This window comes from Pediococcus acidilactici DSM 20284 (genome assembly GCF_000146325.1).
Classification (GTDB): Bacteria; Bacillota; Bacilli; order Lactobacillales; family Lactobacillaceae; genus Pediococcus; species Pediococcus acidilactici.
Genome location: NZ_GL397067.1, coordinates 664919 through 722589 on the forward strand (window position 1 = coordinate 664919; position 57671 = coordinate 722589).

A 57671-nucleotide genomic window follows, 5' to 3' on the forward strand; every position below is an offset into this window, starting at 1 on the left:
CGTCGTCGTATCAACGTTTATAACGTTTTTGACAACTATTTAAATATATCATCATGAGAATCAATTGTCAACAACTTTTTTTAAATTGTTTTAATTTGAAATCTCATGAACGACGTCTTCCTTAACGCCGCTCAAATATAGTACCAAGTTTTATACGGGTACGTCAACCCATTTTTCTAAATTATTTTAATTTTTCCGCTTTCCACCCCTCCAAGTGCTCTGCTAACGGCTTAAAACCTGCATCATAGTGGCTTTTTGTCCAAAAATGCTTATGATTAACATAAAAATTAATTGGCCTAGGGTACTTACTTAAGTTACCCTTGGTTTCCTTTAAAGCACGAATTGACAGCGCAAAGCGTCGATTGCCATCATCTTCCATTACCACCGCTTGAACTTTTTCTCCAATATCAAAAGTGTGGTGCATATTTCTAATATACTGATTGTCACACTCTGAAACGTGTATCAATCCCTTACGTCCCTTTTTATCCTGAATAAAAAGACCGTAATCCCGGATGCCAACAATTTTTACTTCAAGTATTTCTCCTAGTTTATACATATTGCTCTGCTCCCCCTCTAAAAGTTTAATTTTAAGGTAATCTTTTAAAAAAGCAAAGTTCCTTCCCTAACTGTATGATAATATAGACTGCGGATTCAAGAAAAGCGGGATTAAAACAAGGCTTTCTAGACGTTGAAAGTTAAATCCTCAATATATGATACCTAAATTTTTAGATAAGGAATGATTCTTTGCAAACTCTAATTGACTTTGTTCTTCACATTGACGAACACTTGGTAACTATTGTAAATAACTTCGGTAACTATTCTTACTTAATTCTATTTGCCATTATCTTTATTGAAACTGGTGCCGTAATTCTCCCGTTTCTACCAGGTGATTCCCTTTTATTTGCAGCTACTGCTCTTTCTGCTAAACCTGTATACGGGCTAAACGTTTGGGCGTTCATCATTTTATTTTCTCTTGCAGCCCTATTGGGAGACTCCCTAAACTTCTTTTTAGGAAAGCACGTCGGAATGGCACTGCGCAGGCATCCCTTCTTTGGTAAGTTTATCAGTGACGAAAAAATGGACGAAGCTCAGCAGTTTTTCGAGAAGCATGGTAACATTTCCATCACCCTAGCACGGTTCATGCCCATCATTAGAACTTTCGCTCCTTTTGTTGCTGCTGGAGCTAACATGCCTTACCGATCATTCATCCGCTATAACATCGTGGGGAATTTTGCTTGGGTAGCCGTTTGCTGTGGTGCTGGTTACTTCTTTGGCAACATCCCATTTGTAAAAGAGCATTTTTCATTAGTGGTAATTGGCATTATCGTCGTTTCCCTAATTCCTGCAATAATTTCGTTCATCAAGTCAAAATCAAAAAAACAGGTCAACTAACGTAACCCCGCTCATCAAACGGAGGTCTACGTTAGGACCTGTTTTTTTATTATTCGATAAAAAAAGATCATGTACATTTCAAAAAGTATTCCTATTAAGGCAAAACTAAGCGCGAAAAACCGATCCGTTAATACATTGATAATCGGATCCGTTTTTGGATCAAAAATCCAATAATTATCCCTAAAAAAGACTTGATGAAAAATAATAAAATAACGGTTAAAATCCACTGCCAAGAAAAAAATGATTAACGGAGTTACCACAATGGCAATCTGAAAGAAACGCAACATTTGCCACTCCTGTTTTTCTCTAAAAATTCGGTGCCAAATTAATAGTAGTCCGCCGATTGCCAATACCAACGTAATGGAATTTAATAAAAACAGATTTTTTACCGCCGCCATATGAATTAACCCTCCCTTAGAAAAAGGGAAATCCGCCAAGTTAAGACGTTTCACCCAGGGAAATTCTAAGTACGCTAATAGTTGGTGATAATTTTTGATGACCTGCGCAGTAGTTAAACCCGTTGTGTGAACAGTTCGCGCCGTTAATGACCAATGAAACAACCAGGGCGAATTGATTGTAAGAAAAATCGCACCACTAATCCCAACCCAAATTGTCAATAAAGCTGCCATTAGTTTGCGCATTTTTATTGCCATTCATCAAAACTATTAATTTCGTGCGTAGGTTTAACCGCCTGCTTTGCCACCAATTCAGGCGTTGAAACCCCCGTATACACCAATAAAGTATCCATGCCAAAATTGATTCCAGCGGAAATGTCAGTCATGTAATTGTCTCCCACCATAACTACCTGATCCTTTGGCAACCCCATTACCTTTAATGCCTTTTCCATAATAATGGTTTCTGGCTTTCCGATATAAAAGGCCCTTTGCTGCGTTGAACGCTCTAGCAAAGCAATTACAGAGCCCGCACCCGGTACTAATCCCCGTTCATTAGGCAAATTAGTGTCCGCGTTGGTGCCAATAAATTTAGCACCTTTTTTTACTGCTAAGGTTGCTACCTCAAATTTATGATATGTAACATCGTAATCCAACCCGGCAACCACGTAATCGGGGTGGTCTTCTTCCATTTCAAACCCCTTCGCTAAAATTGCACGTTTCAACCCGATTTCACCGATAATGTAGACTTTGCGATGATCTTTGTCAGCAATTCCATCCAAATAATCTGCAGTAGCCAAAGCAGCCGTATAAACATTTTCCGGTTTCACTTTAATATCATGGTTTTCCGTCAAATTTTTTGCTACGTCTTCTGGAGTTTTAGTCGTATTGTTAGTTACGAACAAAAACGGAATCTGCTTTTCCTGTAACCGTTCGACGAACCGCTTAGCTGCCGGAATCTTCTCTTTTCCCCGGTACATCGTTCCGTCTAAATCAATCATATATCCACCATAATTTTCAATCATTACTTCTTTTTCTCCCTTATTTTAAAAGTTTTTTGTCGTTTCTTTTTACCGGTACCCACCACTTCGTTACGTCGTTTTGCAACTGGCTTGCGTGATTTAGCCTTCTTCGAAACCGGTCGTTTTGCTTTATGCTTAGTTTCTGCGCGGTGCCATTCTTTAATCCAGCGTCGCTTTGAACGCTCATTAACTTGCATATTACGTAATATAAAGTATGGACACCCAAAACTACAAATTTCAAAAAGGTAGTCTTCGAAACGACTGATTTTTAATTCGTTAGGCACCTTTTCTTCATCTGCAAAAAAGCCCTTCAGCCGTAATTGTCCCGAACCGATATCCCCAACAATAAAGTCGTACCGGCTCAACAACCCGACAAAGCGTCCGGCCATCAATTCTTCATCAAACGCATCGCGATAATTTTTTTCTAAACGATATTCGTGATCGTTGATTAGAACCTCGTCTGTATTGACTTGAACGACCCGGTTAACCACCGGACGTCGCATTTCCGCCAACTCTTCATTTGTTTTTTTATTCATCACTATTCCCCGCTTATTGTATAGCACCATCCTAAATTAAAAGGAACGTACAGGTCAATATCTTACTTTAATTACCGTAACTTTTCCATAGCCTACAGCTTAACGCCGTTTTTTAAAGTCAATTCTTTTTCCGTCAATCATTTGTTCAATATCACTTTCAGAAAAGGGGGCGCCAAACGGAATTCGGTAATCTAAATAATCCTTTTCAGGAGTGTCGACCCCCACATTGATATTTTCCTTAATATTCACGCTGTAATGATGGATGTGCCCATGCAAATTAATCACTTGCTGGACAATCCCTAGCATAATTGGGTAGTGGCTCATAATTAACTGCCGGTGATTCATTTTAATAATTGTTCCTACCGAATGAAATTCAAATTTCGGCTTACCATTCACTAAGTAATTATGTTTAGATAAATATTTAAATAAACTCCGCGAATCATGATTCCCCTTAATTAAAACTAGTCGCCCGTTAAGCCGTTTTAATAGTTCGTACACCTCTTCATGCGCCTTTTTTTCTGGGCGCACAAAATTTAACGCAATGTCGCCTAAATGATAAACCACGTCCCGGTCCGTCACCCGTTGATTCCAATTTTTAATTATTGCTTCATGCATCGCATTAATATTAGTAAAATCACGTGGCGCAAAGTCATGGTCTTTTAGTAGCTCTTTATGAAAAAAATGGGTATCTGCCGTAAAAAAATTCAAATTATCATCCTCTTCATTACTTTCCCTTGATTTTTTCATTCTAACTAAGAATCATTTTTAATTGTACCGCGGCTATAAGAACTTTGTACAATTTCCCTCTACGCAAAAAACTGGAAACCTCTATCAGAGGTCTCCAGCCTGCGGCATCGGAATTATCGGGGGTAACTGTGCTTAAAAATAATTAAGCAATTTAAACAATTATTTTAAACTTTTTTGCGCCCATTTTTTGAAATCCTTGAGGAACGCCACCATTTCCTTTTGCTCCTTAAAGTCTGGGAATTCACCTAACAAAACTTGATCAGCCTGTTTAGCATTCTGACCCACCTTTTGCAGAATTAAAATCGATTTTTGTGCTTTAGCGTCTTTAAACATCTTACTTGGCAAGTTTAAAATCGCCTGTAAATAAATTTTGTCATGGAAAAATGCTAGTAGCTTTTTGGCCTCTTCCGTTTGAAAAAGGTTACTTGGAACTAAATAAACTCCAAAGCCGCCCGGCCGTACCGCCTTCATTGATTGCTCAATTAATAAATGGTGTACAAAGGAATGTCCCTCCGAGCTACGCGTCTCAAAACCAACCGTTCGCTCATCAATTGGGTAATATCCAACCGGCAAATCTGAAACTACAATATCAGCATTTTTAACCAACAAATTATCGATGCTGTCTTGATGGTAGAGATCCACTTTTAAATGCTCGAAAATAAAGGACATACTTGCAATCGCAAGCATAGTATCGTCATTATCGATACCCGTCCCGTTGAATTTAACTTGGTGATCTTGAAAATAATTCAAAATGGTTGATAGCAAGTTCCCCGTGCCAACTGCCGGATCGAATATTGATACTTGATCTTGGGATAACGGCAAATTCTCAATGATGTAGTTAAAAAGCATTCCAATTGCTTCCGGAGTAAATTGGTGATTAGCTTGGATGCGTTCGACCCGGTTTGCTTGGATCATCACCAATTGGATGGCTTTGCGAAGCTCTTCAGTTTCATATTCCTGCCAGTTAAAATCTGCGTAAACTTGCTTTAATTTTTGCACTGTTGCTTGATCTGGTTTACCGTCTTCAACTTGGATTTCTCCCGTGATTAAGTTATCCCCCGTTTCAATGAACGCATCTAAAAAATCCACGTCCAAATTTTTTTGTAATAGTTCGGTTGATTCCTTAAAAACACGGTATATTTTTTCAATTTTTTCTGTATCCATTTGCGATCCTTCCTCACTAATATCCACTTTCGTTAAATCTAACCTTTACAGTATTACCTTTCTTGAGTTTTATCGTCAAGTTTTGATCCTGATTTAATTCTACCGTACCCAGTTTTTTATTAGTCAACTTTTTAATTTCTTTTTCTCGGTAACGTAATAAAAACTGGTTGGCTAAGATTTTAACTTGGGTGGTCGCTTGTTCATTTTTTAATCGCAAAATCGTTTGCCGTGCTTGGTCATTCAAAAACAGATTAATTCCCGCCATAAACGTTAATACAAACAAGGCGGTAATCATCGCGCTAGCTTTCTTTTTCGGCTGGTGGAATAAACGCGTACGCACTATAGTTGCCTCCATAAACCTTCATTTTAATTTGAACTAAATTACCGACCCGTTTGAAAGAAACCGCACGCACCCCCGGCATTAACGGCATATGCCCGGGAGTATAACGCAGCATATTTTTTCGCGAATAGTACTCCAGCTCGTAACGCTTCTTTTGCGCTTCTGAATACAAGATCAAGCGATTAGGGCGAACTTCTTTCAAACGAAAATCGTGCCGCTTTGATTCTAAATCTTGAACAACCTAGGTAATTTTGTCTTCAAAGTCAGCTTCAGCTTTATGCTTAGTTGCTTTGACTGCCATGATTGTTAAGTTAACAATCAGTACCATAATTAATAATGCTAAAATTGCTTCAGCCAACGTAAATCCGTATTTATAATTTTTGCCTGAGTTCATTTAAAACTTCCCGTTCTTGATTAAGCTCGATTCGGTTTTCCCTAATACTAACCTGCCAACTATGCCAAGTGTTCATCATAACTGCTAAAAAGCTTCCCAGAATAAATAGTCCCACGATTCCTTCATAAAGCAACGTGCCAGTCTTTTTACACCCGGGTAATTTCATAAACACCCCATCCTAACTGTGCTGCTAAGCGGTATTTGTTTTGGCCATTCTCCTGTAAAATCACCGTCGTGGGGGTAACAATCCCGTCTCGACCAATCCGAATGGTCCGGTCGGTATACGGCTCTAAGTTAGGAGGTAAATCTAAATATTTAGAGTGTCGCTCCCGTCCGTGCTGCCAATGAAACATCACGCTGTGATCGTCTTTAATAAAAATTACCGAGCCCTGGCAACCTTCATACATTGCCAACCGTTCCATTTCCTGCCAACCCATTTCAAAACGTTTAAAAAATATTTTCTCCTGCTGTTCACTATAGGCTCCCCGAAAATTAACCAACCCCATTCCAATTGTGCTACAAGTGATTAACAATACCACAATGCTTTCTAAAAGGGTAAATCCCGCTTTCCGGACATCAGCTACGGCTAACATGACCGCTACTATCTACTTTAATCCCGTCCCGATTAACTTGGTCCATTTGTTTATCCGATAAGTATCCTTTTTCCTTTAAATCATCTAAGCTTTCCGGTAAATGATTGTATTCATTTTCATACAAGTCCACTTGAGTTTGAACAACTTCGGTAAGTGCATCGCCCTGGATGTTGCGAGCATTATGTTTTTGACTAGTTACGTTTGGTAAAATAATTAGGATTAATAATGAAATGATAAACAACACGACCGTCATTTCGATTAATGTAAACGCTTTCTTAATTCTGTTTTTCATTACGACACTTCCTTTATTGAGTTATACATTGGCATCAATAGGTTCCAGTACATAATTACAATCACTATCCCAATAATGCCAAATAAAATTGGTTGAACTACTAGAATCAAACGTTCAATCCGACTAATTAAGTTTTTGTACTTCATCATTGACAACGCGTAAATTTCCGTTGCTAAGGCATCTTTTTGACTTCCTTTTTGGATTAGCAAACTTAGTTCGGTTGGCAGATAAACAGCCTTTTGAATAATTTGATCCACCTGCCGGCCGTTCGCAATGCTGTGTTCAACCTTCCGCCCAATTTGGTGCAACAACGATTTTGAATCTAACTGGTTAAGGTATTTACAAATACTTCCCACAGACATCCCGTTGGCAATTAGAAAAGATAGGTTTGCTAATAAATAATAGTGGCAATAATTTTGGTAAAGCGGCCCAATGATGGGCAAGCGACAAAGAAGGTTGACTTGGTTAGTAATGCTGCAACGTTTAAATTTCCAGAAATAATATCCTAGCGATGCTAACGCAACCAAAAAGACTGCTGCCCACCCTGCCTTAATTAATTGGCTATCCCAACTTTTAGTTCCCCGATTCCAATCTGCTAATTCTGGCATGATGTAAATCCGCATTCCCACCATCATGAGTCCTAAAAACAATAGCAAAAATAACGGATATTGGATCACTGACCGTAGTTTTTTTCGTTGCCGTTCCTGACTGGTGAAAATTTGAGCAATCGTGTTGAGCGTCCTAACAAGGCCCCCATGCTGATCTGCAATTGCCAGTTGATAATAAATGTTCGTGCTTACGTAAGGCTGAAAGGCGGCCGAAAAAGATTGCCCACGCTGCAGCTGTTCAATCACGTTTTGCATCGGTTTAGCAATCGAAGGTCGCATAATGCGAATAAAATCTACGCTTTTTCTTAGCGAAATGCCCATTTTTAACAAATCCACCATCGTGGAGAAGATAAATGCCTGATCTGCTAAAGGTATTTTACCCGTACTGGTAGTCCTGATATACTTCGTTGGTAATTTGGTCACTGTTTTTCCACTCCTCTAACTTGGTCTGCCACCTTGGTGACTTAGTTTTTAACAATGGGTGGAATGACTTCATTTCCGCTAGAATTCGGATAGAACCATTTTTAATTGGAATAATCCGTTGGTAAATGGTGGCAGTTAGCGCCTCCTTTAAATAATCTTCTTGCACTCCCAACTCTAGCAACCGGTCCCAAACCCCTTCCGTGCTTTTACAATGCAAAGTAGTTAATACTAAGTGACCACTTAGCGCAGCTTGAACCGCGATTTCGGCCGTTTTACTATCCCGAATTTCGCCAATAATAAATATATCTGGTCGGTTTCGTAGTCCACTTTTTAACAATGCTTGGTAGGTCATTCCGGACTTCTCGTTAACCTGTAATTGCAGGAAGTTATTTTCTTGAATTTCTACCGGATCTTCAATCGACATTACGAGTTTTGAACCACTTAACTTTTTAGCAATCTCGTAAATTAACGTAGTCTTCCCCGAACCAGTTGGCCCAGAAAAAACAATCATCCCCCTTAAACGCGCCGCCGCTTCAATATCTTGCAGGCTGACCGGGTCTAAAATTTCACGTTGCTGCTTCAACTCGTAAATAAAGCGAACCACCATCGAGGGACGGTCTAAAAAGTCCCCTACCGTTGAAATTCGTAAATTCACCACCTGACCATCGGCTGCCAACCAGGTCATGGCGCCGCTTTGGGGTCGACGTCGTTCACTTATTGACATATCTGCGCGATACTTGATATATGACATAATTTGTTCGGCTTCCCGCTGTTCGATGTGCGTAGACTTGCGATATCCCTGCACATTTCGATAAAGCACCTGGTATTTATCGTTACGGGGCATAATAAACAAATCACTATCATGATGAACAATGCTTTCTTGCATAATTCGACTTAATTGGTTTGTTATATCCACTACTCATTTCGCCTCCTCATCATGTAGATACGAAAAGTCGGCAAATTTATTTTTTTAAACCATTTTTTAATTAGTAAATTTGTTATCACCGCGGTGAGTAAAACTGCTAACCTTAATTACCTTAAAAAACTAAAAAGGAACCCCTTAAGAATCGAAAAATTCTTAAGAGGTTCCTTTAATTTGGTCGCCTTTTCTGGTAATAAATCGTATTTGCAAGCTTAATTGGCTTTACTTAACGGACAACCCACTTTGACTTTCTTACAACTAAATGTTTTTTACCTACCGAAATAGAAATTTATTTCAGAATATCTTTCCGAGTCGGAATTGAAGGTTGCGCCCCCATCTTTTGGACTGCTAACGAAGAGGCCTTGTTACCATACTCAATGGCGGTTTTTAAATTACTTAAATCAGGATTTAATTCCGAGCTTAAAGCACCTAAGAAAGTATCTCCCGCTGCAGTTGTATCCACCGCCCGGACTTTAAATGCCGGAACGATTCCGTGTTGCACACCATCGTCGTAGAACACACCCTTACTTCCTAGGGTGATAATTACGGTCGCCACGCCTAGGTCGTGTAAGCGTTGGGCTGCTTTTAACATTGCCGCTTCGTCAGTCACGGCAATTCCAGTTAAAATTTCGACTTCCGTTTCGTTCGGGGTGATCACATCCGTATTTTTTAGTAGCTCTGCTGGTAACTTAGCCACCGCTGGTGCGGGATTCAAAATGGTTTTAACTCCCAACTCTTTAGCCATTTGGAAAGCAAATTGCGTCGTTTCTACAGGAGTTTCTAGTTGGGCAACCATTAAATCTGCTGCAGCAATTTGTGTTTGGGCCTTCTTCACGTCTGTGGCGGATAATTGCGCATTGGCACCCCCATAAATTAAAATTCGGTTTTCGCCACTCTTTTCTACCATCACAAATGCTTGTCCAGTACCTGCATCCTCGTCTACCGCTACCAAGTCGGTAGTCACTCCGCTATTAACCAACTGTTGCAGCATGAACTTACCGTTTTCGTCTGCGCCGACCCGGCCAATAAAACTCGTTTGCGCACCAGAGCGAGCAGCAGCAATTGCCTGGTTAGCTCCTTTACCGCCACCGGCCATGTCTTGATTATTTAATGCTAATGTTTCGCCAGGTTCGGGGACTCGATCCATCTGTAAAATCCGATCCACGTTTAAACTACCTAGCACAACTACTTTATTAGTCATTTTGCCACCTCAATTATCATTACGTATGCAATGATTTTACCATACCGGTTTTATGCCCGCCTACCACCATTGAAACTTTCTTTTACTAAAACGGCACAAAAAAACCAACCCGCATAAAATGGGGTTGGTTCTGAAATTCATTATTATTCAGCGTCATCTGGTAAAACAGCAGCTTCGTATACTTCTGAAACGTCGTCGTTGTTTTCCAATTCGTCGATTAATCCCGTGTATTGCTTTACTTTATCAGCAGGAACTTGAGTTTCCGTTTCCGGAATCATAGTTAATTCAGCATTTGCCAAATCATAGCCCTTAGCTTCAAGTGCATCACGAACGGCAGCAAATTCTTTAGGATCCGTGTAGATTTCGAATACTTCATCAGAAGTTTGTACGTCATCCGCACCTGCTTCGATAGCATCTTCCATCATTTGGTCTTCGTCTTTATCCAAACCTTCGCGTTTAATAACGATGTAGCCCTTCCGGTCGAACATGTACGAAACTGAACCAGTAGCTCCTAGTGAACCACCATGATGAGTGAATGCAGAACGAACAGCTGCAGCCGTCCGGTTCTTATTATCAGTCAAAGCAGAAACGATAATTGCGGTTCCTGCTGGTCCATAACCTTCGTAAGTAATTTCTTCGTAGTTAGCTCCACCAGTACCGCTACCCTTGTCAATAGCACGTTTAATGTTATCTTTTGGCATGTTAGCTGCACGAGCTTTATCCATCATTAAGCGAAGTTGAGGGTTGGCAGAAGGGTCCGGACCCCCAGCTTTAACTGCCACGTAGATCTCCCGGGAGATCCGTTGGAAAATTTTACCACGTTTTGCGTCTTGGGCGTTTTTACGGCCTTGAATATTATGCCACTTTGAATGTCCTGACATTTCCGAACTCCTTCTTTCATATTATATTTATCGTATTCATAGACGCTTAATATAATACGCTTCCGAAATATGCTTGTCAACGGAAGTTCGTGCTCATCCAAGATCGCTTCCGCGTCCGTAATCCGCCAAGTTTCTAACTGGAAGTCACTCCGATTGATTGCCGACCGCTAATGCACGTTAGCTTGTTGACCTTAACCGTAAAACACTCCCTAATTCCTACATTTTATGGTCCATTGGCATTAGATGATATTCAATTGGGTGATCTGGATCAAAAATTTCAATTTGGGCCATCATTCCGGTATCTTCGTGTTCCAAAATGTGGCAGTGGTACATAAAGATTCCTAATTTGGTAAATTTAACCTTAATCCGAACCGTTTCGTTAGGGTTAACTCCAATGGTATCTTTCCAACCGTGCTCGTTGGGATTAACCGCGTGCCCGTTGCGATCAATCAATTGGAATTGGCAACCATGGATGTGGAACGGGTGAATCATCCCACCTTCCATGTCGTTAGTGTTGGAAACTTCCCAAATTTGGGTTTGATCAACTTGCTGGCGGGTGTCAATTCGTTGCATATCAAACAACTTGCCATCCAACCGCACTTGATCATCCATCCCGGACATCACCGTTTTGAAGACCGGAGTATTTTCGTCAACGGACAATGCTGGGATTTCTGCCAATGGTGACGGTAGCAGCATATTTTCCTTCTTAATGTCGCCAATTTTGAACTTAATTAAGTTAAAATCGTCGGTTTGCAAAATTACCTCTTGACCCGGTTGGTAATCGGAGAAGTTAACCAATACGTCGGCCCGTTCCGCACAGGTCAGCATAATGCGATCCATTTCAACGGCTTCCGGCAACAGTCCCCCGTCGCTACCAATCTGGGTGAAGGGATGATAATCCGCAAAGTGAAGCCGCCATTCCCGCCGGTTAGAACCATTCAAGAAACGTAACCGGACAATTGGCTTAGTAACGTTAACCACCGGATTGACCGTGCCGTTAACCAACGCGTAATCGCCCAAGGTCCCGTCCACATCGTAGTCGGCTTTGTAATCTAGTTGATTATCGTGATAGCTACGATCCTGCAATACCACTGGAAAATCATTAACTCCCCAGCGCCGCGGAAGCTTAAGGCTTTGTTCGTGTCCATCGGTAATAATTACCGGTGCTGCCAGCCCATTCCAAACTTGGCGCGCCGTTTCTGGACATGGATGCGGATGCAACCAAATGTTAGCCGCCGGTTGGTCGACCGTAAACGTAATTTTGCGTTCCCCGTGCGGATAGACTGGCGCATGAGGTCCCCCGTCTTCGTAGGGCCCCACAATATTCAATCCATGCCAATGGAAAGTAGTAACTTCGTCTAATTCATTTTTTAAAGTGACGTGGTAGGTCTTACCAGTTTCAAACTGAATTGCCGGACCTAAAATACTACCGTTGTACCCCCAAGTGTGCGTTGGCTTGCCAGGCAAAATCTTCGTTTCTCCAGCTTGTGCAGTTACCGTATAATAAATTTCATTTCCTTCTATTCGATCAGGTTTCAAAAAAGCCGGAACGTTCAATGGGTGTTCTTCTCCGGGCGCCTTTTTTAACGGGCGGTACCCACCGTCATGGTAATCATAGGCGTTTTCATCATATAGATACTTTGTAATCATTTTGATTTCCCTCCCATTTTAAAGTTATGTATTAAGCATATTACTGACTCCAACAGCATTCCGCCCGCCATTACGTACATTGCAGGCATCATTTGGTTAGTAGCCACCAAGTAAAACAAATACACGTAGAGCAATACAAAAAATACCGACCCAATTTTAGACTTAATCATCAGCTAACCCCCATTTCTACTTTAGAACAATTAAAAAGTACACCCAATTGCCAAAAATGTAAAGGTTTCCCTAAAAGTCTAAAATAGTACTCAACTTTATCGCGGTTAACTTTCCTACTACGTTAACCGCTTCCATCCACGGAAACAAAAAAACTGGGAAAAATTCCCAGCTTCAAGCATTTCCTCGCAACGTCGTCTAACTGCGAAAAGTAGATTAATTATTCTATTCTAAGACTGCGCAATTACGCCCGTTTTGTGTAAGTACCCTTTTCGGTATTAATAATTAACGTTTCGCCCTCTTGGACAAAATCCGGAACGTTAACTACCAAACCGGTTTCCATAGTGGCTGGTTTACCAGAACCAGTTACCGTTGCCCCCTTAATGGAAGGTGAAGTTTCCACAACCTTGAGTTCTACCGTAGTTGGAAGAGTAATCCCAATCACTTCGTCACCATAGAAGTTGATTTTCACTTCCGTATTTTCTAGTAAGTATTTCATTTCTTGTTCAATACTTGAAATTGGCAGTTCGTATTGTTCGTAAGTCTCCGTGTCCATGAAAATCGCCGTATCGTCTTGCCGATATAGGTATTGGGCTTCCTTAGTATCCACAATTGCTTGCTCAACTTTTTCGGTTGGCCGCATCGTAGTTTGCACGGTAGCTCCCGAACGTACATCGTAAAGCTTCATTTGCATTACCGTGTTTCCCTTACCAGGCTTATGGTGGTTCGTTTCAAGAACTTTAATCAACTTACCATCCTTAATAAACGTCATTCCTGCTTTTAAATTAATTGCTTCAACCATTTAATCAATCTCCTTTAAGTTATTTACAATAAATATGGAATCCTCCCTAAAAACTTAGTTAGGAGGGATTGAAAAAATGCTTCGCATGATTTTTAGAGTAAAGCTCATCTGCGCCCTCCGCGATTTATTGTTTATCTCCATTCTAGCATAAAAAAGCGCTTAAATGGACGGCTTCTCTAGCGGGGCTAAAAAGCATTTAGCTATAAAAAAAGTGCAACGCCCACTTATCCACTAAGCTAGCACTACACTTCTTAATTTATTAGATACTCAATTTTATTTTAAATCAGCTATTCAATCGTCGCCCCTAACGCATTTTTAAAATGGGACAACGCCCATTCTTGACCGTGTTCGGTGAACGTTGTGACCGTCGTTGGGTCAATAATTAACTGGTAACCCAGGTCATAGGCATCGACTGCCGTATGCAAGACGCAAATATCCGTACAAACCCCTGCTAATCGCAAAGTATCTACGTGACGTTCACGTAAACGAATGTCTAAATCTGTGCCCGCAAAGGAACTATAACGAGTTTTAGCAAACTGCCGGACCCGCGGATTATCCTGATTCAATTCGTACCAGTCCTTTAATTGGCCGTACAATTCCCGTCCCCAGGATCCTTCTAAATTATGCGCATCAAATAATTTGGTTTCGGGATGGTAGGGATCCTTTTCAACATGTAGATCCGTTGGTAGCATTACCCAACCACCTTCGCGAAGTTCCCGATTAGCGGCTTTAATCAAGGCTGGTTCAATTGCTTGGCCCACCTTGCCAGTCGTTAACGCTCCGTTCGTAGCAACAAAATCATTTGTATAATCAATAATCAGTAAAGCTTCGTTTGCACCCATTTTAATTCCTCGCTTCCTGGTTTCGCACCTGCTTATTCTACGTTAATTCCACAACGTTGGTAAATCGCGTCAACGTTCTTCAAGTGGTAGCGATAGTTAAAAATTGATTTAACTTCTTCATCACTTAACGTCGTCTTTATTTTACTATCTTTAAGCAGTAAGTCCATAAAATGCTGCCCAGTATTCCAAACTTCCATGGCAATTGGTTGAACAGTGTCGTAAGCTTCTTCCCGAGTCCAACCTTTATCGATGAGCTTCAACATGACTTGTTGTGAGAAAATCAACCCGTGGGTCATTTCCAAATCCTTTTTAATTTCGTCTTCGTTAATGACCAGGTTATTTAAAATTCGGTTCATCCGGTTTAATACATAGTCCACCAAGGAAGTCGCGTCCGGTAAAATTACCCGTTCTGCCGAAGAATGCGAAATATCACGTTCGTGCCACAAATTCATGTTTTCAAAGGCCGTAACCATTTCGCCACGCACCACCCGACTTAAACCAGAAACATTTTCTGAGCCGATCGGATTACGTTTATGAGGCATTGCGGAAGAACCCTTTTGACCCTTGGCAAAGCCTTCCCGCATTTCGTTAACTTCGGTACGTTGTAAATGCCGAATTTCAGTTGCCATTTCTTCAATTTGGGAAGCAATCAATGCTAGCACGCTTAAGTATTCGGCGTGTAAATCCCGTGGCAAAATCTGGGTGGAAATTTCTTGGTGCCGGATTCCCAACATTTCGCAAACCCACTCTTCAATTTGAGGAGTGATATTAGCAAACGTTCCTACCGCACCGCTGATTTTACCCACTTCAATGTGTTGGCGAGCCTGCTTGAAGCGTTCAATATTGCGGTTGATTTCGGAATACCAGCGTAGGAATTTCAAACCGATCGTAGTTGGTTCCGCGTGAATCCCGTGGGTCCGCCCTACCGTAATCAGGTCTTTATACTTGGTTGCCATTTCCTTCAAAGTTGCTTGGAGCTTTTCTAAATCAGCTGCGATGATTTTGTTAGCTGCTTTAATCCGCAACGACTGTGCAGTGTCAACCACGTCGGTACTGGTCAAACCGTAATGGATCCATTTCCGTTCTTCACCTAAAGATTCGGAAACCGCCCTTGTAAAAGCAATCACGTCATGGTGAGTCTGACTTTCAATTTCATCAATTCGGTCAATATCAAAGCGCGCATTCTTCTCAATTAGCGCTAGGTCTTCATCCGGAACTTTTCCGACCTTATTCCAAGCTTTGACTACCGCAATTTCAACTTCTAGCCAGCTGTCAAACTGCGCTTGCCGGTTCCATATTTTTTGCATTTCAGGTCGCGTATAACGATCAATCATTTAGATTACCCCTCGTCCTAAAAAAATTATTTACTAACCTATTTTATCAAACTCTCCCTAATTAATAAACGCGAACTATCAAATGCTTAACCCTTCCAATAATTCGGGTCGACTCATTTAAATTTACCCTATTTTATGTTATTATCAGGAAGTTGTGTATTGATAAAAATGGAGGAATGAAGATGACAGCTACAGTAGTAATCGGCAGCCAGTGGGGCGACGAAGGAAAGGGTAAGATCATTGATTTTTTGGGACAAAACGCTGATGTTACCGTTCGTTACTCTGGTGGAGATAACGCAGGTCATTCCTTGGTCGTTAACGATCAAAAGCTTGCCTTGCGACTAATCCCATCCGGAATTTTGGCACCTAATTCAATTTGCATTATTGGCAACGGAACCGTGGTTAACCCACACACCCTATTAGACGAAATTAAAGAATTAAATCAAGCCGGCGTAAACACCGACCACTTAAGAATTTCTGACCGGGCACACATCATTTTCCCTTACCACATCTTGCAAGATCAACAACAAGAACGTGATCGCTCTAAAAACGGCGAAAAAATTGGTACTACCAATAAGGGCATTGGTCCGGCATACATGGATAAGATGCAACGGATCGGGATCCGGGCCGTCGACTTGCTTGACGCTGAAGGATTAAAAGAAAAGATTGCCTTCAACCTAGCTCAAAAGCAACGGGTTTTGGATGACGATCTTTGGGAACAATTACCAAGCGTAGATGAACTTACAAAGCAATACGCTGAATACGGACAAATCCTAAAAGATTACATCACCGATACCAGTTACTTAATCAACACTAAATTGCACGAACAAAAACGGGTTCTTTTTGAAGGCGCCCAAGGAACCATGCTTGATATTGACCATGGTACCTACCCATTCGTTACCTCCTCAAATCCGACGGCTGGTGGTGCTGCTACCGGCTCTGGAATTGGGGTAACTAAAATCAAGCACGTCATTGGCGTATGTAAGGCATACGTTTCTCGAGTTGGTGAAGGTCCTTTCCCAACCGAACAAATTAACGAAATTGGTGATCGCATTCGCGAAGTTGCTCACGAATACGGTACCGTTACCCACCGTCCGCGGCGGATTGGTTGGTTTGACGGAGTTTTGATGAAGTACGTTGCCGACGTCAACGGTTTGACTGACTTAGTCGTCAACTGTCTCGATGTCTTGTCCGGCTTCGACGAAGTGAAAATTTGTACCGGTTACCAAACCGATCACGGAGTAATTAATTATTACCCAGCTTCTGAAAAGGAACTCGAAAACTTAACCCCAATTTACGAAACTTTGCCAGGTTGGCAAGAAGATTTAACCCAAATGCAGTCTTACGATGAATTACCTGCCAACGCGAAAAATTATCTTAAGAAGATCGAAGAAATTACTGGCGTTCAAGTTAGTGCCTTTTCAATCGGTCCTGACCGTGAACAAACCGTGGTAGTAAATGATATGTGGGATTAAGCTTTATTAACCACCGTAAATAGTAAAAATAAACCATGTAAAAAGGCCCTGTAACACCCGACTAGGATGTTGCAAGGCCATTTTTAATTTAAAAAATAGTCGGTACTAGTCCGCCGTCAATTCTCAAAGCTTCTCCAGAAAATGATGACGAATCCGGACTTGCCACAAAGGTTACGAACCGTCCAATTTCTGCAGGACGAATAAGACGCTGAATTTGTGATCTAGAGCGGTGATTCTTCATGAAGTCTGCTTCCCATTGTTCTTCGGGAATTCCGCTATCCTGATACATTTCGGTAAGCATCTTTTGAACACCTTCCGTAAGGGTTGAACCCGGCATCACCGTATTTACCGTTACGTGAGTACCCACGGTCAGGTTCGATAGGCTCTTTGCCAAAGATAAGTTCATGGTCTTCGTCATGCTATACTGGGGCATTTCTCCCGAAGGCATAACGGCTTCTTCGCTAGCAATAAAAATTACCCGACCAAAGTCTTGTTTTAGCATGTGGGGCATGTAAAATTTAGCTAGTGCATTGCCAGCCAAAACGTTGGTCCGGAAATAACGTTCCCAGGTCTCATCATCAATATCCCAATACTTCATGGTGCCAAAAATCCCCATGTTATTCACTAAAATATCGACTTCGGGAAATTTTTCAAACAACACTTGCCGACTTTTATCATCAGTAATATCGAAAGGCGCTCCCTGCGGATGAGTTTTAGGAAACTGTGTTTTAATTTCATCGACTACCTTTTGTACGTCAGCAGCTCGACGACCATTAATAATTACGTTAGTCCCCTCCCGGGCCATTTCCATCGCAATTGCTTTTCCAATTCCCTTAGTTGAACCAGTTATTAACGCTAATTTACCATCTAAATGTAGTTCCATTTAATTATCCTCGCTTTCCAAATTAAAAATTAAACGTGTCCGGGTCGGGACCAACCCGTAAATTTTCATTTAGCTCATTAATTTTAGCCATCTCGGCGGCGGTTAGTTCAAAGTCAAAGACTTCCGCGTTACTCTTAATACGGGCGGGCTTGACCGATTTAACTACCAACAAAACGCCCCGTTGGATGTCCCACCGTAAAATAATTTGAGCAACGCTCTTTTGGTGGTTTTGCGCAATTTCGCTCAAAACAGGATTATCCAAAATTTTTCCCTGCATTAACGGCGACCAAGCTTGAATTTTCAAGTTGTGGACGGTCGCAAATTCGATCAACTCCGTTTGGCTTAGCTTAGGGTGGGTCTCCACTTGGTTAACCACCGGCATGACTTCCGCAAATTCAGCCAGCTCTTTTAAATGGCTGATTTGGAAATTACTTACCCCAATCGCCTTGATTTTACCGTCGTGATAAAGTTTTTCTAACGCCTTCCAAGAATCCCGGAAAGCGTCTTGACCCGGCCAGTGAATTAAATACAAATCAAGATAATCCAAGTCCAATTTAGCCAAGCTATCTTGAAAAGCCCGGAGCGTTTCATCATAAGAAAGGTGGTCATTCCACACCTTAGAAGTGATGAATAAGTCTTCTCGCTTTAGCCCGGTTGCCGCCAAACCGGCTTTAATCCCGGCTCCGGTCCCCGCTTCATTGCCGTATACTTGGGCGGTGTCAATCAAGCGGTACCCCGCTTTAATTCCTTCGGCAACAACTTGCGCAGTTTGCTCATTAGGAATCTGAAACACTCCCATCCCCAAACCTGGCATGGTCGTGTCGTTGTTTAAAGTTACGCGATCGTCTAAAGATTTAATCATATTAACAATGCTCCTTAATTAAATTAGTAAAGCAATTATAGAAACAAAGTTTCATTTAATCTAGTACCGACTTTATTGTGCTATACTTACCTAAAAGTTACTTTTAATAACTACAGGGGTGCAACTAATGGAGAAAAAAATATACAATATCGGGGTTGAAGCAACGATGGACGTGATTGGCGGAAAATGGAAGCCAATTATCCTATGCAACCTCCGCCACGGGAAACAACGCCCAAGCGAATTGCGTCGGCAAATTTCTGGCATCAGCCAAAAAATGCTCACTCAAGAATTACGCGAACTAGAACGTGACCACATCGTCAACCGGAAAACTTACAACGTAATTCCTCCCAAGGTAGAGTATTCCCTTAGCGACTATGGACAGACTTTGTCCACTCTGTTAGACCAGTTATGTTCGTGGGGGGAAATGCACGTGCAGACTTTACAGAAAAATGGCGTTGCCGTTGAGTTAAATTGTGCCGACACGCTCGCCGAATAGCAATAAATCCGACTAAACAAAAATCGACTATTATGCCCACTTCAGGCATAATAGTCGATTTTTAATTAATGCTCGCAAGCTTGCCAACTCTGGCCTCGTTTTTCTTTCCTACCGTCGCTTCAACCCCTTGCGAATCGTAGTAAATCCCTTACCAAATACTGCTAAAACAACCCCTACCAAGAATAATCCTAGCGCGATCGTAAATTCTCGTACCAATAAATCTTGTCCAGCAGTCTGCACGATTTGCTTAACCACTGGGTATTGAATCGGTAAATTACTCAATACGTTGCTTACGTATCCAATTCCGCAGATAATGGCTACAAATCCGCCGACTACTAGCAAGGTAGAACTAATGGTACTGAGCAGTCGTTTACGTAGCAACGCATATGCCAATGTCAAAACTAGCCCCACGCCACTAACCCAAATTACGGTTTGGTCAATCCGCGATAATTTTTGCACCTGACCGGCATATCGGGAAAGTTTCTGTGTATCTAGCTGACTATTAAAAACGGCCACTACTTTGCTAACTACCATTGCGTTAACCGTTTGTTGGAAAGCCCCCGTAGCTTGGGTACTTTGGTTGATTGCGTTAGTAATGATATTTTCGTCAATGTGCACTTGCTGCCCATCGTAAAATTGCTGAACCATCGTTTTTAACTCGTCGTTAACTAGATCATCTGGAATCAGGTTGCTTTGGTTAATCCCCGCTTGCTGTAACTGGGTATCCAACTGTTGATTAATTACTTCGGCAGCACTAGACTTTTCAATTTGCTGCTGGACGTAATTTGCATTAAACACGGTCTGTTTAGCCGAAACTGCGCCAAAGAAGAATAACCCAAATAAAATCATTAACACCCTTGCTACCACAAGGCGTGGCGGTCGAACGGGCACCTCCGTTTGATCAACTTTCTTTTCTGCTAAATGACTTTGCCTGCTCATCCTGGTTTCTTGAATTTTAACCACTTCCCCTTCTCAATCGTAATTAAACGTGCGTTTTCAACGCTTTGCATTGGTTAACAGCTTCATCCACTTCTTAGTTTATCATTTCGCCTGTTTTTTCTTCAATGAAAGCAGATGTAATTTATTTTTATTTTTGAAAACTCTCCCGAAAGCTTGCAAAATTGGTATTGCATATCCCCTTTTAGATAAGATATACTTTTAAACAGTGTGTCTCATTAAAATACTTTTTAAGGGAGTTAGATGATGGAATATAGTTTTTTTGCTAAATTAGCTGCTGAATTCTTGGGTACAGCTATTTTAGTCATTTTAGGAAATGGTTCGGTTGCCAACGTGGAACTTAAAGGAACTAAGGGAAACGGTAGTGACTGGCTTGTAATCGCCGTTGGTTACGGTTGTGGAGTCATGGTTCCGGCATTAATGTTTGGAACCGTGTCAGGAGCCCAAATCAACCCCGCCTTTACAATTGGGTTAGCCGTCTCCGGAATGTTTAGCTGGTCACAAGTTATCCCATTTATAATTGCTCAAATGCTGGGTGCGATTATTGGTCAACTAGTTGTTTACTGGGCTTACTTACCACATTACGATCAAACCACTGACCCAGAATCAATTTTAGGAACTTTTGGTACCATTGACGCAAGTGATAGCTTATGGAACGGCTTTGTTAACGAGTTTGTTGGTTCGTTCATCCTCTTCTTCGGTGCAACTGCCTTTACGCATGCCCCATATTTCAAGGAAAACATGAGCTCGGTATTTATCGCCCTCGGTTTCCTTGTAGGAACTTTGGTTGCTTCACTTGGTGGTGCAACTGGTCCAGCGTTAAACCCTGCACGGGATTTAGGTCCACGGTTAGTCCACGCTATTTTACCAATTAAACATAAGGGTTCTTCTCAATGGAACTACGCACCAATTCCAGTAATTGCCCCTATTTTAGCGGGAATCTGTGCCGTAGCGTTGTACAAAGGGATTTTCTTATAAAAGACTTATACATAAATAGTCCGTATAATATTAAAAAGGTGAAGATTGTTATTTTCGTAATGAAAAACAATCTTCACCTTTTTTGGTTTAATTAAAATAAAAAATGCTTTTCAAGGATTAAATATTCTTGAAAAGCATTTTGATTTGCTTTATTAGGGGTAAAAGCTGGTTTATTCTGCTAACCCGAACCTAGCGTAACGCTAAATTTCCGTTAACTTTCCCAAACTCCCCGACTTTCTGTACCCGCTCGTTTTTAGCTTATTTAGTTGATTGTCTGAACACCATGTCAAATGGCAAAGTAATGTTCCGTTCTTCAACTTCTTCTTTGTTCATTAACTTAGTCAATAGCCGCATTGCTACCGCCCCAGTGTCGTACATTGGGTGGCCAATTGAACTAATTTGCGGGCGCACCATCTTAGTTAAGTTAGTATTGTTGCTGGTCATGATTTCAAACTCTTCAGGTACTTTTACGTTAAGGTCTTGTAACCCATTTAAAAGTCCCACTGCTAAACGGTCGTTAGCAACGAAAGCAGCCGTGATATCGCTTGAAGCAATTTGCGAAGCTAACTTAATTCCGTCTTCGTAAGTGTTAGTAGTTTCAAATACGAGGCTTTCATCAAAATCAATGTTTGATTCAGCTAAAGCACGCTTGTATCCTTCGATCCGGAACTTTCCGTTTACCGGTTGTGAAAGTGGGCCAGAAACAAAAGCAACCTTCTTGTTTTTATTTTCAATTAGTTTTCGAACTGATTCGTAAACGGCCGCTTCGTTGTCGATGCTAACGGAAGGTAAAGCATGCTTGTCATCAACGGAACCCGCAAAAACCACGGGAGTCCGTGCTGATTTCAACGCTTCACGTAACCGATCGTCGATTGCGTTTCCCATGTAAATAACACCGTCAACTTGCTTTGCAAGCAAGTTTTCAAGTACTTCCACTTTTTTATCGACATCTTCATCAGAATTTTCCAAAATGATATTGTACTTGTACATTGAAGCAATATCGTCAATCCCCCGCGCTAATGCAGCAAAGAACATTTCGGTGATGTCAGGTAAGATAACCCCGATAGTGGTTGATTTCTTACTTGCTAATCCGCGCGCAACCGCATTAGGATGGTAATCTAAGCGTTCGATTACTTCGTTAACCTTCTTACGGGTGTCGGGCTTAACGTTAGGGTTTCCGTTAACTACCCGAGAAACGGTTGCCATGGAAACGCCGGCTTCACGAGCAACGTCGTAAATTGTAATAGTTTGTTTTGACATGATAATTTCCTCTCCATATTGATTTGATTTGTTTTCATACTGTTTTCAACGCCATGAATACGTTATCAAATTTTGCACCTTCTTGCAAGCTTTTTTTCGTCTGTAGCCCAATTTTTTTGTGTGATATAATCGAAGTACCTTAAGTAAAGAAAGAAGCGATCAAATGTCACAACTAGAAAAAGTCCAAAAGTGGGTTGCTGATCACCGATTGGACGTTGCTTACATCAGTAATTTTGAAAGTATCAAGTATTTGACAGGTTTTGGGAGTGATCCGATTGAACGGGTCCTCGCGTTATTTGTTTTCCCTGACCAAGATCCATTCTTATTTGCTCCCGCGTTGGAAGTTGAAGCAATTAAAGACACCGGCTGGAAGTTCCCCGTTTATGGCTACCTCGACCATGAACAACCCTTCCATTTAATTGCAAACTACATCCGTGAACGTAACGCCAACCCGGTCCACTGGGGCATTGAAGAAGACAATCTCACCGTAGATCGGTACGAAGTTTTACGTTCTGAGTTTCCAAATGCTAAATTTGAAGCAAATCTCACCCCCGTTTTTGAAAAATTACGAATGGTGAAAACTGCGGACGAAATTGAAAAGCTAAAGGCTGCCGGTGCTGAAGCTGACTTTGCTTTCCAAGTTGGTTTTGATGCCGTTGCTGCGGGTAAAACTGAAGCTGAAGTGGCTGCTGAACTAGAATACGCCCTTAAAAAACGCGGCGTAATGGAAATGAGTTTCGACACCCTTATCCAGGCGGGTGCCCACGCTGCCGAACCTCATGGAGCAACTGCCATGAACAAGATTGAAAATAACGAATTAATTCTTTTCGACCTTGGAACCGTACATGATGGTTACATCAGTGACGCTTCACGGACGGTTGCCTTAGGACAACTAAGCGATAAACAGGCTGACATTTACAAGGTATGTCTTGAAGCGCAATTAACGGCGCAAGACTACGCTAAGCCAGGAATTACAGCTGCTAGTTTGGATAAAGTAGCTCGTGACATTATTGATAAAGCTGGCTACGGCGAATACTTTATTCACCGTTTAGGCCATGGAATGGGCATGGGCGAGCATGAATTTCCTTCAATCATGGAAGGAAATGATTTAGTCCTTGAAGAAGGCATGTGCTTCTCCATCGAACCTGGAATTTACATCCCCGGATTTGCCGGAGTTCGAATTGAAGACTGTGTTCACATTACCAAGGATGGCTGTGAACCATTTACCCATACTTCTAAAGAACTAAAATACCTATAAAATTTGAATATTTACCCAGCTTAGACTAAAAGTGGGAACTAGAAATCATGAAACAGATTTCTAGTTCCCACTTTTTTACTACTATGTTACGTAAACAATTAATCTTCTAGTTTATGGGGCATGAAAACCTCAGTTGGCTTTTCATAAGGTGCCGTTGCCATTTTGTCGAGGATTACGTCCTCTTCTTCAGCAATTTCATCATCACCATTGAACTTTTCGTTAGCACGGTTAGCTAAGTCCATTCCCCGTTGCTTAAGTTCGTCTACCGAAGCTGCTGCCTGTTCTTTTAGGCTCGCCATATCAAAGTCGTTAGCTTCCATAAAGCCGTCAACTTTTTTCATAGCGGCTTCCTTTAATTCTGTCGGAGTCGTGTCCGTTAATTTAATTGCTGCTGCCGTAGCCGCTGCTCCACCTACGATTACACCTAATAAGAAACTACTTTTTGACATTTATTTAACCTCCTGCTTGTTTTTTTGCCGATTTTTGTATAAATTAACCGCGCCTTTGCCAACGTTCATAGCTGTGGCAACCTTTCCTGTTTTTTTAGTTTTTGCGGTATGGTTGACTTTACCAGCAAGTCGCCGGGTAGCTTGGTTTAAGTCCGAGGTACTCTCGCTCAAATCCGCAACCGCTTGGAAAAGTGGGTCAATCGTTGCGACCTTACCGTTAACGTCTTCCAGCAACTCGTTTGCATTAGCCATAATGCCTTCTGCTTCATGTGAAATCAAATCCACATCTCTAGTAATGATTGCTAAACTACGATTTATTTCTGCCAAGGTCTTTGAAGCATTCACCAGCACTAAGCCGATAAACAATACCAAAATCAACAACGCGATCGCCGCGATGATGGCTGCAATTCCGCCTCCTGTCATGCAATATCCCCTCCCGTTAGTTTATGTCTACAGAATAGCATTGTGGCCCATGATGTGCAATGAAAACACCCTTAATCTCTGGTAAAATAAACTTACTTAACCGAACCAGAAAGGATTTTTAACATGCCCCAAACCTTACTTATCGGCGCTGCTTTTCAGCCGCTCCAAAGAGAATTATCGCGGATTGATTGGAGTCAAATTGGCGCTAATTTTCTTAAACATTTTTTACAAATAATTCTCATCAGTATTATTTTTTGGGTGATTAACCGGATTGGTAAACACTTAATTAACAAAAGTTTCGGTCCCTATCAAGCCCCTGAAAAGCAATCTGCTCGTTCTCAGACCATTTTCGTAGTAGTAAGAAACATTTTCAAATATTCCGTAATGTTTTTCTACGTTTACACGATTCTTTCCAACCTGGGGGTCCCCGTTGGTACACTGGTTGCTGGAGCTGGAATTCTTAGTGTGGCAATTGGTTTAGGAACTCAAGGGCTGGTTTCTGACGTAATTAACGGCTTGACCATCTTGATTGAGGGCCAATTACGGGTAGGCGACAGCGTAACCATTCAAAGCATTGATGGAACGGTGGTCTCCATCGGGTTACGGACCATTGAACTGCGAGCCTTAGACGGCACTTTGCATTATTTGCCGAACCGGAGCATTACAACCATTTCTAACCATTCGCAAGAAAACCAGAATATTACCATTTTCTTGCGGATCAAAGATCCGTTTAGGATTGATGAAGCCAAGGACTTGCTACAAGATCAACTACCCAAAGCTAAACACCACACCACCAAACTGAAGGCGGGAATCGTTATCCAAGCTCCGGTTGCCGAAAAAAGCCATGGTTACCTCGGAGTCCAAATCTCCACGAAGGTGGCACCCGGCTATCAAGCAGCGATGCAAACGATGATTCTTGACCGGACCTTGAAAATTCTACGGGAAGCTCAAATTGAAGTGGAAAACTAACGCTACTTTTTCATTGATTATGTGAACTGAAATTTCCCTTCAGAAAACTAAGTACTTCTTCATCACCAATTTTCAACAGTAAAATGTACGTTGATATTTATTACCAAAAAAAGCAATCTTTAAGGAAGCCCTTAGAGATTGCTTTTTAAGTTACCAGAATTTATCAAACTTAGTTAATAAATCTTGGATGGCTAACGCCCGGTGACTAATTTGATTTTTTTCTTCCCGGGTCATTTGAGCCAACGTCTTTTGCTTTTCTTCAACGTAAAAAAGCGGGTCGTAGCCAAAGCCGTTGTCCCCGCGTGGAACGCTCAGAATCCGACCACGGAGGTTCCCGTTAGCCACTAATTCGGTGCCATCCGGTTTCCGAACCACCACGGTGGTGTGGAAGGTTGCGGTCCGCTTTTCGTCAGAAACCCCACCCAATTCAGTAAGCACTTTGGCGTTATTAGCAGCATCGTTATGGTCCCCAGCATACCGTGCTGAGAAAATTCCGGGGCGGCCGTTAAGTGCATCGATTTCTAACCCAGAATCATCTGCGAGGACCGGTATTCCAATAGTTTTAGCATAACTATCTGCCTTAAGACGCGCATTTTCTTCAAATGTTAACCCATTTTCTTGAACGTCAACATCTTCATCAACATCCTTTAACGACAGAACTTCAATTCCCTTCGCAGTAAAAATCTGTTTAAATTCTTTTAATTTACCTTCATTTTTGGTCGCTATTAAAATTTGATTACTCATTTTAATCTCCTAATCAATTTTTGCTAAATTTACTTGTATATCCGGAGCGAGGAAGCTTTGAGCAATAGTTCGAAAACTTGCAATATTTGCCGTAGCAAAATACTGTTCATCAGGTGTACTAGTGGCTTCTCGTAGAAGACCTTGTCGTTCAAGGACGTCCTTTAATTGCTGAACCGCTGCTACACCTGGATCAACTAGTTTAACCTGGTCGCCTACCGCTGTTTGAATTCCCTTCGCTAAGAGTGGAAAATGGGTGCATCCTAGGACCAATGTATCAATCCCCTGGTTCTTTAAACCGACAAGTTGTTGATCAATCACCTGCAAAGCTTCGGGTGTCGTCAACTGGTTATGTTCCGCCAATTCCACAAATGATTGGCAAGCAACCGGGAAAACCTCTGTTTGTGGTGCTAAAGCTGCTAACGCTGTTGAATACGCTTGTGATTTAATAGTTCCCTCAGTCGCAATTACTCCTATCCGATTGTTACGTGTAGTTGCCACTGCGGCTTGCGCTCCCGGTTGGATAACTCCAATCACTGGAATTGGTAACGTTGTACTTAAAATCTGAAAAGCCGCGTTCGTAGCCGTATTGCACGCAATTACCAACGCTTTAACATCCTTTTTGACCAAGAAATCCGCCATTTGTTGCGAAAACTTGATTACTTCCGCCGTGGGACGTGGCCCGTACGGTACCCGAGCTTCATCCCCAATAAAAACGACTGCTTCGTTAGGCATTAGTTCCTTAGCCGCCTTTACCACGGTTAATCCGCCGACTCCGGAATCCATAAATCCAATTGGACGATTATCCATGTTCTTTACCCCCAGACAAATCAATTACACATTGTCTATAATACTAAATTTTTGATAAAAAAGAAAAAAACGCTCCGTAAGAAACTAAAAAAGCATCAAAATAGCGTATGAGATAAAAGTCGGATAGGTTGTAAGGATTACTAAAAACGACCATTACGCCTAATTTTGGCATAATGATCGCTTTGAGGTTAAGGAAAATAAACTGTTTTTTAGTGTACGTCTATTAATATTATTTAATTTACCCTTTTTCTACCAATCGTAATCGGTAGGGTCTTGAATTCCCCGACCAGTTGCTTTATCTAACATAATCCGTTGTTCAAAGTGGGCCACGTTTCGTTTAGTTTCTTTAACCATATCGGGGTTAACCGAAACGTAATCGATTCCGCTTTGAATTAAGAAGTTGGTGAACTCTGGGAATTCCGATGGCGCTTGCCCACAAATTGAAACCGTCTTACCATCCTTATGGGCAGCCTCAATCAGGTGATGGATTGCACGTTTAACTGCTAAATTCCGCTCGTCAAAAAGCCGTGCAACCGTGTCGTTGTTCCGGTCACATCCTAAAATCAACATTGCTAAATCGTTTGAACCAATTGAGTATCCATCTATGAACTGGTTAAACTGGTCAGCTAAAATAATGTTGGATGGAATTTCTGCCATCATGTAAACTTTAAAGTCTGCACTCCGTACTAACCCTTCGTTTTGCATAATTTCGGTAACCTTCTGCGCTTCGTCAACCGTCCGAACAAATGGAATCATCACGTTCAAATTCTTTAACCCAAATTCATTACGAACCTTCTTGATTGCCGCTAGTTCAAGCTTGAAGGCGTCAACGTATTTCGGATCGTAGTACCGGGAAGCTCCCCGCCACCCCAACAAGTCTGCGGGTTCGTGCGGTTCGTATTTATCGCCGCCCTTTAGTTTCCGGTATTCGCTAGACTTGAAATCGGATAACCGGAGCACTACTGGCCGAGGTGCCATTGTCCGGGTTACTTTAGCAATCCCTTCTGCGAGCATGTTAACCACCTTTTCGGGGTGGCCTTGCTCGATTAGGTATAACGGATGCTCGTGAATATAAGTGGTCCAGAGGAATTCTTCACGCATTAAACCAATCCCGTCAGCCGGTAAGCTAGAGTACTTTTCAACTAACTCAGGATCACCAAGGTTCATCATTACTCGGGTAGCGGTTGGTGCAAAGGTCTCAGCCGCTACCATTTGGTTGCCCTCCTGTTGTGCGGATGCGGCTTTCTTTAACATGCTGGCGACTTTGCCATGGTATACCACCCCATTCTTAGCATCGATCGTAACCACGTCTCCCGTCTTAAGGGCGTCGGTGGCAGCCAGATTTTTACTCTTAGTTCCTACGATACATGGAATCTGCATTTCCCGAGAAACAATTGCTGCATGACAGGTCATCCCACCATCGTTAGTAATAATCGCGGTCGCCTTCTTCATCGCTGGAACCCAGTCCGGGGAGGTCATCACCGTTACCAAAACTTCGCCTTGTTTAAATTGGTCAATATCTTTGGGATTGTCAATGACGTGCACTACGCCGCTTGCTAATCCCGGGCTAGCTGGAAGGCCTCGAACTGCAACCTCAGCATCTGCTTCCTTGACCACGTCGACATCTTCTTCATCCGCGTGATCCGCCGCCTTCCGTTGGGACCAAACTGTTTCAGGCCGTGCTTGCACAATCCATAAGCGGTCGGTATTGGCATCCAAAGCAAATTCCATATCCATGTAGCAGCCGTAATGCTCTTCAATTGCCTTCGCATAACCCGCCAACTCAATTACTTGGCTATCTGACAAAACCGGTTGCCCCTGAAGTTCTTCGGGAACCTTTTCTTCCACCGTTCCCCCATCGGCAACTCGGACTAGCTGAATTGGTTGCTTAATAATGTTCTTTTCAACAATTTTCATCGTTTCTTTGTCAATTACAAAGTGATCCGGAGTTACTTTCCCTAAAACAACGTATTCGCCAAGCCCATAAATCGCATCGATCACAATTTTAGAGTCGTCTCCATCAGCGACGTTAACCGAGAACATAATCCCCGAAGCTTTAGAAAAGACCATCATTTGAACTGCTGCTGAAAGGGCAACTTTTTCGTGTGGAAAATGCTGTTTATGCCGGTAGTAGGTTGCCCGGTCGGTAAAGAGCGAAGAATAACAAAGTTGAACCCGGTTAACAACGTCGGCACCCCCCTTAATATTTAAGTAAGTTTCTTGCTGGCCAGCAAATGACGCATTAGGTAAATCTTCGGCCGTTGCGGAAGAACGAATCGCAACGAAGGGGGCATCTTGGTCAACTTTTTTGGCCAAATCCGCGTACGCTTGCTCAATGTCCTTTGCCAAATCTGCAGGCATGGTGGCGTTAACAATTAAATTCCGAATTTGTTCGCATACTGAATGCAATTCTTCAGAATTTTCGTAATCCTGAATACTTTCTAGCAACTCGTTAACTTGATCATTTAAACCCGTCTGCTCCATAAAGTACCGGTACGCCCGCGCAGTAGTTGCAAAACCATACGGCACTGGAACGTCCATCGCCGACGTCATTTCCCCTAATGATGATGATTTACCACCAACCAGGTTTACATCTTCGCGATGCAATTCGTCAAACCACAATACATTTGCATTTTCACGGCTACTCATAAAATTACCTCCTCATCAACAGACACTTAACTTTAATCAAACAATTTTAAACAATCGATGGAAGCGTTTACATTCTACGCCTATATTGTAGTTCATTTCTGCACAAAGTAAAAGAGTTCCTGGCAATTTTTTAAATTTAGTATGTTGAATATCAGCGTTTACTAATGCTCGTCAAGGGACGTTAACTCGCATTAATTCAAGGATTTAACCGTACGAAGCTAGTAAGCAACTGGCGTTGGCATTGATAATTTATTAAAGTGAAAAACAACACAATTATTTGCTAAACCACCCTAATTATTAGTAGATCTGATTAACTTAATAATCGGGGCCAGTCATCTTAATAAGCCCATTTAACTAAAAAGAGAGTGCGACAAAAGTCGGATAGTTTGCGAACATTAACCAAAAAAACGATTCATGAGGAAGTTTCACCCCATGAACCGTTTTTTTGTTTAGAGACTTTTATCACAGCCCCTTAATCATTCACCTGATTATAGGTATTGATTTAAAATCTTTGCTAACTGTTCTTTAGAATGGTAACCCACGATGGTATCAACTACCGCGCCATCCTTCTTTACCATTAGCGTGGGGATGCTCATAATCCCAAATTTCCGGGCAGTTTCCGGATTTTGGTCAACATCCATCTTCGTAAAGTTAACTTGGTCGCCCATTTCGTCGGCTAATTGTTCCACTACCGGGGACTGCATCCGACATGGACCGCACCAAGTCGCCCAAAAATCGGTCAACGTTACGCCAGTACCAGTTTTTTCTTCAAAATTTGCGTCCGTAATTGCTTCAACCATATTTTTAACCTTCTTTCTCAAAAAGTAACCATGTTGATATAGTAACTATAGCAGTTTTCAACCAAAAATTGAATTATTTTGCTTACGAATAATAAGAATCATCGTAAATGCACGATGGTAGCGCCATTACCTCCCGCATTAGCCGGGGCATACTCAAAACTTTTAATTCGCCGATTTTGTTTTAAATACTTTGTAATGCCGCTTCGTAACGCTCCAGTTCCCTTACCATGGATAATGGTGACTTCGTCATAACCGGCCAACAGTGCCGCGTCAATGTACCGGTCAGTTTCGGTAAGCGCCTCTTCATAGCGTTTTCCGCGAAGATCTAAGCTAGTTTTCACCCCAGCAGATTTGGTCCGGTGAACCACGTTGTGGCTAGCTGGTTTAGTGGTCCGTTCTGGTTTAACCTTTTCTAACTCGTCGGTAGCTACCTTCATTTTCAAAATTCCCATTTGGACTTCCCAATGGTGAGCGTCCACTTGCCGTAATAGCTCACCACGTTGTCCGTAGGTTAATACAATCACTTCATCGTTAACGTGGAGTTTCTGTGCTTCTTTAGCCTTACGGAGCACCTTGTTGCGCTTCAAGTTAGTATCTTGGTGCAAGGCATTCAGCTTACTCTTAGCTTCAATCAAATCGTTTTCTTTGAAGTTTCCCGCTGATTTTTCTAGACGCCGCAACCGTTTAATAATCTGGTCGGCCTCGCTGCGGCTATCGTTAACGATCTGGTTAGCTGATTCTTTGGCACTTTCTAACAAACGGTCCCTTTGTTGACTAAGCCGTTCCACTCCCTTAACCAGGGTATCGTTATACTCTTCAGTTTGTGACAACAAGGTTTGAACCTGCTCATTTAACTTCTGGGCCCGTTTTTGCCGGGTAGTTAAATCCTTAATCATGTTATTTAAATCTTGACTATCTTGGTCTACCAACCCTCGTGCTTGAGTAATGATGTCCTCGTCTAAGCCTAAGCGCCGTGAGATTTCAAAAGCATTACTCTGTCCAGGAATTCCCAGCAATAGCTTGTATGTGGGTTGCAACGTGTCTACGTCAAATTCCATGCTGGCGTTAATCGTTCCTGAGCGTTCGTACCCATACGTTTTCAGTTCTGGATAATGGGTGGTGGTAATCGAAACCGCCCCCCTTTGACGTACCCGGTCTAAAATCGCGATTGCTAAAGCCGCTCCTTCTTTAGGATCGGTTCCTGCCCCTAATTCGTCGAAAAGCGCCAACGAACGTTCGTTAAGGTGCTCTAAAATATGAATGGTGTTATCCATGTGCGACGAAAAGGTACTTAAATTCTGTTCGATGGATTGTTCGTCACCAATGTCAGCAAAAATCTCTTCAAAAACTCGCACCGTACTATTCTCGTTGGCTGGAATAAATATTCCCGATTGGGCCATTAGTTGGAGCAAGCCCACGGTTTTTAAAGTGATGGTCTTCCCACCAGTATTTGGTCCGGTAATTACTAAGGTGGAGTACTCCCCACCCAGTCTGATATCGTTAGGAACCACCTTTTTCGGATCGATTAAGGGGTGTCGGGCCTGTCGCAAATTAATCCGGTTATTCGTTGAAATCTGTGGCTCCGTAGCCTTTAACTTATGTGCGTATTGCGCCTTAGCGTTAAGCAAGTCAAGGTGACCAAGCACCTTGCTATTATCTTTTAACGTGTCCGCGTATGGAGCAATCAGCGCACTGAGTTCTTGCAAAATTCGCTGCTCTTCGTGTACCTCAGCAACCTGTTCTTGCCGAAGCTGATTATTTAAATCAACCACCGCTTCGGGTTCCACATAGAGGGTTTGCCCCGAAGAACTTTGGTCATGCACCACCCCGCCAAAACGGGACCGGGAATCGGCTCGAACCGGAATTACGTACCGCTCGCTTCGAATCGTGACAATGGGTTCACTTAGGTACTTTGCTTGACTTCCCCGGGTAAACTTTTCCATTCGCTGCCGAATTTCGCCTTCCACCCGCGTAATTGCGGCCCGAATCCGGCGCAACTCACTTGATGCGGAGTTTAATAAATGTCCATTTCCTTCGATTGAACTATTTAATCGTTCTTCAATTTCTGGAATCGTTTCTAACTGATCCACCACGCCGTTTAGGGTTTCTACCGTTACTTCCGTATCTGGTAAATCCGCAAAGAAATTAATTACTTCCCGGGTTGCTCGCAACACTCGCCCAATTTGCGCAATTTCGCGACCGTTGAGGGTCGCATCAATTTTTAAACGTTGTAATGGTTCGTCAATATCTTCTAAACGCGGAATGGGAATCCCACTTTTTACCCGGTAAATGTTAACCGCGTCTAGAGTTTCTTTAAGGGCGTTTTGCACTTTGGCGGAATCCGTCATTGGAACTAACTGGCGAAGCTCCTTGGCCCCGTTTTCGGTTGCAATGAACTGTTTAACCGCATTTTTCACTTTTTCATATTCTAAAACTTCTAAAATTTTACTGTTCATCATAATCTCATTTCATTTCAAATCAAAAACGGCCCGTTTGGTGGTCAGACATTGTATCTGCACACCAAACCGCGGCCGTTACTTGGATTATAAAACTTAGTCTTGGTCACCTAAGAAGGTATTTAAGACTTCTTCAACCATATCCCACTCTTCATCAGATTCGATTGGGATTAATTCACCTTCGCCTAAATCGTGATTTTCATCAGGTTCAAAGGCGTAAGCTTGAATATCCACTTCTTCATCATTTTCTGCTTCAGCCGGATAAAGTAGGACGTACGAACGACCATAGTCCTCTGAATCAAACGTAAACAATACGTTATATAGTTCTTCGTTGCCGTGTTCGTCTACTAGGGTAATTTTTTGTTCTTCGTTATCCATTGCGTGCCCTCACTTTAATTTATCGATTAATTTACCGTGACCATTGAGGTAGTTCTCTAAAATCAAACTAGCTGCTAATTTATCAATTACTTTCTTGCGCTTGGAGCGCGAAGTATCCGCTTGTTCAATCAACATACGTTCTGCTTCCACAGTGGTCAAACGCTCGTCTTGAAAATCAATTGGTAACCCAAACGTTTCCGTTAGTAGTTTACCATAATTACGCGCAGCTTCCACCCGGGGGCCCTCGGTATTATTCATATTTTTGGGTAAGCCAATTACAAAACCGGCCACCTCATACTGGCTGACTAACTCTTTAACTCGACTAATGCCGAATTCGCCTTCGTCCTCGTTAATTGGAATAATTTCTACTCCTTGAGCTGTCCAACCTAACTGATCACTTACCGCAATTCCCACGGTTCGTGAACCAACGTCCATTCCCATTAACCGCATTAATTCTTATCCTTCTTGCCACCAGCAACTTGATCTGCTAAATAGTATCTTACTAATTCTTCAATAATTTCGTCTCTTTGATGCTTACGGATTAAGTTCCGCGCATCGTTTAACCGCGGGATGTAAGCTGGATCACCAGAAATCAAATATCCCACGATTTGATCAATTGGGTTATAACCCTTTTCTTCAAGAGCATCGTATACGGTCTTTAACGTTCCCCGAACATCATTTGGCTTATTATCGCCAAAATCGAAGAACATGGTTTCATCAAGTTTTCCCACTGTTAGCACCCCTCTTCACATACTATGATTAATTTTACTTGATTAACCGCAAAATCACAATAAAAGGGCCCGCTCGTAACTGAAGTGTAATATTCAACTGCTAATTTAGGGGCCTTTTTCGGGAAATGTATCTTTTTTGGCGCATAAAAATGGCGCTCATAAATTTCCTAACGTCACTTTTGAGCTCGACGAACCAATTAACTAGTGACCAAATTAAAAAAATTGAGAGTGGGACAAAAGTCGGGTAGTTTGTGAGCAAAAATTGACCATGATACCTAAATTTGGCATCATGGTCAATTTTTGGTTAAGCGGAATAAACTGATTTTTGGCTCTATTGAAGTCAAACCACCAAAACAACTTTTTAAGGACCTTTTCATCCTTGAAAAGCATTTTTTTATTTTTTCCACTCTCAACCCTTTTAGTTATGTTGCAAATTTTACTACTAGTAGGGTTTAAAATTATTTACCTTGGGTCTCTAGCCATTCGCTAGCAGCTTTCAACGCTTCGTTAATTTTTTCTGGCGCAGAACCACCAGCTTGGGCCATGTTTGGACGGCCGCCACCGCCACCGTTAACCTTCGGTGCGATTGCTTTGATCAAATCGCCAGCCTTCAAGCCTTCCTTTACGAACGGATCCTTTACGGCAGCAATTAAATTAGCCTTTTCACCAATCTTAGCACCTAAGACCAATACGTCAGATTGGTCCTTAGTTTTCCAATCGTCCGCCATTTGCCGCAATTGGTCCATGCCGGAAACCTGCACTTCGGCAGTAATTAGCCGAAATCCGTTGATTTCTTGTACTTGATCGTAGATGTTGGCAACTTCAGCTTGAGCAATCTTAGCTTCGAGTTGGTTAATCGTTTGGTTCAAGTCCTTAACTTGTGCTTGTAATTGTTCAACTTTTGCAGGAACATCCTTCACTTGAGCACTCTTCAGCAATCCCGCTGCTTTTTGTAAGAGCGCTTCTTCACCGTTTAAGAATTCCAGTGCCGCTTGGGAAGTAACGGCTTCAATCCGTCGAACTCCAGCTCCCACACCAGATTCAGAGACAATCTTGAATAAACCAATTTCATTAGTGTTCTTTACGTGGGTACCGCCACAAAATTCTCTTGAGTAATCACCAACGCTAACTACCCGAACCTTTTTACCATATTTGTCATCAAATAGGGCAATTGCACCCATTTTCTTTCCGGTTTCTAGGTCCGTTTCGACGGTAGTTACTGGAATTTCATCGTAGATTTTATCGTTGATAATTTCTTCAACTTTTTGTAAATCTTCGTCAGTAACCTGTCCAAAATGGGTAAAGTCAAACCGTAAGTAACCTGGTTCAACTAAGGAACCGGCTTGGTGAGTATGCTCCCCTAAAACATCCCGGAGCGCTTGGTCAAGCAAGTGGGTCGCGGTATGGTTCTTTTCCACCTTCAAATGGAAAGCCCGGTCCACGATGAGGGTAAATGATTCACCGGCGTGCATTTCCCGTTTAGCCTTAATGGTGTGTAAGTTCTGTCCGTTAGGAGCATGTTGCACATCCACAACTTCGGCCACCACGTTGCCGTCAGCATCCTCGATTACCCCTTGGTCAGCTACTTGACCACCCATTTCCGCATAGAATGGGGTTACGTCAAATAGTACGCGAGCTTCCCCCGGATTTACCGTATCGGTCAGCTGATCGTCTTGGATAATATCTTTAAGCACCGCAGCGTCAACTTTCAAGGTGTCGTAGCCAACGTATTCACTTGGCGTCTTCAAGTCCGTTAATAGGTCGGATTGTACTCCCATTGACTTAGCGTTAGAACGTGCTGAACGAGCCCGTTCCTTTTGTTTTTGCATTTCGTCCGCAAAACCAGCTTCGTCAATTTCCATTCCTTGGTCTTCCGCGTATTCCTTTGCTAATTCCAATGGGAATCCGTAGGTATCGAATAACCGGAAAGCATCCTTACCAGAGATTACCTTAGAATGGTCCGCTTTGGTGTCAGCAATGATTGAATTTAATAATTCTAAGCCATCCGTTAAGGTTTCGTTAAAGCGGTCTTCCTCTGACTTGATTACTTTTTCAATGTAATCCTTGTCGGCAAGTACCTCCGGATAGTAGTCTTCCATAATTTTACCGACTACTGGCACCATTTGATACAAGAATGGCTTATTAATGTTCAACTTCTTACCATGCATAACTGCCCGCCGGAGTAAGCGCCGAATTACGTATCCGCGACCTTCGTTAGATGGAATGGCACCGTCCCCAATTGCAAACGTAATTGCCCGCGCATGGTCAGCAATCACCTTGAAGGGAACGTCGTCATTTTTATCAACGCCGTATTTCTTACCACTGAGCTTTTCTACTTCGTGAATAATTGGCAAGAAGAGGTCCGTTTCAAAGTTAGTTGGTGCATCTTGGAATACGGAAACCACCCGTTCTAAGCCCATCCCCGTATCAATGTTTTTATGTGGGAGTGGTTCGTAGGTTCCGTCCGGCTTATGGTTAAATTGAGAAAAGACGATGTTCCAGATTTCCAACCAGCGTTCATTTTCTCCACCAGGGTAGTTTTCTGGGTCATCATCGGCAAGGTTATTGAACTCCTCACCGCGATCGTAGAAGATTTCAGAATCGGGACCACTAGGACCTTCCCCAATATCCCAGAAGTTATCTTCCGCTTCCACAATATGGCTTGGATCTACGCCAGTTTCTAACCAGATCTTCTTTGCTTCCTCATCCTTCGGGTAAACCGTCACGTAAAGCTTTTCCGGATCCATGTCAAACCATTCTTTAGAAGTTAAAAGTTCCCACGCCCAGTGGATGGCCTCTTCTTTAAAGTAGTCGCCCACCGAAAAGTTTCCTAACATTTCAAAAAGCGTGTGGTGCCGCGCAGTGTGGCCAACGTTTTCAATATCGTTAGTCCGGATACTCTTTTGTGAACTAGTTAGCCGAGGAACTTCGGGAACTACGCTACCATCAAAGTATTTTTTCATTGTGGCAACTCCGGAGTTAACCCATAACAAAGTGGGGTCGTCCTTTGGAATTAGCGACGCACTGGGTTCCACCACGTGGCCCTTGCTTTTGAAGAAATCTAGATACATGCGTCGAATTTCGCTACTTGATTTTCTTTCCATTTTTTCCTCCTAAAATAAAAAACACCGTTGCTCGTAAAATAAAGACGCCGAAACGCGGTACCACTTTACTTGCAACGATGTTTAGATCGTATACCTCTTGAGTCTCATTAACGCTGAGCAGACGATTCATTATTAATCGGGTAGCACAACCGCGGCGCTTCGTTCTTTACACCAGCCAGAACGTCTCTACACTAAGCGTTGCACGGTTACATATCCCTAATGATTCTAAATATCACAGCTAATTATAGAAAACCAAATTAAGATTGTCAATTTATCTTCGCTTCGAACGCGATTGCCGCATTTTAGCTTTCTTAGCCTCACGAACTGCTTGATGCTGTTCCATCCGCCGGTCGCGAATTGCCTTTTCAGAGATTGCCTTTTTAATGCGCCGTTTATAACCTGGTTTAACTTTCTTCTTTTTCTTTTTAACTAACCCGACCAAGGTGGGGTCCAGTTTTTTCTGACTTAACCGCCGAGTCTGTCGCCGTTGCCGATCGTAAGTATCCACTAGTTCGTGGTTACGTAATTGTTGGGGAATAAACTTAACCCCCATTTTTTCAACTTCTGCCACTTCGGCTTCTTCGTTAGGCATGTATAACGTAATGGCCGTCCCTGGTAAACCATTTCGGCCAGTCCGACCTACCCGGTGAATGAAGAATTCTAAATCAGTTGGGATATCGTCGTTAATTACTAGCGAGACCCCTTCGATATCAATTCCCCGCGCCGCTAAATCAGTTGCCACCACGTATTGGTAACGTAAGCGGTGGATGTCTTTCATGATTCGTTTCCGTTCCCGAGGCGGAATTCCACCGTGAATTTTAGCCACCGGTAGTCCTTGCGACTTAAGGTAGTTAGTTAATTCGTCCGCCCGTTCCTTCGTATTAGTAAATACTAAGGCTAAGTACGGTTCCCCCATCGTCAACAACTGGTAAATCAAGTTGTTTTTATCCTGACTCTTGGTAGAAATCAAAATATTTTTAATCGTGGGACTAATCGTAGTCGCCACCGGAATTTCTTCAATTGCCGGGTGCTTCATGTATTTTTGTAAAAAGACGTTTAATTGCTGTGGAATCGTAGCGGAAAAGACCAACATCTGTAGATTTTCGGGCATGCTTGCTGCAATTTGGTCAACGGCGCTTAAAAATCCCATGTCCAAAGTCATATCCGCTTCGTCAATTACCAGATATTGAACTTGCCTGAAATTAAGTGCCCGAGCTTGAAGTAAATCAAGCACCCGGCCCGGAGTTCCAATGACAATTGCTGGTTGGTGGTGTTCTAATTTAGCAATCTGACGTTTTTTGTCAGTTCCCCCAACGTAATTGCCAATTTCAATTGGGGTTTCTGAAGCAGCGGCCAATTGCTTAGCCGCTTCATAGATTTGGTAAGCTAACTCCCGACTAGGCGTGGTGATTACAGCTTGAATCGCGTTTTTGGCCGGGTCGATTTGATTAAAAATCGGTAGCAAAAACGCGTGGGTTTTCCCGCTTCCGGTTTGGGATTGGCCCACTACGCTTTGGCCTTCCGCAATTAGCGGGATGACACGCTCTTGGACCGGAGTCGGTTTCACAAAACCAATTTGATCCAAAGCCTGCATGAGAAATGGTTTTAGATTAAACTTTTGAAATTCGTTCATACTAGCTCCTTACTATTTATTGCAGAAAGCGGTAAGTGCTCGGGCATCCTTATAGAAGGTGCGCTTAAGCCAGGTAATTTTGAGCGTTAACGTAAAATCGGCCATCATGCCTGAATCTGGCATAACAGCCGATTTTGAATTAAGCCAAACTAACTTGTGGCATACGTTCTGGTCTTACTAAAGTTCACAAACCCAAAATGTATTTTTGGCGTTCACCAAAGATATCCGAGTTTTCTACCGCTTTACAAACTTTTAAACTAATTCTTCTAATTCTTTAACGATTTGAGCAACCTCATCACGATCTGCCGCTTTTGCGCCACTGGCGAGCGGGTGGCCGCCCCCGTGGTGCCGCTTAGCTAATTCGTTGATAACCGGGCCCTTCGAACGTAACCGCACCCGGAAGGAGTGGTCATCTTGTTCAACAAAGATTGCCCAGCATTTAACTTGCGCGATGTGTCCAGGTAACGGCACAATTCCCGCCGTACCGGAGTCTTTTAAGTCGAATTTTTCCAAGATTTCCTTGGTTAGCACTAAGTGGGCCGCCCCTTGTTCACTAATCGTGAGATGGTCATAAAGGTAGGCTGACAAATGGGCAACCGAAACCGGAATTTCGTCTAGGATTTGGTTAACTTTGACCATGTCAAAACCGGTCGCCATTAAGCCAGCCACCACTTCATGAGTGTGGGCACTCGTTGCTGAATACATAAAGCGCCCCGTATCACCAACAATTCCGGCATATAGATCACTAGCAGCATCTTGGGGCAATACTAGCTCTGACTTAAACTGATTGTAAAAATCATAGACTAGCTCCGAGCTACTGGAGGCAGCTTCCTTCACCCACATTAAGTCCCCAAAGGGTTCATCATTAGGATGGTGGTCAATTTTGATTAAATAGGCACCTTGATCGAACCGCCGATCATCGATTCGGGGAGCATTCGCCGTATCAATGACGATTACCAAAGCGTCATCAAAAAAATCATTGTCAACGTCGTCCATTTGCCCTAGCCAACTTAACCCATCAATCTGTTTTCCCACGACCTTGATTTGTTTGTGGGGAAAGGATGCTTGCAAAATCTTTGCTAGCCCAACCTGTGACCCGATTGCATCCGGATCCGGACGCTGGTGCCGATGAATCACAATCCGGTTGTACTTTTTAATTTGTGCTAAAATTTTTTCCTGTGTATCCATTTTTAACCTCATTCACTATATCTCAACTAAGCCGCGCCCGGCTCAGTCTGTTTACTCGCGTGTTTAAGCATACCATAAAATCAGTCCTCATGCTTAAACAGCGGTAAAGAAACTTCTTGAAAACTCTGATCAGCAAGGTTGGTAATGGTGATTCCCAGCAAACGAATTCCACGCGAAAAATCCGCAATTTCGTCAAAAATCTGCTTAGCATAAAAGTAGTAAGTCTCACTATCGGTAGGTAAAAATTCCGGACGAGTGATTCGCTTAGTAAGGGTTTCAAAATCACTATACCGTAATTTTAAGACTAATGTTTTACCATGCTTTTGTCGCTTGGTAACCGCTTGAGCTAGTTTTTTGGCAATTAAGTGAAGCCGTTGGTCGACTTCGTTTTCCGTCACCAACGGTTTGCCGTAGGTTTCTTCCTTACCGATTGATTTTCGTTCGCGCTGGTAAGCAACCGGACGGTCGTCTTGTCCGCGCACCCTTCGATAAAGTGTATACCCAAATTTACCGAAATGGTGAATCAAATCGTTTTCGCTCAGTTTTAATAAATCCGCGCCTTTAAACACACCCAATTCGTGCATTTTAGGGATCGTCTTCTTGCCGACTCCCCGAAACTGTTCAATAGGCATTTCTTTTAAAAACGCTCCGACGTCATCTTTTTCAATAATTGCCACCCCGACTGGTTTAGCATATTCAGACGCCATTTTTGCCAAAAATTTATTATAAGAAATTCCGGTAGAACAGGTCAGCTGAGTATGGTTAAAAATTCGCTTTTGAATTTCATGGGCAATCAGTACCGCATCTTGCATCCCTTTCTTATCATCGGTTACGTCAAGGTAAGCTTCATCGAGGGCGACCGTTTCAATTTTATCGGTAAATTCGTGGAAAATATGGTGAATTTGGTCCGACACCGCCCGATATTTTTCAAAATCAGGAGTTTTAAAAACCGCCTGGGGACATAGTTCTAACGCTTTAGCAGCTGGCATTGCAGAATGAACTCCTGACTGACGGGCAACGTAATTAGCCGTTGCCACCACCCCGTGACCGCCAGTCTTTCGAGGATCGCGAGCCACCACTAGCGGTTTAGTACGAAATTCTGGATGATCACGCATTTCAATTGAAGCGTAGAAAGCGTCCATGTCAACATGAATAATTTTTCGAGAATCATCAATTATTAGCGGCGTTGACACCTGGTTTGCCAAAACGGTCACCTCCCACCTTGGCTATTTTTGGGGGTTAAAAATCCATTGCCGGCCGTCCCGAGCTAATAAGTCATCCGCAGCTTGGGGACCCATGCTGCCACTTGCGTAATTAGGGAAATCAGGAGTTTCAGCATCCCAAACCTGACGAATAACATCCACGATTTGCCAAGCTTTACGAACTTCGTGCCAGTGGGCAAAGTTAGTTTTATTACCCATTAAGGCGTCCCGGATTAAACTTTCGTATGCGTCCGGGGTTTTAGCCTTTTCTGAAGCTGACTTCCGGTAGCGTAAGTGCACTGGTGAAAGTTGGTAACCTTGATTACCCTTCTTAGTATTGAATTGCAGCGTAAATCCTTGGTCAGGTTCAATATGCAAGGTCAACACGTTGGTTTCTAGTTTTTGGTTAGGGTCGCTATTGAAAATATTCTGGTCGTCATTTTTAAAGACCACGTTAATTTGCGTTGACTTCTTTGCCAACCGCTTCCCCGTCCGTACGTAAATTGGCACCCCATCTAAAGAAGGATTGTGGGTAATTAATTTTCCAGCTACAAAGGTTTCAATGCTAGAATCATCCGCCGTTCCTTCTTCTTCACGGTAGGCTAATTGGGTATGCGCAGCATCTTCACCATATTGACCACGGACAAAGTTCTGCGCAGCTTCTTCCTTACTGTACGTTTGGATATTTTCTAACGCTTCAATTTTCTTGTCTTGCAAATGTTTGGAATCAAATACTTCCGGCCGTTCCATCGTTAATAGCGACACGATTTGCATGATATGGTTTTGCAACATATCCCGCATTGCTCCAGCCGTTTCGTAATAACCAGCCCGTTCTTCAACCCCCAGTGATTCTGCTAAGGTGATTTGAATGTTGTCAATATGCTCCTTATTCCATAACGAGTTAAATAAGGCATTTCCAAAGCGAAGTCCCGCAATTGATTGAATCGGTTCCTTACCTAGGTAGTGGTCAATCCGAAAGATTTGTTCTTCGTCAAACGACCCAGAAATTGAATCATTGAGTTCCTTTGCACTTTGATAATCTCGCCCAAACGGCTTTTCAATAATTAACCGGTTAAAACCTGATCCTTCAGTCAAGAGTTTTTGATCCTTTAGATGGCCCGCAATTGTACCAAAGAAACGGGGTGCCATCGCTAAATAAAAAATCCGGTTTCCGTTTAATTGATACTTTTCGTCTAATTGATCAGCGAGATTACGCAAAGCAACGTAATGTTCTGCATCGTCAACGTTGTGGGATTGGTAATAAAAATGGCTAGCAAATTTACGAGGCAGTTCACTGTTCGTCCGCCCCGCGTCTCGGCCAGAATCCTCAATCGCACTCATGACTACTTCATGATAATGATCATTTGACCATGGCCGGCGGGCAGTTCCGATTACGGCAAAGTTTTCTTTTAAATACCCTTTTTCATATAGATTAAAAAGTGCCGGGTATAGCTTCCGGTAAGCTAAGTCCCCTGTACCACCAAAAATAATAAATAATGCCTTTTGCTCCATTTTTGACTCCTCACTTTCAGTCTTCAATGTTTTATATTATGAATCAGTTTGCCTCACCGAACAAGTAAAAACATTTCGCTGCATACAAAACATTGTCCGCTTGCCCAACTATTAATTAACTAAGGATTTCTTTACCCCGACGTCTTGCTAATAAAGTGCTCGTGAATATTATTAGACTATAAAAAGCTAGGATTCCACCCACTTAACGAGCGCTCCTAGCTTTTAAAAAACTACTTTTCTTCCGTAGTTGAATCAGATTTTTCATCATCAGTTGTGTCAGTTGTATCTGCATTAGTTGGCTCAGTTGTTGATGCTGGGGCAACGTTTTGCTTCTTTTCAACTCGCATGATTGCCATTCGGTCAAATACCAAGTAAATCCCGTCACAATCTAACGTAACCGTCTTAGCTTCGTTGTCGATCGAGTCAACCACGCCGTGCAAACGACCAATTGTAACTACTTCATCACCAACGTTAAGTTGGTTCATCATTTCTTGGCGCTTTTGTTGTTGCTTACGTTGTGGACGAATCATCATGAAATACATTAAACCGAAGATCAAGATGAAGAAAACAATCGTACTCATCCCAAAACCACCATTTGCGGCTGCTAATAACATTTTTTCACCTCGCTAATTCATTTATATTAACTGTACCAAAAATATACCTACTAAACCAGTGGTGTTAGAAATTCTTACTATTTTCTTTGCCGTAACCGTACTCGTCAAAGAAGTTTTGCCGGAACTCTAGTAAATTATCATCCATAATTGCTTGCCGAACGTCCTTCATTAAATGTACTAAGAAGTAAACGTTATGAATGCTGGTTAGCCGGAGCCCAAAAGTTTCGTCCGTCTTTAAGAGGTGGCGCACGTACGCGCGGGTGAAGTTCCGGCAAGTGTAACAGTGACACTGGTCATCAATTGGGGTAAAGTCTCGCGCATACTTCGCATTTTTAACTACCAGTCGTCCGTGACTGGTCATGCAGGTTCCGTTCCGGGCAATTCGGGTTGGTAATACGCAATCAAACATATCCACTCCCCGAATTACTCCATCAATCAATGCGTCGGGCGAACCCACTCCCATCAAGTAACGCGGTTTATTTTCGGGAATTAATGGAGTGGTAAATTCAAGCACCCGGTTCATTTCTGCTTTGGATTCTCCAACCGAAAGCCCCCCAATTGAGTATCCAGGGAAATCCATGCTAACTAAATCATGGGCGCTTTGACGACGTAAATCTTCAAAGCCAGCTCCCTGAATAATCCCAAACAATCCTTGGGTACCGGGATTACGATGGGCCTTTAATCCCCGTTCAGCCCAACGACTTGTGCGAGCTACCGAATGTTTGACGTAGTCGTAACTTTCAAAAAATGGCGGGCATTCATCCAGACTCATCATAATGTCAGGGCCTAAATCATTTTCAATTTGAATGGCCTTTTCGGGTGACAGGAACATTTTCGCACCGTTAATTTCGTTTCGAAAATGCACCCCCTCTTCGGTGATGTCGCGCAGCTTCGCTAGCGAAAATACCTGGAAGCCGCCCGAATCTGTCAAAATCCCCTTGTGCCAGTTCATAAATTGGTGCAAGCCCCCCGCCTCTTTGACGATGTCTTCACCAGGGCGGACCCAGAGGTGGTAAGTGTTTGACAAGATAATATCCGCACCCAAGTCTTCTAGTTCCTCAGGTGACATTGCTTTAACGGTTGCTTGCGTTCCTACCGGCATAAAGATTGGTGTAGGAAAAGTGCCGTGTGGGGTAATAATCTCTCCCAGTCGGGCACCGGTATGCTTATCCTTTTTAATTAGTCGGTATTTGATTGCAGGTTCCACAGTATTCTCCATTCGTTATTTATTTAATAAACATCGCGTCGCCAAAACTAAAGAAGCGATACTTTTCTTCAACAGCATGCTTATACGCGTTTAAAATCGTTTCACGACCAGTAAATGCGGCAACTAACATTACTAAAGTTGACTTTGGTAGATGGAAATTAGTAATGAAGGCGTCGACCACTTTCCATTCGTAACCTGGTTTAATGAAAATATCAGTCCAACCGCTATCTGGCTTAATTTCGCCATTAAATTTAGTACCGATCGTTTCCAAAGTCCGAATTGATGTCGTTCCGGTAGCAATAATTCGACCACCGTTCTTCCGGACTTCGTTTAAAGTAGCGGCTGATTCCTCAGATAACCGGTAAAATTCACTGTGCATCTTATGATCTTCAATATTTTCTTCATCAACCGGCCGGAAAGTTCCTAACCCAACGTGCAAGGTTAGATAAACCAGCTTAACGCCCTTATCTTGAACTTTTTGAAGTAGTTCCTTAGTCCAGTGCAAACCTGCGGTAGGTGCTGCTGCCGAACCCGGTTCCTTTGAGTAAACCGTTTGGTAACGCTCTGGGTCATCTAACTTTTCTTTAATGTATGGTGGTAATGGCATTTCTCCAAGTTTTTCTAAGATCTCCATAAAAATGCCATCGTATTCAAATTCAATTTCACGTCCGCCATGGTCAAGTTCCTTTTTAACGGTCGCCGTTAAACTGCCATCTCCGAACGTAATCTTGGTACCTACTTTGGCACGTCGCGCTGGTTTTACCAACGTTTCCCAACGGTCGCCTTCAATGTTGTGCAGCAGTAAAACTTCGAGGTGGCCGCCGGTTTCTTCCTTGACCCCGTAAATCCGCGCTGGCATAACCCGGGAATCGTTCATTACGATCGCGTCTCCCGGATTAAGCTGGTCAACAATGTCGTAAAAATGTTTATCCGCCATTTCACCAGTTTTATGGTCTAATACCAGCATCCGGGAGGCGTCCCGCTTTTTAATCGGAGTTTGGGCAATTAATTCGTGTGGTAAATCATAGTTAAAATCTTCGGTTGTTAATGTCATTTTTTCCATTCCTCATTTATTCATATATAAATTTTCTAATCCTAAATGAGCGTATGCGCGCTCAGTAACCATTCGGCCGCGAGGGGTCCGCTTTAGAAAGCCAATTTGCAATAAATATGGCTCATACATTTCCGAAATTGTATCCGGCTCTTCGCCAATGTTAGCGGCAATGGTGGTTAATCCCACCGGCCCCCCACCGTATAGTTCGATCATCGTGGTGAGAACCTTTTTATCGGTTTGATCCAACCCCCGATCATCCACCTGAAGCAATTTCAAGGAGGTTCGAACTAACGTGCGGTCGATATGGGCATCATTTTCCACTTCCGCAAAATCACGGACCCGTTTTAAGAGACGGTTTGAAATTCGAGGAGTTCCCCGCGAGCGACGAGCAATTTCGTGAGCTCCCTGATCGTCAATGTTTGTTTTAAAAATTTCCGCCGATCGTTTGACAATGTTCGCTAAATCATCTTCGGTATAGTAGTTCATGTGCTCTACAATCCCAAAGCGATCCCGCAACGGTGCCGAAAGCAATCCGGCCCGGGTGGTCGCCCCAATCAACGTAAACGGTGGCAGAGGAAAGTGGATCGGATGTGCCGTAGGTCCTTGTCCGACCACGATGTCAACAAAGAAATCTTCCATTGCCGAATAAAGCATCTCTTCGACTACTTTAGGAAGCCGGTGAATTTCGTCAATAAATAAAATATCACCCGGTTGTAATTCATTCAAGAGGGCCACTAAATCGCCCGGCTTTTCAATTGCGGGACCACTGGTTGTTCGAATTTGGACTGCCATTTCATTTGCAATTACCATTGCTAAAGTGGTCTTCCCTAATCCCGGTGGTCCATACAACAGTACGTGGTCCAACGCTTCTTCACGTTTCTTCGCCGCTTCAATGTATACGGACAGTTCATGCTTAATTTGGGCTTGACCAATGTACTGTCTTAGGTTCTGGGGGCGTAACGATTGCTCGTTAGCCTCTTCTTGGGCTCCCTGAACGGCCGAAGACGTAATTCGTTCATCATCCATTAATCACACGCTATCCTTTCATTAACAATTTTAATCCTGCACTGATGTATTGGTCCGTAGTTTGGTTGCTAAGCTCATCCAACTTAGGCGTAATCTTTTTTAGTTCGCGTTCTGAATACCCTAAAGCTGCTAAGGCTTCGATCGCTTCGTCTAACGTATTGTTAGTAGTAGTCGGCATTTCAAATAACGGGCCACTAGGTTCGTTGCTCGTAATTTTACCCTTCAGATCCAAAATAATTTGCTTAGCCGCTTTAGGGCCAATCTTAGGAAATTTTTTTAAGTAGTTGACGTCATCGTTGTTAACCGCCCGAATAAAGCCCTGGTGATCATCGTTAGCCAAAATTGCCAGCGCACTTTTAGGTCCAATTCCCTTAACCTTGAGCAGGTTCAAAAAAAGCTCTTTATCCACGTATTTTTTAAACCCGTACAACGTGTTTTCAGTTTCTGAAACCGCCTGATGCACGTAAACCTTTTGCTTTTCATCTGGTTTAAAGCTATACGGGTTAGCTACGTTAACCAAGTAGCCGACCCCGTTCACGTCAATTACGATGTAGGCGGGATTGATATCCACGACGACACCATTTAAATATTCATACATCTTTTAATCCCCATTTCAAAACGTTTGTTCGTATTAATAATTGTATCATAAGTCTTCGTCAATTAAGTTTGTATTATGGGGATCTTGGATCCGCTTGAACATCTTTTCCATATCCGTAGTGGAGAAATGTACGAGCACTGGCCGGCCGTGAGGACAGTTGAACGGATTTTCCACCTTCGCCAAATCCTTCAACAACTGTTTAGCTTGTAAATCATCTAAATGATGGTTAGCCTTAATCGCCCGTTTACAACTCATCATAATTGCGGTTGCTTCCCGAAACTTAGCTACCGTCATGTTTCGGTCGTTCAAAACGTAATCCACCATTTCTTTAACGGTATCTTCCTCCTGTCCCTTCTTAAACCATGTCGGGTGGTGACGGACAATAAACGTATTTCGACCGAACTCTTCAAGGTATAACCCGCAGGCTTCTAAGACCGATTGTTTTTCCTTGATGCGTAACGTGTCGGTTGTCGAATAATCTAGATAAATTGGCACTAATAAATCTTGCTGGTCATCGCTAACTTGCCCAATTTGAACCCGATAATATTCGTAATTGATTCGTTCTTGGGCGGCGTGCTGGTCAATAATGTATAAACCATCGTCCGCTTCCGCAAACAAGTAGGTTCCATGCATCTGCCCAATGTACGTTAAAGCAGGAAAACGACTAGTGCTAGGAGTTTTCTCTTCACCTTCCGTGTTCTCATTTTTAGTAACGGGGGTAGTTGAATCGGCATATTTTTCTTTAAATTCTGCAATCCGATCCGATTGCAGGTCTTGCCGCGTGCTAATGATAATCGGCTTAGTAGCCGCAACGGAGGGGTGCAATGCTGCTGCGGAATCATCCTCTTCCACAGCAGCTGATTCAGTAGGCGTTGGCTTACCAAACGAACCCGAAAGTACAGTCTCAGTTAAGTCTAGTTGCTCACCAGCTGGCTTAGAAATTCGTTTTTTCTTCAGGTTATCTACTGCATCCGGAATCAAATTTTGGTCCGCTAACCGGTCAAAAATTGTTTTACTAATTAATTCTGTTAAAGTATTTTCTTCACTAATCCGAACCTCCAGCTTGGAGGGGTGCACGTTCACATCCACCAATAGCGGGTCAGTTTGAATATTGATTACCGCCACCGGATAACGACCCACCATTAGCTTTGAGCCGTATCCTTCAATAATCGCTTTACTGATGTGGAAATTTTTAATATACCGTCCGTTAACTAAAATAGTAATGTAGCTGCGGTTAGCTCGAGTAAATTCCGGTAAACTAACGTATCCATCAATGCGAAAATCGACACTTTCGCCATGGATATCTAACATTTTTTGGGCGTTATGGGTACCGTAAATGTTAGCTAGTACTTGTTGAACGTTGCCCTGCCCCGACGTACGCATTAACTGCCGTTCGTCATTTTGTAATGAGAACGCGATTTCTGGATAACTTAGAGCAATTCGGTTAATGATGTCGGTTATTTTTGACAGTTCCGTTGCCAAGGACTTTAAGTACTTTAACCGGGCAGGCGTGTTGAAAAATAAGTCACTGACCGTAATATCGGTTCCCTGTCGACTTTGGGCCTCCCGATGTTCGATTAGTTCTCCGCCCCGGTAATGCACGAATTGACCGGGTCCTTCGGCTGTGGAAGACGTCATTTTAACATCCGCAATTGATGCGATACTGGGTAACGCTTCTCCTCGAAAACCGAGGGTCCCCACCCGAAACAGGTCGGCACGCGAAGTTATTTTACTGGTTGCATGCCGTTTAAAGGCCGTCTCTACTTGACTACCCTCAATCCCGCTTCCGTTGTCAATCACCCGGATCATTTTTAATCCTGATTCAGCTAAGAGAATATCGATGCGACTGCTTCCCGCATCAATTGCATTTTCTACTAGTTCCTTAACCACCGAAGCCGGTCGTTCAACTACTTCTCCTGCAGCAATCTGGTCGGCTAAAATATCGCTTAACTCTTGGATTTTTGCCATTTATCCGCACCTCATTTTCGTAGCTTCTTTTGCCACTTATACAATTGATTCATAACTTCCATCGGGGTCATATCCATTAAATTTAGGTTAGTTAGCTGTTCTACTACTTGCGTTTGTAACTGGTTCGTTTTCTTTTGCGCTGGAGTGGTGTCAAAGAGCGCCATTTGTTCTTCTACAACCTCCCGCGAAGAGCTTGTTACTGAACTTTCCTCCGCGCCGGATTGGTCAGCTGGTTGCGTCTCCGCAGCCTGAGAAGCGGTGAAAACTGGTTGTGGTGTTTCACTTGCGGTTAGCTTTGCAGCATCACCTTGGTTTTCGTTTTCTAACTGTTCTAGAATTACGGATGCCCTTGCCAATAATGAATCCGGCATTCCCGCTAACTTAGCAACGTGAATTCCGTATGACTTGTCTGCGGGGCCGTCTTCCATCTTATGCAAGAAAACTAAATTGCCATCCTGTTCTACCGCACCGACGTGCACGTTTTTCAACCGTGTCAGAGTCTGATCAAGTGCCGTCAACTCGTGGTAATGGGTCGAAAACAGAGTCTTAGCATGCACATTTTGGTGAATAAATTCAATAATTGATTGTGCTAACGCCATTCCATCGTAGGTTGCGGTCCCCCGACCAATTTCATCAAAGAGGATCAAACTGTTTGCAGTTCCGTCCTTTAACGCACGGTTAGCTTCCTGCATTTCAACCATGAAGGTACTCTGACCAGAAATTAAATCATCAGCAGCTCCGATGCGGGTGAAAATTTGGTCAAAAATTGGTAACGTAGCTTCCTCAGCTGGAACAAAACACCCCATCTGCGCCATAATGACGGTTAACGCAAGCTGGCGCATGTAAGTACTCTTACCAGACATATTTGGCCCGGTAATTAGTAAAATTTCCGTATCCTGATTCATTAAAATATCGTTAGGGACGTAACTTTGATGCCCCATTACCTTTTCAACCACCGGATGACGGCCAGCTTTGATTTCAATTTCATGGGATTCCGTCATGGTTGGTTTAACGAATTGGTACTCTTCGCTAACTACCGCGAAACTTTGTAAAACGTCTAATTCCGCAACTTGCTTAGCAAGGTTTTGAAGGCGTTCAATTTGCTCTTTAATCGTTTCTCGAATCTTTTTGAACAACTCGTACTCTAAATCCGTCGACTTTTGTTCGGCTTCTAGGATGATCCGTTCCTTTTCCTTGAGCTCGGGAGTAATGAACCGTTCGGCATTCGTTAAGGTTTGCTTACGCTCGTAACGTCCTTCCGGTACGCTAGCTAAATTAGCCCGCGTGACTTCAATGTAGTAGCCAAACACTTTGTTGTAGCCAATTTTAAGGTTTTTAATTCCGGTTGCTTGGCGTTCTTGGGCTTGTAAGTCAGCAATCCATTTTTTACCGTTCCGCATGGCGTCCCGATACTCGTCTAACTTGGGATTATAGCCATCTTTAATAACGTTACCTTCCGTAACGGAAATTGGGGCATCTTCGTCAATGGCCGCTTCAATCAAGTCCGCAATTTCGCTAACCGGATCTAACCGCGTAAGGGCCTCATCGAAAACTGGGTCGTCCAATTCCGCTAGTACGTGCCGAATTTTAGGAATTTGCAATAGCGAGGTTTTTAATTGAATTAAGTCCCGACCATTCACGTTTCCAAAGGCGACCCGGCCAGCTAGTCGTTCCAAATCGTAAACTTTAGTTAACTCTTCTTGCAGATTGCTTCGTTCAAAAAAGTGTTCTAATAAAACCTGCACGCGACTTTGCCGAGCATTGATAGCGTCCTTACGAATTAACGGACGGTCCAGCCACTGCTTTAATAACCGCCCTCCCATTGCCGTTTTCGTTTCATCTAACAACCATAATAGCGTTCCTTGTTTTTTCCCCGTTCGAATTAAGCGAGTTAACTCGAGGTTATACTTTGACGCATGGTCCATTCGTAAGTAAAACGATGGTTCGTACGCAATTGCTTTTTGCATATGCGCCAGATTGCGCTTTTGGGTAACTTGAACGTACATTAATAGTTGTTTAACCACTTGCACGGCAATTGGGGATGTCAAATTTTGAATTAAATAACTTAATTCTGCCGAGATTTCGACGTCATTTTGTTGCGAAACTAAAATGTTTAATTCTTTAAACCGTTCCCCAAAGTGCTCCACAAAATACTGGTCCGCAACAATTTCACGGGTCCGTAATCCTACAGCCTCGTTGACCACGCTCTCAATATCGTCCAAAATTGCGACCTTCAATTCACCGGTTGACAGGTCCGTGTACGCAAACCCGTACTTTTTAGTTGCAGCGTCAAAACTCACTGCCGTTAAATAGTTATTTTCCTTAGCGTCTTCCGCCTTTTGATCCGTAGTGGTACCTGGGGTAACGAGTTGGATTACTTCCCGTTTCACCATTCCTTTGGCGGCCTTAGGGTCTTCCATCTGCTCACAAATTGCCACTTTATACCCTTGGTCAACTAAAATGTCGATGTAATTTTGGGCGGCATGATGCGGCACTCCGCACATTGGAATGGGATCGTCCGCATTTTTCGACCTTGCCGTAAGCGTCAATTCTAGCAATTGTGAACCCTTAATGGCGTCGTCGTAAAACAACTCGTAAAAATCCCCGATCCGGTAAAATAAAAAAGCATCCGGATACTGTTTTTTAATTTCCATATATTGACGCATCATTGGCGTATCACTTGTCTTTTGTGGCATTTTGTATTCCTTCCGACTCTTAATTTTTCAGTTAATTACAAATACGTAAAAAATTAGTTTAACAATGGCTATTCTATCATATGCACCATATAAAAAAAGAGCGGGTCCACAGTGGCCCAACTCCTTACTTTGCAAAATCAACGGCACGAACTTCTCGAACAATTGTTACTTTAATTTTGCCTGCATATTCTAATTGTTTCTCAATTGCTTTACGAATTTGATGCGTTAACATAACCGCTTTTAAGTCGTTAATCTTGGTTGGCTTAACGATTACCCGCACCTCGCGTCCGGCTTGAATTGCATAACTCTTTTTCACTCCATCAAATTGGTTAGCAATTTGTTCTAACTTCTCTAACCGATGGATATAGCTCTGTAATGTATCGCTACGTGCTCCGGGACGAGCTGCAGAAATCGAATCCGCCGCCGCCACCAACACGGAAATAACATGATTTGCTTCGTTATTGTTTCGGTGAGACGCAATCGCATCAACGACGACCGCGCTTTCTTTGTACTTCTTCGCCAATTCCACACCTAATTCAACGTGCGAAGTGTCGGTCTCATGTTGGACCGCTTTACCAATATCGTGTAATAATCCTGCGCGTTTTGCTACAGTAACATCTTCACCCAACTCAGCAGCTAACACTCCTGCCAAATTAGCAACCTCAATAGAATGGTTTAATACATTTTGACCATAACTCGTCCGATATCTTAATTGCCCAATTAACTTAATCAATTCAGGATTCATTGAATGAATACCAAGCTCAAATACTGCTTGCTCACCGGTCTTGCGAATGGTGTCATCCAATTCTTTCTTAGCCTTTTCCACCATCTCTTCAATCCGAGCAGGATGAATCCGGCCATCTTGGATCAGTTTTTCCAAAGCAATGTGTGCAATTTCACGACGAATCGGGTCAAAACTACTCAAAACGACCGCTTCCGGAGTATCATCAATAATTAAGTCAACTCCCGTGACGTTTTCAAAGTTACGGATATTCCGGCCTTCACGCCCGATAATTCGTCCCTTCATATCGTCATTTGGTAGCGAAACCACCGTAATGGTGGTCTCGGATGCCATATCTGCAGCACTTCTTTGAATCGCTTGCGCAATTACCTTCCGAGCTGTTTCATCAGCTTGGTTTTGAGCATCTTCTAAACTTTCTTTGATAATCAAAGCCCGTTCTTTTTCAAGTTTGGCTTTCACTTCCGAAATAATTAAACTTTTGGCATCTTCTTGAGTTAAATTTGAAACTCGCTCAAGCTCTTGTTGTCGTTCCTCAACGAGTGATGATGCTTTTTGTTGTTGTTCATCAATTAGCTTTTGATCTGCAGCTAGTTTCTGCTCTTTACGTTCTAGGCTGTTTTCGCGCTTTTCAAAGGAACTATCCTTACGATCAAGGACGTCTTCTCTTTGAAGAAGTCGGTCTTCTTGCTTTTGCAATTCCGCCCGACGTTCCTTAAGCTCTTTTTCAACCTGCGCACGATAACGATGACTTTCATCTTTTGCTTCCAAAAGCTTTTCCCGACGTTCGGTTTCCGCTTGTTGTCGCGCATTTTCAATAATTAGATCAGCTGAATTACTAGCATCTGCAGTTTGCTTTTCAATGAACCGCTTGTGCATGATGTATCCTGCACAATAGCCAACAACTATAGCGATGATTGCGAGGATAATATAATAAATTACCATCTTTGCCTCCAAATCATCAAGACCATAGTTATAATCTTTGAATGATGTTATTTGATTCTCACACTTATAATCATTTTAATATTTAGCCATAAGCGTGTCAATAAGTCTTTAGCGCCCAACGCTGATTAGTGCTAGCTTTGCGAAAGCTAGGTACTCCCTTAAGGGTTTGGTAAATTATTAGTTTAAACAGGTCTTTTCCAATTACTGATAACGTAGAAAAAGAAGCTGGAACTATTCCAACTTCTTTTCTCCCCATAAATATTTACCTTTATTTCAAGTCTAATTCAGCTTGGTCGTCTTGTTTGCTATCTTCCTTAACTTCACTAGCTGGATCAGCTACCATCCCGTACGCTTCTCGAACCTTAGCCAATACCTCGGCACGGACATCTGGGTGGTCCTCCATGTACTTCTTAGCATTTTCACGACCCTGTCCAATTCGTTCTTCACCATATGAGTACCAGGAACCGCTCTTACCAACGATGTCTTTTTCTACGGCCATATCGATCATTTCGCCCGTTTGCGAAATTCCTTCACCATACATAATATCGACTTCTGCCCGCTTAAACGGAGGTGCGACCTTATTTTTAACTACTTTAATCTTAACCCGGTTACCAATTACGTCAGAACCGTCTTTGATTTGTTCAGCACGCCGAACTTCCAAACGAATGGTTGCGTAGAACTTCAAGGCCCGACCACCCGGAGTGGTTTCGGGATTTCCAAACATAATTCCAACCTTTTCACGGATTTGGTTAATGAACAGGGCGATTGTTTTAGTTTTATTAATTGAACCTGAAAGTTTCCGTAGCGCTTGAGACATCATCCGTGCTTGTAAACCAACGTGAGCATCGCCCATTTCACCGTCGATTTCAGCACGCGGTACCAAGGCCGCAACCGAATCAATAACTACTAAGTCAATGGCTCCACTTGAAACTAAAGCGTCCGCGATTGCCAAACCTTCTTCCCCAGTATCTGGTTGGGAAAGTAAGAGGTCGTCAATGTTAACTCCCAGATTAGTTGCATAAGCTGGATCCATCGCATTTTCCGCGTCAATGTACGCAGCCGTTCCGCCTCGCTTTTGAACTTCGGCGACCGCGTGAAGCGCAACCGTAGTTTTCCCTGAACTTTCAGGACCGTAGATTTCAACAATCCGTCCTTTAGGATAACCGCCTACACCTAACGCATCGTCTAGCGCTAGCGAACCGCTTGGAATGGTGGAAATTTGCGTATCAACTGCATCCCCCATCCGCATGATGGAACCTTTTCCAAAGTTTTTTTCAATTTTTTTAAGAGCTTTATTCAAAGCTTCTTTTCTTTCATCTGCCACTTAATTAATAACCTCCTAATGGGTCTTATATTGCACGTTTCCAGTTAAGGCTGACGCTTCTAGTTGATTAAAATTTAAAATTATCCCAAAGTCGCCCTTAACCATCTATACTAAATATAATACCTAGTAATCTCCAAAAAATCAATCAAAAAGCGAACAAAAGTTCGATATTATTTAACCACTTGTTCCCAAATCATTCGAAAACCATTCATTACTGCTAAATGGCGGATTTTTTCCCGGTTACCGCTAAAATGGAACCCCTTAGCCACGGTACTTCCATTTGGCAACGCCAACCCAATCCATACGTCACCAGGCGCGTGTCCTTCTAATCCTTCAGGTCCCGCTACTCCAGTAAAGCTAATCGCTAGGTCCGTACCTAATTGCTTTTGTGCCCCGCGCGCCATCTCTTCAGCAACTGGACGACTTACCACCGTGTATTGAGCGATAGTTTCCGGACGAACCCCCAATAAACTAGTTTTTACTTCATCAGAATACGTTACAAAGCCTCCCGAAAATACTGCGGAAGTACCCGCTGTTTTTACTAATTGATTTTGGAAAGCACCACCAGTCAAACTTTCTGCTGCCGTTAACGTTAGTTTTCGTTTGATTAATTCTTGTACTACAAAATCTGGAAAAGCGACCTGTTCACCTTCAGCATAGTAATAATCGCCTGCTCGAGCAAGGATTTCTGCCTTGGTTTTTTCTAACATTTGTTCTGCTTCATCTTTAGAATCCGCCTTCGCAGTTAGTCGGATGGTTACGTCAGTCGGTTTGAAGTATAACGCGATTGTAGGATTACTCTGTCGTCTGATCACGTCATCCACCCGGGTCGCCAAGTCGGCTTCCCCAACCCCTACGAAGTGTAACGTTTTGGATTGAATTGTTTTATCCAACGAGTACCGCTCTTTTAACAAAGGAAGCACTTCCTGGTTAACCATTGGCTTAAATTCACTAGGCGGTCCTGGTAAAACCAAGTAATCGGTCGTCGGAGTAGTGGCAAACAAGCCAATCGCTAACCCGTTGGGATTTTTCACCGGACGACTCCCTTTTAATAACAACGCCTGCCGTTCATTATTGGGAGTGATGGGACGTCCCTGCTTAGTAAAGTGCTCGTGCACCTTTTCTAGCGCCCGGTCGTCAACCACTAATTCTTCACCTAAAAACGCGGCCAACGTTGGTTTAGTAATATCATCTTCCGTCGGTCCTAATCCCCCAATGGTGATCACTAAGTCGCTGCGCTTGCTGGCAATTTCCAGCGTTTCCTTCATGGTAGTTGAATTATCGCCCACCGTTGCTTGGTGATAAACGTCAATTCCTAGCTGGGCTAATTGCTGACTCAAATAAACGGCGTTAGTATCGGTGATTTCACCTAACAAAATCTCGGTACCAACTGAAATAATTTCCGCCTTCATCTATTAACTTCCTCCTCATTATATAACTACGCTAATCTTACTGCTTTATTTTAACTTTTTCAGCAAAAAAAGGCTGTTTCCAAACCTTCCGAAGCTAAACTGGTTCGCTTCCGTTAGTTTTTCCACTAGCCTTTGTTTTAAAAAGAATCCGCAAAAATGGAGCGGTTTTGGTAAAAATAATCAATTCCAGAATAAATGGTAAAGAATAAGCATACGTAAAGTAAAACGGTTCCTGGTCCAAAGTGCAAATAGTTTGCAAATAAGTTGTTCAATAGCAAGAAAATAATTGCAAACATTTGGGAAAAGGTTTTAATTTTACCAGGCATCGCCGCAGCTAAAACTTCCCCTTCGTTTTCTACAATAATCAATCGCAACCCACTAACTGCCAGTTCCCGGCACACAATGATGGCTACCACCCACGCCGGAGCCATTTTCATGGACACCAGGATGATGAACGCCGACATTACTAACATTTTATCCGCAATCGGATCAGCAAATTTGCCAAAGTTAGTTACCAAATGTTGGCGCCGAGCAATTTGACCGTCAAGAAAATCAGTGATGGAAGCTATCGCAAAAACCACGGCTCCCCAAATTTTAGTGATGGCAATCGGGGTTCCCAACCACCATACGCTCCCTCCGACTTCTGGCATAACGGTCAAGATGATAAAAATCGGAATTAAAATAATCCGAAAAACGGTTAGTTTATTTGGTAAGTTCATGTTTTCTCCTTTCTAATTAACGACAATGGTCACGCTCCGTACCGTGACTCCCGTAGCAGGATCAGGCATTTTACGTCCCCCGATACTACCCTTTAATCCAATTGTATTTCCAATTTTCAAAACGTATGTATAGCCCTTTTTCAACTTAAAGTGCTGGGTTTGGTGAGCTTCCATAACTCCTTGAGCAACGGTAGCCGCTTGGGGAGCCGTCGCTGTTAACGAATTCCAAGATTGGTTATCGCCAGTCTTGAGTTTAAGCGTGGCGTGTTTTTGTTCGTCCGGCAAAGTCACCCGCAAATTATCTGCACTGTCATTAACCTTTTCGATTTTCGGTTTTGTCGTGGTTTGCTTAGATTGCTTTTTAGCACTAGGATGCGTAGACTTGGTTTTACTTGCATTAGTTTTATGATGGCTTTTTTTAGTTTTATCAATCACCGTCGGATTTTTTTGTG

Annotated in this window: 58 protein-coding genes (1 of these 58 cut by a window edge); 6 read left to right on the top strand and 52 right to left on the bottom strand. The window is 42.7% G+C overall.

Annotated features, from left to right (window positions below; all coding sequences use genetic code 11):
* Positions 1-181: 181 nt before the first annotated feature.
* Positions 182-556: a S1 RNA-binding domain-containing protein gene (locus HMPREF0623_RS03330; RefSeq protein ID WP_002830232.1), complete on the bottom strand. Its 375-nt coding sequence runs from the start codon at positions 554-556 to the stop codon at positions 182-184.
* A gap of 188 nt (positions 557-744) precedes the next feature.
* On the opposite strand from HMPREF0623_RS03330, the gene HMPREF0623_RS03335 reads away from it, so the two are divergent.
* Positions 745-1392 carry a VTT domain-containing protein gene (locus tag HMPREF0623_RS03335; RefSeq protein WP_004165994.1) on the top strand — a complete coding sequence of 216 codons (648 nt, stop codon included), beginning with the start codon at positions 745-747 and terminating at the stop codon, positions 1390-1392.
* 26 nt (positions 1393-1418) lie between these two features.
* On the opposite strand, the gene HMPREF0623_RS03340 is transcribed toward HMPREF0623_RS03335, so the two are convergent.
* The 20 genes from HMPREF0623_RS03340 to purB form a co-directional block, all read right to left on the bottom strand.
* A complete protein-coding gene (locus HMPREF0623_RS03340; protein WP_002830234.1) occupies positions 1419-2045 on the bottom strand; it encodes a TIGR01906 family membrane protein in 627 nt (208 codons plus the stop codon).
* Positions 2036-2809 carry a TIGR01457 family HAD-type hydrolase gene (locus HMPREF0623_RS03345; RefSeq protein ID WP_004165996.1) on the bottom strand — a complete coding sequence of 258 codons (774 nt, stop codon included), beginning with the start codon at positions 2807-2809 and terminating at the stop codon, positions 2036-2038. The genes HMPREF0623_RS03340 and HMPREF0623_RS03345 overlap by 10 nt, the downstream gene beginning before the upstream one ends.
* Entirely contained in the window at positions 2809-3342 is a 534-nt protein-coding gene (locus HMPREF0623_RS03350) for a YutD family protein (protein ID WP_036671249.1), read from the bottom strand. Before HMPREF0623_RS03350 ends, HMPREF0623_RS03345 begins: the two co-directional genes overlap by 1 nt.
* A 99-nt stretch (positions 3343-3441) precedes the next feature.
* On the bottom strand, positions 3442-4050 hold the full coding sequence (locus HMPREF0623_RS03355) for a metallophosphoesterase (RefSeq protein ID WP_002830237.1): 609 nt from the start codon (positions 4048-4050) through the stop codon (positions 3442-3444).
* Between the two features lie 198 nt (positions 4051-4248).
* The gene (locus tag HMPREF0623_RS03360; protein ID WP_036671250.1) at positions 4249-5253 is read right to left on the bottom strand and encodes a class I SAM-dependent methyltransferase; all 1005 of its coding nucleotides are present in this window, start codon (positions 5251-5253) and stop codon (positions 4249-4251) included.
* Between the two features lie 16 nt (positions 5254-5269).
* Positions 5270-5593 (bottom strand): hypothetical protein, encoded by a 324-nt coding sequence (locus HMPREF0623_RS03365; protein ID WP_005917559.1) that lies wholly within the window; start codon positions 5591-5593, stop codon positions 5270-5272.
* Entirely contained in the window at positions 5553-5795 is a 243-nt protein-coding gene (locus HMPREF0623_RS09700; protein WP_229785787.1) for a ComGF family competence protein, read from the bottom strand. Before HMPREF0623_RS09700 ends, HMPREF0623_RS03365 begins: the two co-directional genes overlap by 41 nt.
* A 39-nt stretch (positions 5796-5834) precedes the next feature.
* Positions 5835-5987, bottom strand: a complete 153-nt coding sequence (locus HMPREF0623_RS09705; RefSeq protein ID WP_004166001.1) for a hypothetical protein — start codon at positions 5985-5987, stop codon at positions 5835-5837.
* Positions 5965-6153 carry a hypothetical protein gene (locus HMPREF0623_RS03375; protein ID WP_004166002.1) on the bottom strand — a complete coding sequence of 63 codons (189 nt, stop codon included), beginning with the start codon at positions 6151-6153 and terminating at the stop codon, positions 5965-5967. Before HMPREF0623_RS03375 ends, HMPREF0623_RS09705 begins: the two co-directional genes overlap by 23 nt.
* Complete coding sequence (locus HMPREF0623_RS03380; protein WP_004166003.1) at positions 6134-6580, bottom strand: type II secretion system protein; 447 nt, start codon at positions 6578-6580, stop codon at positions 6134-6136. The genes HMPREF0623_RS03375 and HMPREF0623_RS03380 overlap by 20 nt, the downstream gene beginning before the upstream one ends.
* Entirely contained in the window at positions 6564-6872 is a 309-nt protein-coding gene (gene comGC, locus HMPREF0623_RS03385) for a competence type IV pilus major pilin ComGC (RefSeq protein WP_004165396.1), read from the bottom strand. Before comGC ends, HMPREF0623_RS03380 begins: the two co-directional genes overlap by 17 nt.
* The gene (comGB, locus tag HMPREF0623_RS03390; protein ID WP_229785786.1) at positions 6872-7903 is read right to left on the bottom strand and encodes a competence type IV pilus assembly protein ComGB; all 1032 of its coding nucleotides are present in this window, start codon (positions 7901-7903) and stop codon (positions 6872-6874) included. Before comGB ends, comGC begins: the two co-directional genes overlap by 1 nt.
* A complete protein-coding gene (comGA, locus tag HMPREF0623_RS03395) occupies positions 7857-8819 on the bottom strand; it encodes a competence type IV pilus ATPase ComGA (RefSeq protein ID WP_004166005.1) in 963 nt (320 codons plus the stop codon). Before comGA ends, comGB begins: the two co-directional genes overlap by 47 nt.
* A 295-nt stretch (positions 8820-9114) precedes the next feature.
* The gene (gene rbsK / locus HMPREF0623_RS03400; RefSeq protein ID WP_002832030.1) at positions 9115-10026 is read right to left on the bottom strand and encodes a ribokinase; all 912 of its coding nucleotides are present in this window, start codon (positions 10024-10026) and stop codon (positions 9115-9117) included.
* Between the two features lie 143 nt (positions 10027-10169).
* Complete coding sequence (locus HMPREF0623_RS03405; RefSeq protein WP_002832031.1) at positions 10170-10907, bottom strand: YebC/PmpR family DNA-binding transcriptional regulator; 738 nt, start codon at positions 10905-10907, stop codon at positions 10170-10172.
* Between the two features lie 216 nt (positions 10908-11123).
* A complete protein-coding gene (locus HMPREF0623_RS03410; protein ID WP_004166006.1) occupies positions 11124-12557 on the bottom strand; it encodes a multicopper oxidase family protein in 1434 nt (477 codons plus the stop codon).
* The gene (locus tag HMPREF0623_RS09635; RefSeq protein ID WP_002832035.1) at positions 12554-12727 is read right to left on the bottom strand and encodes a hypothetical protein; all 174 of its coding nucleotides are present in this window, start codon (positions 12725-12727) and stop codon (positions 12554-12556) included. The genes HMPREF0623_RS03410 and HMPREF0623_RS09635 overlap by 4 nt, the downstream gene beginning before the upstream one ends.
* Positions 12728-12969: 242 nt before the next feature.
* Positions 12970-13527, bottom strand: a complete 558-nt coding sequence (gene efp / locus HMPREF0623_RS03415; protein WP_002832037.1) for an elongation factor P — start codon at positions 13525-13527, stop codon at positions 12970-12972.
* A 287-nt stretch (positions 13528-13814) separates the two neighbouring features.
* Entirely contained in the window at positions 13815-14369 is a 555-nt protein-coding gene (locus tag HMPREF0623_RS03420; protein WP_004166007.1) for a cysteine hydrolase family protein, read from the bottom strand.
* Between the two features lie 32 nt (positions 14370-14401).
* Positions 14402-15703 (bottom strand): adenylosuccinate lyase, encoded by a 1302-nt coding sequence (gene purB / locus HMPREF0623_RS03425; protein ID WP_002832039.1) that lies wholly within the window; start codon positions 15701-15703, stop codon positions 14402-14404.
* 182 nt (positions 15704-15885) lie between these two features.
* Between purB and HMPREF0623_RS03430 the strand changes: the two genes are divergently transcribed.
* Positions 15886-17178, top strand: a complete 1293-nt coding sequence (locus HMPREF0623_RS03430; protein WP_004165401.1) for an adenylosuccinate synthase — start codon at positions 15886-15888, stop codon at positions 17176-17178.
* An 88-nt stretch (positions 17179-17266) separates the two neighbouring features.
* On the opposite strand, the gene HMPREF0623_RS03435 is transcribed toward HMPREF0623_RS03430, so the two are convergent.
* Both HMPREF0623_RS03435 and HMPREF0623_RS03440 read right to left on the bottom strand, forming a co-directional pair.
* The gene (locus tag HMPREF0623_RS03435) at positions 17267-18061 is read right to left on the bottom strand and encodes an SDR family NAD(P)-dependent oxidoreductase (RefSeq protein ID WP_004166009.1); all 795 of its coding nucleotides are present in this window, start codon (positions 18059-18061) and stop codon (positions 17267-17269) included.
* A gap of 22 nt (positions 18062-18083) precedes the next feature.
* Positions 18084-18923, bottom strand: coding sequence for an aldo/keto reductase (locus HMPREF0623_RS03440; RefSeq protein ID WP_004166010.1), 840 nt, complete (start codon positions 18921-18923; stop codon positions 18084-18086).
* 127 nt (positions 18924-19050) lie between these two features.
* Here HMPREF0623_RS03440 and HMPREF0623_RS03445 point away from each other — a divergent pair, with 127 nt between their 5' ends.
* Complete coding sequence (locus tag HMPREF0623_RS03445; protein WP_002832043.1) at positions 19051-19419, top strand: winged helix-turn-helix transcriptional regulator; 369 nt, start codon at positions 19051-19053, stop codon at positions 19417-19419.
* A gap of 108 nt (positions 19420-19527) precedes the next feature.
* On the opposite strand, the gene HMPREF0623_RS03450 is transcribed toward HMPREF0623_RS03445, so the two are convergent.
* Positions 19528-20382 carry a hypothetical protein gene (locus tag HMPREF0623_RS03450; RefSeq protein WP_004166011.1) on the bottom strand — a complete coding sequence of 285 codons (855 nt, stop codon included), beginning with the start codon at positions 20380-20382 and terminating at the stop codon, positions 19528-19530.
* 240 nt (positions 20383-20622) lie between these two features.
* On the opposite strand from HMPREF0623_RS03450, the gene HMPREF0623_RS03455 reads away from it, so the two are divergent.
* A complete protein-coding gene (locus HMPREF0623_RS03455; protein WP_002832045.1) occupies positions 20623-21354 on the top strand; it encodes an MIP/aquaporin family protein in 732 nt (243 codons plus the stop codon).
* Between the two features lie 258 nt (positions 21355-21612).
* On the opposite strand, the gene ccpA is transcribed toward HMPREF0623_RS03455, so the two are convergent.
* Positions 21613-22614, bottom strand: coding sequence for a catabolite control protein A (gene ccpA, locus HMPREF0623_RS03460; protein ID WP_002832047.1), 1002 nt, complete (start codon positions 22612-22614; stop codon positions 21613-21615).
* A gap of 163 nt (positions 22615-22777) precedes the next feature.
* Here ccpA and HMPREF0623_RS03465 point away from each other — a divergent pair, with 163 nt between their 5' ends.
* A complete protein-coding gene (locus tag HMPREF0623_RS03465; protein WP_004165407.1) occupies positions 22778-23872 on the top strand; it encodes a M24 family metallopeptidase in 1095 nt (364 codons plus the stop codon).
* Positions 23873-23970: 98 nt separating this feature from the next.
* Here the strand turns inward: HMPREF0623_RS03465 and HMPREF0623_RS03470 are convergent, their stop codons facing one another.
* Both HMPREF0623_RS03470 and HMPREF0623_RS03475 read right to left on the bottom strand, forming a co-directional pair.
* The gene (locus tag HMPREF0623_RS03470) at positions 23971-24321 is read right to left on the bottom strand and encodes a hypothetical protein (RefSeq protein WP_002832050.1); all 351 of its coding nucleotides are present in this window, start codon (positions 24319-24321) and stop codon (positions 23971-23973) included.
* A complete protein-coding gene (locus HMPREF0623_RS03475; protein ID WP_002832051.1) occupies positions 24322-24744 on the bottom strand; it encodes a DUF948 domain-containing protein in 423 nt (140 codons plus the stop codon). It abuts the gene before it with no gap.
* A gap of 123 nt (positions 24745-24867) precedes the next feature.
* Between HMPREF0623_RS03475 and HMPREF0623_RS03480 the strand changes: the two genes are divergently transcribed.
* Entirely contained in the window at positions 24868-25713 is an 846-nt protein-coding gene (locus HMPREF0623_RS03480; RefSeq protein WP_004165409.1) for a mechanosensitive ion channel family protein, read from the top strand.
* Positions 25714-25863: 150 nt separating this feature from the next.
* Here HMPREF0623_RS03480 and HMPREF0623_RS03485 read toward each other — a convergent pair whose 3' ends face one another.
* The 25 genes from HMPREF0623_RS03485 to HMPREF0623_RS03605 all read right to left on the bottom strand — a co-directional run.
* Entirely contained in the window at positions 25864-26457 is a 594-nt protein-coding gene (locus HMPREF0623_RS03485; RefSeq protein ID WP_004166013.1) for an XTP/dITP diphosphatase, read from the bottom strand.
* A 9-nt stretch (positions 26458-26466) separates the two neighbouring features.
* Positions 26467-27264, bottom strand: a complete 798-nt coding sequence (gene murI / locus HMPREF0623_RS03490) for a glutamate racemase (RefSeq protein WP_004166014.1) — start codon at positions 27262-27264, stop codon at positions 26467-26469.
* Positions 27265-27513: 249 nt separating this feature from the next.
* Positions 27514-29913 (bottom strand): phosphoenolpyruvate synthase, encoded by a 2400-nt coding sequence (ppsA, locus tag HMPREF0623_RS03495; protein WP_004165413.1) that lies wholly within the window; start codon positions 29911-29913, stop codon positions 27514-27516.
* A 488-nt stretch (positions 29914-30401) separates the two neighbouring features.
* The gene (gene trxA / locus HMPREF0623_RS03500; protein ID WP_002832056.1) at positions 30402-30713 is read right to left on the bottom strand and encodes a thioredoxin; all 312 of its coding nucleotides are present in this window, start codon (positions 30711-30713) and stop codon (positions 30402-30404) included.
* A gap of 98 nt (positions 30714-30811) precedes the next feature.
* On the bottom strand, positions 30812-33169 hold the full coding sequence (locus tag HMPREF0623_RS03505) for an endonuclease MutS2 (RefSeq protein ID WP_004165416.1): 2358 nt from the start codon (positions 33167-33169) through the stop codon (positions 30812-30814).
* A 96-nt stretch (positions 33170-33265) separates the two neighbouring features.
* Positions 33266-33547, bottom strand: a complete 282-nt coding sequence (locus HMPREF0623_RS03510) for a DUF1292 domain-containing protein (RefSeq protein ID WP_002832058.1) — start codon at positions 33545-33547, stop codon at positions 33266-33268.
* 9 nt (positions 33548-33556) lie between these two features.
* A complete protein-coding gene (gene ruvX, locus HMPREF0623_RS03515) occupies positions 33557-33997 on the bottom strand; it encodes a Holliday junction resolvase RuvX (RefSeq protein WP_002832059.1) in 441 nt (146 codons plus the stop codon).
* Positions 33997-34278, bottom strand: a complete 282-nt coding sequence (locus HMPREF0623_RS03520) for an IreB family regulatory phosphoprotein (protein WP_002832061.1) — start codon at positions 34276-34278, stop codon at positions 33997-33999. Before HMPREF0623_RS03520 ends, ruvX begins: the two co-directional genes overlap by 1 nt.
* 458 nt (positions 34279-34736) lie before the next feature.
* Positions 34737-37382: an alanine--tRNA ligase gene (gene alaS, locus HMPREF0623_RS03525; RefSeq protein ID WP_004166018.1), complete on the bottom strand. Its 2646-nt coding sequence runs from the start codon at positions 37380-37382 to the stop codon at positions 34737-34739.
* Between the two features lie 271 nt (positions 37383-37653).
* Positions 37654-39015, bottom strand: coding sequence for a DEAD/DEAH box helicase (locus HMPREF0623_RS03530; RefSeq protein ID WP_004166021.1), 1362 nt, complete (start codon positions 39013-39015; stop codon positions 37654-37656).
* Positions 39016-39267: 252 nt separating this feature from the next.
* Positions 39268-40203, bottom strand: coding sequence for a DHH family phosphoesterase (locus tag HMPREF0623_RS03535; protein ID WP_036671253.1), 936 nt, complete (start codon positions 40201-40203; stop codon positions 39268-39270).
* An 80-nt stretch (positions 40204-40283) separates the two neighbouring features.
* Positions 40284-41408 carry a DNA polymerase IV gene (gene dinB, locus HMPREF0623_RS03540; protein WP_036671255.1) on the bottom strand — a complete coding sequence of 375 codons (1125 nt, stop codon included), beginning with the start codon at positions 41406-41408 and terminating at the stop codon, positions 40284-40286.
* A gap of 21 nt (positions 41409-41429) precedes the next feature.
* Positions 41430-42917, bottom strand: coding sequence for a glucose-6-phosphate dehydrogenase (zwf, locus tag HMPREF0623_RS03545; protein ID WP_004166024.1), 1488 nt, complete (start codon positions 42915-42917; stop codon positions 41430-41432).
* Between the two features lie 230 nt (positions 42918-43147).
* Positions 43148-43531: a preprotein translocase subunit YajC gene (yajC, locus tag HMPREF0623_RS03550; protein ID WP_002832074.1), complete on the bottom strand. Its 384-nt coding sequence runs from the start codon at positions 43529-43531 to the stop codon at positions 43148-43150.
* 64 nt (positions 43532-43595) lie between these two features.
* The gene (gene tgt, locus HMPREF0623_RS03555; protein WP_002832076.1) at positions 43596-44738 is read right to left on the bottom strand and encodes a tRNA guanosine(34) transglycosylase Tgt; all 1143 of its coding nucleotides are present in this window, start codon (positions 44736-44738) and stop codon (positions 43596-43598) included.
* 19 nt (positions 44739-44757) lie between these two features.
* The gene (gene queA, locus HMPREF0623_RS03560) at positions 44758-45792 is read right to left on the bottom strand and encodes a tRNA preQ1(34) S-adenosylmethionine ribosyltransferase-isomerase QueA (protein WP_002832077.1); all 1035 of its coding nucleotides are present in this window, start codon (positions 45790-45792) and stop codon (positions 44758-44760) included.
* A gap of 12 nt (positions 45793-45804) precedes the next feature.
* Positions 45805-46818 carry a Holliday junction branch migration DNA helicase RuvB gene (ruvB, locus tag HMPREF0623_RS03565; RefSeq protein ID WP_004166027.1) on the bottom strand — a complete coding sequence of 338 codons (1014 nt, stop codon included), beginning with the start codon at positions 46816-46818 and terminating at the stop codon, positions 45805-45807.
* Positions 46819-46828: 10 nt separating this feature from the next.
* Positions 46829-47416, bottom strand: coding sequence for a Holliday junction branch migration protein RuvA (ruvA, locus tag HMPREF0623_RS03570; protein ID WP_004165426.1), 588 nt, complete (start codon positions 47414-47416; stop codon positions 46829-46831).
* A 45-nt stretch (positions 47417-47461) separates the two neighbouring features.
* Complete coding sequence (gene mutL, locus HMPREF0623_RS03575) at positions 47462-49384, bottom strand: DNA mismatch repair endonuclease MutL (RefSeq protein ID WP_004166028.1); 1923 nt, start codon at positions 49382-49384, stop codon at positions 47462-47464.
* A gap of 11 nt (positions 49385-49395) precedes the next feature.
* On the bottom strand, positions 49396-52080 hold the full coding sequence (gene mutS, locus HMPREF0623_RS03580; RefSeq protein WP_004166030.1) for a DNA mismatch repair protein MutS: 2685 nt from the start codon (positions 52078-52080) through the stop codon (positions 49396-49398).
* A gap of 124 nt (positions 52081-52204) precedes the next feature.
* Positions 52205-53764: a ribonuclease Y gene (gene rny / locus HMPREF0623_RS03585; protein WP_002832083.1), complete on the bottom strand. Its 1560-nt coding sequence runs from the start codon at positions 53762-53764 to the stop codon at positions 52205-52207.
* Positions 53765-54032: 268 nt separating this feature from the next.
* A complete protein-coding gene (recA, locus tag HMPREF0623_RS03590) occupies positions 54033-55088 on the bottom strand; it encodes a recombinase RecA (RefSeq protein WP_002832084.1) in 1056 nt (351 codons plus the stop codon).
* A 170-nt stretch (positions 55089-55258) separates the two neighbouring features.
* The gene (locus HMPREF0623_RS03595; RefSeq protein WP_002832085.1) at positions 55259-56500 is read right to left on the bottom strand and encodes a competence/damage-inducible protein A; all 1242 of its coding nucleotides are present in this window, start codon (positions 56498-56500) and stop codon (positions 55259-55261) included.
* Positions 56501-56637: 137 nt separating this feature from the next.
* The gene (gene pgsA, locus HMPREF0623_RS03600) at positions 56638-57219 is read right to left on the bottom strand and encodes a CDP-diacylglycerol--glycerol-3-phosphate 3-phosphatidyltransferase (protein WP_002832086.1); all 582 of its coding nucleotides are present in this window, start codon (positions 57217-57219) and stop codon (positions 56638-56640) included.
* 12 nt (positions 57220-57231) lie between these two features.
* Positions 57232-57671, bottom strand: partial view of a helix-turn-helix domain-containing protein gene (locus HMPREF0623_RS03605; protein WP_002832087.1) — the 3' portion only. The gene runs 439 nt beyond the window's last position; the window shows 440 of its 879 coding nt (coding positions 440-879); its start codon lies beyond the right edge, outside the window — the gene reads right to left on this strand; the stop codon is at positions 57232-57234.

What these genes read in the sequence shown, in the direction of transcription:
- HMPREF0623_RS03330 (WP_002830232.1), bottom strand. Translation starts at nt 556, where the DNA reads ATGTATAAACTAGGAGAAATACTTGAAGTAAAAATTGTTGGCATCCGG.
- HMPREF0623_RS03340 (WP_002830234.1), bottom strand. Translation starts at nt 2,045, where the DNA reads ATGGCAATAAAAATGCGCAAACTAATGGCAGCTTTATTGACAATTTGG.
- HMPREF0623_RS03345 (WP_004165996.1), bottom strand. Translation starts at nt 2,809, where the DNA reads ATGATTGAAAATTATGGTGGATATATGATTGATTTAGACGGAACGATG.
- HMPREF0623_RS03350 (WP_036671249.1), bottom strand. Translation starts at nt 3,342, where the DNA reads ATGAATAAAAAAACAAATGAAGAGTTGGCGGAAATGCGACGTCCGGTG.
- HMPREF0623_RS03360 (WP_036671250.1), bottom strand. Translation starts at nt 5,253, where the DNA reads ATGGATACAGAAAAAATTGAAAAAATATACCGTGTTTTTAAGGAATCA.
- HMPREF0623_RS09705 (WP_004166001.1), bottom strand. Translation starts at nt 5,987, where the DNA reads ATGAACTCAGGCAAAAATTATAAATACGGATTTACGTTGGCTGAAGCA.
- HMPREF0623_RS03375 (WP_004166002.1), bottom strand. Translation starts at nt 6,153, where the DNA reads ATGAAATTACCCGGGTGTAAAAAGACTGGCACGTTGCTTTATGAAGGA.
- HMPREF0623_RS03380 (WP_004166003.1), bottom strand. Translation starts at nt 6,580, where the DNA reads ATGTTAGCCGTAGCTGATGTCCGGAAAGCGGGATTTACCCTTTTAGAA.
- comGC (WP_004165396.1), bottom strand. Translation starts at nt 6,872, where the DNA reads ATGAAAAACAGAATTAAGAAAGCGTTTACATTAATCGAAATGACGGTC.
- rbsK (WP_002832030.1), bottom strand. Translation starts at nt 10,026, where the DNA reads ATGACTAATAAAGTAGTTGTGCTAGGTAGTTTAAACGTGGATCGGATT.
- HMPREF0623_RS03405 (WP_002832031.1), bottom strand. Translation starts at nt 10,907, where the DNA reads ATGTCAGGACATTCAAAGTGGCATAATATTCAAGGCCGTAAAAACGCC.
- HMPREF0623_RS03410 (WP_004166006.1), bottom strand. Translation starts at nt 12,557, where the DNA reads ATGATTACAAAGTATCTATATGATGAAAACGCCTATGATTACCATGAC.
- HMPREF0623_RS09635 (WP_002832035.1), bottom strand. Translation starts at nt 12,727, where the DNA reads ATGATTAAGTCTAAAATTGGGTCGGTATTTTTTGTATTGCTCTACGTG.
- efp (WP_002832037.1), bottom strand. Translation starts at nt 13,527, where the DNA reads ATGGTTGAAGCAATTAATTTAAAAGCAGGAATGACGTTTATTAAGGAT.
- HMPREF0623_RS03420 (WP_004166007.1), bottom strand. Translation starts at nt 14,369, where the DNA reads ATGGGTGCAAACGAAGCTTTACTGATTATTGATTATACAAATGATTTT.
- purB (WP_002832039.1), bottom strand. Translation starts at nt 15,703, where the DNA reads ATGATTGATCGTTATACGCGACCTGAAATGCAAAAAATATGGAACCGG.
- HMPREF0623_RS03430 (WP_004165401.1), top strand. Translation starts at nt 15,886, where the DNA reads ATGACAGCTACAGTAGTAATCGGCAGCCAGTGGGGCGACGAAGGAAAG.
- HMPREF0623_RS03435 (WP_004166009.1), bottom strand. Translation starts at nt 18,061, where the DNA reads ATGGAACTACATTTAGATGGTAAATTAGCGTTAATAACTGGTTCAACT.
- HMPREF0623_RS03440 (WP_004166010.1), bottom strand. Translation starts at nt 18,923, where the DNA reads ATGATTAAATCTTTAGACGATCGCGTAACTTTAAACAACGACACGACC.
- HMPREF0623_RS03445 (WP_002832043.1), top strand. Translation starts at nt 19,051, where the DNA reads ATGGAGAAAAAAATATACAATATCGGGGTTGAAGCAACGATGGACGTG.
- HMPREF0623_RS03455 (WP_002832045.1), top strand. Translation starts at nt 20,623, where the DNA reads ATGGAATATAGTTTTTTTGCTAAATTAGCTGCTGAATTCTTGGGTACA.
- ccpA (WP_002832047.1), bottom strand. Translation starts at nt 22,614, where the DNA reads ATGTCAAAACAAACTATTACAATTTACGACGTTGCTCGTGAAGCCGGC.
- HMPREF0623_RS03465 (WP_004165407.1), top strand. Translation starts at nt 22,778, where the DNA reads ATGTCACAACTAGAAAAAGTCCAAAAGTGGGTTGCTGATCACCGATTG.
- HMPREF0623_RS03470 (WP_002832050.1), bottom strand. Translation starts at nt 24,321, where the DNA reads ATGTCAAAAAGTAGTTTCTTATTAGGTGTAATCGTAGGTGGAGCAGCG.
- HMPREF0623_RS03475 (WP_002832051.1), bottom strand. Translation starts at nt 24,744, where the DNA reads ATGACAGGAGGCGGAATTGCAGCCATCATCGCGGCGATCGCGTTGTTG.
- HMPREF0623_RS03480 (WP_004165409.1), top strand. Translation starts at nt 24,868, where the DNA reads ATGCCCCAAACCTTACTTATCGGCGCTGCTTTTCAGCCGCTCCAAAGA.
- HMPREF0623_RS03485 (WP_004166013.1), bottom strand. Translation starts at nt 26,457, where the DNA reads ATGAGTAATCAAATTTTAATAGCGACCAAAAATGAAGGTAAATTAAAA.
- murI (WP_004166014.1), bottom strand. Translation starts at nt 27,264, where the DNA reads ATGGATAATCGTCCAATTGGATTTATGGATTCCGGAGTCGGCGGATTA.
- ppsA (WP_004165413.1), bottom strand. Translation starts at nt 29,913, where the DNA reads ATGAGTAGCCGTGAAAATGCAAATGTATTGTGGTTTGACGAATTGCAT.
- trxA (WP_002832056.1), bottom strand. Translation starts at nt 30,713, where the DNA reads ATGGTTGAAGCAATTACGGACGCAAATTTTGAAGAAAAAACTGGTACT.
- HMPREF0623_RS03505 (WP_004165416.1), bottom strand. Translation starts at nt 33,169, where the DNA reads ATGAACAGTAAAATTTTAGAAGTTTTAGAATATGAAAAAGTGAAAAAT.
- HMPREF0623_RS03510 (WP_002832058.1), bottom strand. Translation starts at nt 33,547, where the DNA reads ATGGATAACGAAGAACAAAAAATTACCCTAGTAGACGAACACGGCAAC.
- ruvX (WP_002832059.1), bottom strand. Translation starts at nt 33,997, where the DNA reads ATGCGGTTAATGGGAATGGACGTTGGTTCACGAACCGTGGGAATTGCG.
- alaS (WP_004166018.1), bottom strand. Translation starts at nt 37,382, where the DNA reads ATGGAAAGAAAATCAAGTAGCGAAATTCGACGCATGTATCTAGATTTC.
- HMPREF0623_RS03530 (WP_004166021.1), bottom strand. Translation starts at nt 39,015, where the DNA reads ATGAACGAATTTCAAAAGTTTAATCTAAAACCATTTCTCATGCAGGCT.
- HMPREF0623_RS03535 (WP_036671253.1), bottom strand. Translation starts at nt 40,203, where the DNA reads ATGGATACACAGGAAAAAATTTTAGCACAAATTAAAAAGTACAACCGG.
- zwf (WP_004166024.1), bottom strand. Translation starts at nt 42,917, where the DNA reads ATGGAGCAAAAGGCATTATTTATTATTTTTGGTGGTACAGGGGACTTA.
- yajC (WP_002832074.1), bottom strand. Translation starts at nt 43,531, where the DNA reads ATGTTATTAGCAGCCGCAAATGGTGGTTTTGGGATGAGTACGATTGTT.
- queA (WP_002832077.1), bottom strand. Translation starts at nt 45,792, where the DNA reads ATGACATTAACAACCGAAGATTTTAACTATGATTTACCACACGAATTA.
- ruvB (WP_004166027.1), bottom strand. Translation starts at nt 46,818, where the DNA reads ATGGATGATGAACGAATTACGTCTTCGGCCGTTCAGGGAGCCCAAGAA.
- ruvA (WP_004165426.1), bottom strand. Translation starts at nt 47,416, where the DNA reads ATGTATGAATATTTAAATGGTGTCGTCGTGGATATCAATCCCGCCTAC.
- mutL (WP_004166028.1), bottom strand. Translation starts at nt 49,384, where the DNA reads ATGGCAAAAATCCAAGAGTTAAGCGATATTTTAGCCGACCAGATTGCT.
- mutS (WP_004166030.1), bottom strand. Translation starts at nt 52,080, where the DNA reads ATGCCACAAAAGACAAGTGATACGCCAATGATGCGTCAATATATGGAA.
- rny (WP_002832083.1), bottom strand. Translation starts at nt 53,764, where the DNA reads ATGGTAATTTATTATATTATCCTCGCAATCATCGCTATAGTTGTTGGC.
- HMPREF0623_RS03595 (WP_002832085.1), bottom strand. Translation starts at nt 56,500, where the DNA reads ATGAAGGCGGAAATTATTTCAGTTGGTACCGAGATTTTGTTAGGTGAA.
- pgsA (WP_002832086.1), bottom strand. Translation starts at nt 57,219, where the DNA reads ATGAACTTACCAAATAAACTAACCGTTTTTCGGATTATTTTAATTCCG.